The sequence below is a fragment of the Janthinobacterium sp. CG_23.4 genome, from assembly GCF_029892305.1.
In the GTDB taxonomy this organism is placed as follows: Bacteria; Pseudomonadota; Gammaproteobacteria; order Burkholderiales; family Burkholderiaceae_D; genus Janthinobacterium; species Janthinobacterium lividum_D.
The window spans coordinates 4,024,809-4,081,413 of the sequence record NZ_JARXUX010000001.1; the positions used below are offsets into that span (position 1 = coordinate 4,024,809).

General features: G+C 62.6%; 54 protein-coding genes and 2 tRNA genes (2 of these 56 only partly in view). 31 read left to right on the forward strand and 25 right to left on the reverse strand.

Going from position 1 to position 56,605, the window contains the following annotated elements; translation table 11 throughout:
* Positions 1–625 carry the 5' portion of a tRNA epoxyqueuosine(34) reductase QueG gene (gene queG / locus H4V96_RS18040; protein ID WP_196855032.1) on the reverse strand. It extends 467 nt beyond the left edge of the window, so the window shows 625 of its 1,092 coding nt (coding positions 1–625); the start codon lies at positions 623–625; the stop codon falls past the left edge of the window.
* An 88-nt stretch (positions 626–713) separates the two neighbouring features.
* Between queG and tsaE the strand changes: the two genes are divergently transcribed.
* Genes tsaE through H4V96_RS18055 form a run of 3 tightly spaced genes read left to right on the forward strand, consistent with a single transcriptional unit; the run spans position 714 to position 3,443 of the window.
* Positions 714–1,202: a tRNA (adenosine(37)-N6)-threonylcarbamoyltransferase complex ATPase subunit type 1 TsaE gene (gene tsaE, locus H4V96_RS18045; protein WP_010401224.1), complete on the forward strand. Its 489-nt coding sequence runs from the start codon at positions 714–716 to the stop codon at positions 1,200–1,202.
* Entirely contained in the window at positions 1,166–2,566 is a 1,401-nt protein-coding gene (locus tag H4V96_RS18050) for an N-acetylmuramoyl-L-alanine amidase (RefSeq protein WP_043462737.1), read from the forward strand. Before tsaE ends, H4V96_RS18050 begins: the two co-directional genes overlap by 37 nt.
* Before the next feature lie 13 nt (positions 2,567–2,579).
* Positions 2,580–3,443 carry a D-hexose-6-phosphate mutarotase gene (locus tag H4V96_RS18055; protein ID WP_280721097.1) on the forward strand — a complete coding sequence of 288 codons (864 nt, stop codon included), beginning with the start codon at positions 2,580–2,582 and terminating at the stop codon, positions 3,441–3,443.
* Here H4V96_RS18055 and H4V96_RS18060 read toward each other — a convergent pair.
* Positions 3,435–4,340: a carbonic anhydrase family protein gene (locus H4V96_RS18060; RefSeq protein ID WP_261980865.1), complete on the reverse strand. Its 906-nt coding sequence runs from the start codon at positions 4,338–4,340 to the stop codon at positions 3,435–3,437. The genes H4V96_RS18055 and H4V96_RS18060 overlap by 9 nt on opposite strands.
* Here H4V96_RS18060 and H4V96_RS18065 point away from each other — a divergent pair.
* Positions 4,339–4,548 carry a hypothetical protein gene (locus H4V96_RS18065; protein WP_261980864.1) on the forward strand — a complete coding sequence of 70 codons (210 nt, stop codon included), beginning with the start codon at positions 4,339–4,341 and terminating at the stop codon, positions 4,546–4,548. The two genes, H4V96_RS18060 and H4V96_RS18065, sit on opposite strands and share 2 nt — an antisense overlap.
* Positions 4,549–4,646: 98 nt before the next feature.
* Here H4V96_RS18065 and H4V96_RS18070 read toward each other — a convergent pair whose 3' ends face one another.
* Entirely contained in the window at positions 4,647–5,297 is a 651-nt protein-coding gene (locus H4V96_RS18070) for a VTT domain-containing protein (protein WP_010401229.1), read from the reverse strand.
* A 269-nt stretch (positions 5,298–5,566) separates the two neighbouring features.
* Here H4V96_RS18070 and H4V96_RS18075 point away from each other — a divergent pair, with 269 nt between their 5' ends.
* From H4V96_RS18075 to H4V96_RS18095, 5 genes are all read left to right on the forward strand, one after another.
* The gene (locus tag H4V96_RS18075; protein ID WP_196855030.1) at positions 5,567–6,505 is read left to right on the forward strand and encodes a peptidylprolyl isomerase; all 939 of its coding nucleotides are present in this window, start codon (positions 5,567–5,569) and stop codon (positions 6,503–6,505) included.
* A 119-nt stretch (positions 6,506–6,624) separates the two neighbouring features.
* Positions 6,625–8,532, forward strand: coding sequence for a DNA mismatch repair endonuclease MutL (gene mutL / locus H4V96_RS18080; RefSeq protein ID WP_196855029.1), 1,908 nt, complete (start codon positions 6,625–6,627; stop codon positions 8,530–8,532).
* A 98-nt stretch (positions 8,533–8,630) separates the two neighbouring features.
* Positions 8,631–9,578, forward strand: a complete 948-nt coding sequence (gene miaA, locus H4V96_RS18085; protein ID WP_196855028.1) for a tRNA (adenosine(37)-N6)-dimethylallyltransferase MiaA — start codon at positions 8,631–8,633, stop codon at positions 9,576–9,578.
* Between the two features lie 390 nt (positions 9,579–9,968).
* Positions 9,969–10,045, forward strand: a tRNA-Met gene (locus H4V96_RS18090).
* A 61-nt stretch (positions 10,046–10,106) separates the two neighbouring features.
* A tRNA-Met gene (locus tag H4V96_RS18095) sits at positions 10,107–10,183 on the forward strand.
* Between the two features lie 227 nt (positions 10,184–10,410).
* On the opposite strand, the gene H4V96_RS18100 is transcribed toward H4V96_RS18095, so the two are convergent.
* The 7 genes from H4V96_RS18100 to H4V96_RS18130 all read right to left on the reverse strand — a co-directional run bounded on the left by H4V96_RS18100 (position 10,411) and on the right by H4V96_RS18130 (position 15,755).
* Positions 10,411–11,697, reverse strand: a complete 1,287-nt coding sequence (locus tag H4V96_RS18100) for an MFS transporter (RefSeq protein ID WP_010401237.1) — start codon at positions 11,695–11,697, stop codon at positions 10,411–10,413.
* A gap of 693 nt (positions 11,698–12,390) precedes the next feature.
* Positions 12,391–12,714 carry a thioredoxin family protein gene (locus H4V96_RS18105; RefSeq protein WP_010401238.1) on the reverse strand — a complete coding sequence of 108 codons (324 nt, stop codon included), beginning with the start codon at positions 12,712–12,714 and terminating at the stop codon, positions 12,391–12,393.
* A gap of 80 nt (positions 12,715–12,794) precedes the next feature.
* On the reverse strand, positions 12,795–13,490 hold the full coding sequence (locus H4V96_RS18110) for a fumarylacetoacetate hydrolase family protein (protein ID WP_196855027.1): 696 nt from the start codon (positions 13,488–13,490) through the stop codon (positions 12,795–12,797).
* Positions 13,491–13,637: 147 nt separating this feature from the next.
* Complete coding sequence (locus H4V96_RS18115) at positions 13,638–14,495, reverse strand: ChaN family lipoprotein (protein ID WP_280721098.1); 858 nt, start codon at positions 14,493–14,495, stop codon at positions 13,638–13,640.
* 44 nt (positions 14,496–14,539) lie between these two features.
* Complete coding sequence (locus H4V96_RS18120; RefSeq protein WP_010401241.1) at positions 14,540–14,971, reverse strand: YeeE/YedE family protein; 432 nt, start codon at positions 14,969–14,971, stop codon at positions 14,540–14,542.
* On the reverse strand, positions 14,968–15,393 hold the full coding sequence (locus H4V96_RS18125) for a YeeE/YedE family protein (protein WP_010401242.1): 426 nt from the start codon (positions 15,391–15,393) through the stop codon (positions 14,968–14,970). The genes H4V96_RS18120 and H4V96_RS18125 overlap by 4 nt, the downstream gene beginning before the upstream one ends.
* A complete protein-coding gene (locus tag H4V96_RS18130) occupies positions 15,390–15,755 on the reverse strand; it encodes a metalloregulator ArsR/SmtB family transcription factor (RefSeq protein ID WP_070346244.1) in 366 nt (121 codons plus the stop codon). The genes H4V96_RS18125 and H4V96_RS18130 overlap by 4 nt, the downstream gene beginning before the upstream one ends.
* Positions 15,756–16,084: 329 nt before the next feature.
* Between H4V96_RS18130 and H4V96_RS18135 the strand changes: the two genes are divergently transcribed.
* Complete coding sequence (locus H4V96_RS18135; RefSeq protein ID WP_196855025.1) at positions 16,085–16,498, forward strand: PEP-CTERM sorting domain-containing protein; 414 nt, start codon at positions 16,085–16,087, stop codon at positions 16,496–16,498.
* 145 nt (positions 16,499–16,643) lie between these two features.
* Here H4V96_RS18135 and H4V96_RS18140 read toward each other — a convergent pair whose 3' ends face one another.
* A complete protein-coding gene (locus H4V96_RS18140; protein ID WP_196855024.1) occupies positions 16,644–17,231 on the reverse strand; it encodes a DUF1697 domain-containing protein in 588 nt (195 codons plus the stop codon).
* A 15-nt stretch (positions 17,232–17,246) separates the two neighbouring features.
* Entirely contained in the window at positions 17,247–18,812 is a 1,566-nt protein-coding gene (locus H4V96_RS18145) for a HAMP domain-containing sensor histidine kinase (protein ID WP_196855023.1), read from the reverse strand.
* Positions 18,813–19,018: 206 nt separating this feature from the next.
* Between H4V96_RS18145 and H4V96_RS18150 the strand changes: the two genes are divergently transcribed.
* Positions 19,019–19,357 (forward strand): hypothetical protein, encoded by a 339-nt coding sequence (locus H4V96_RS18150; RefSeq protein ID WP_280721099.1) that lies wholly within the window; start codon positions 19,019–19,021, stop codon positions 19,355–19,357.
* A complete protein-coding gene (locus H4V96_RS18155; protein WP_010401252.1) occupies positions 19,354–20,199 on the forward strand; it encodes an HDOD domain-containing protein in 846 nt (281 codons plus the stop codon). The genes H4V96_RS18150 and H4V96_RS18155 overlap by 4 nt, the downstream gene beginning before the upstream one ends.
* Positions 20,200–20,361: 162 nt before the next feature.
* Here the strand turns inward: H4V96_RS18155 and H4V96_RS18160 are convergent, their stop codons facing one another.
* Positions 20,362–20,688: a hypothetical protein gene (locus H4V96_RS18160; protein WP_010401254.1), complete on the reverse strand. Its 327-nt coding sequence runs from the start codon at positions 20,686–20,688 to the stop codon at positions 20,362–20,364.
* 716 nt (positions 20,689–21,404) lie between these two features.
* Here H4V96_RS18160 and miaB point away from each other — a divergent pair.
* From miaB to H4V96_RS18215, 11 genes are all read left to right on the forward strand, one after another.
* The gene (miaB, locus tag H4V96_RS18165; protein WP_010401256.1) at positions 21,405–22,772 is read left to right on the forward strand and encodes a tRNA (N6-isopentenyl adenosine(37)-C2)-methylthiotransferase MiaB; all 1,368 of its coding nucleotides are present in this window, start codon (positions 21,405–21,407) and stop codon (positions 22,770–22,772) included.
* Positions 22,769–23,833, forward strand: a complete 1,065-nt coding sequence (locus H4V96_RS18170) for a PhoH family protein (RefSeq protein ID WP_196855022.1) — start codon at positions 22,769–22,771, stop codon at positions 23,831–23,833. The genes miaB and H4V96_RS18170 overlap by 4 nt, the downstream gene beginning before the upstream one ends.
* Positions 23,817–24,281, forward strand: coding sequence for an rRNA maturation RNase YbeY (gene ybeY, locus H4V96_RS18175; RefSeq protein ID WP_196855021.1), 465 nt, complete (start codon positions 23,817–23,819; stop codon positions 24,279–24,281). The genes H4V96_RS18170 and ybeY overlap by 17 nt, the downstream gene beginning before the upstream one ends.
* Positions 24,282–24,285: 4 nt before the next feature.
* The gene (locus tag H4V96_RS18180; RefSeq protein ID WP_196855020.1) at positions 24,286–24,708 is read left to right on the forward strand and encodes a DUF4259 domain-containing protein; all 423 of its coding nucleotides are present in this window, start codon (positions 24,286–24,288) and stop codon (positions 24,706–24,708) included.
* A gap of 117 nt (positions 24,709–24,825) precedes the next feature.
* Entirely contained in the window at positions 24,826–25,704 is an 879-nt protein-coding gene (locus tag H4V96_RS18185) for a transporter associated domain-containing protein (RefSeq protein WP_196855019.1), read from the forward strand.
* Between the two features lie 79 nt (positions 25,705–25,783).
* Positions 25,784–27,349 carry an apolipoprotein N-acyltransferase gene (gene lnt / locus H4V96_RS18190; protein WP_196855018.1) on the forward strand — a complete coding sequence of 522 codons (1,566 nt, stop codon included), beginning with the start codon at positions 25,784–25,786 and terminating at the stop codon, positions 27,347–27,349.
* Positions 27,350–27,456: 107 nt separating this feature from the next.
* Positions 27,457–28,389 carry a glycine--tRNA ligase subunit alpha gene (glyQ, locus tag H4V96_RS18195; protein ID WP_010401266.1) on the forward strand — a complete coding sequence of 311 codons (933 nt, stop codon included), beginning with the start codon at positions 27,457–27,459 and terminating at the stop codon, positions 28,387–28,389.
* A gap of 39 nt (positions 28,390–28,428) precedes the next feature.
* Positions 28,429–30,531: a glycine--tRNA ligase subunit beta gene (gene glyS / locus H4V96_RS18200; RefSeq protein ID WP_196855017.1), complete on the forward strand. Its 2,103-nt coding sequence runs from the start codon at positions 28,429–28,431 to the stop codon at positions 30,529–30,531.
* Positions 30,532–30,545: 14 nt separating this feature from the next.
* Positions 30,546–31,118, forward strand: coding sequence for a D-glycero-beta-D-manno-heptose 1,7-bisphosphate 7-phosphatase (gmhB, locus tag H4V96_RS18205; protein ID WP_128089241.1), 573 nt, complete (start codon positions 30,546–30,548; stop codon positions 31,116–31,118).
* A gap of 16 nt (positions 31,119–31,134) precedes the next feature.
* Positions 31,135–31,875, forward strand: coding sequence for a lysophospholipid acyltransferase family protein (locus tag H4V96_RS18210; RefSeq protein WP_010401272.1), 741 nt, complete (start codon positions 31,135–31,137; stop codon positions 31,873–31,875).
* Positions 31,876–31,919: 44 nt separating this feature from the next.
* Positions 31,920–32,861: a SprT family zinc-dependent metalloprotease gene (locus tag H4V96_RS18215; protein ID WP_070346241.1), complete on the forward strand. Its 942-nt coding sequence runs from the start codon at positions 31,920–31,922 to the stop codon at positions 32,859–32,861.
* Between the two features lie 125 nt (positions 32,862–32,986).
* Here H4V96_RS18215 and waaA read toward each other — a convergent pair whose 3' ends face one another.
* From waaA to H4V96_RS18235, 4 genes are all read right to left on the reverse strand, one after another.
* A complete protein-coding gene (waaA, locus tag H4V96_RS18220; protein ID WP_196855016.1) occupies positions 32,987–34,261 on the reverse strand; it encodes a lipid IV(A) 3-deoxy-D-manno-octulosonic acid transferase in 1,275 nt (424 codons plus the stop codon).
* Between the two features lie 18 nt (positions 34,262–34,279).
* Positions 34,280–35,302: a lipopolysaccharide heptosyltransferase I gene (gene waaC, locus H4V96_RS18225; RefSeq protein WP_010401275.1), complete on the reverse strand. Its 1,023-nt coding sequence runs from the start codon at positions 35,300–35,302 to the stop codon at positions 34,280–34,282.
* Between the two features lie 4 nt (positions 35,303–35,306).
* Entirely contained in the window at positions 35,307–36,689 is a 1,383-nt protein-coding gene (locus H4V96_RS18230; RefSeq protein WP_196855015.1) for a phosphomannomutase/phosphoglucomutase, read from the reverse strand.
* A 92-nt stretch (positions 36,690–36,781) separates the two neighbouring features.
* Positions 36,782–37,090: an H-NS histone family protein gene (locus H4V96_RS18235; protein ID WP_010401278.1), complete on the reverse strand. Its 309-nt coding sequence runs from the start codon at positions 37,088–37,090 to the stop codon at positions 36,782–36,784.
* 201 nt (positions 37,091–37,291) lie between these two features.
* Here H4V96_RS18235 and H4V96_RS18240 point away from each other — a divergent pair, with 201 nt between their 5' ends.
* The 7 genes from H4V96_RS18240 to H4V96_RS18270 all read left to right on the forward strand — a co-directional run bounded on the left by H4V96_RS18240 (position 37,292) and on the right by H4V96_RS18270 (position 43,811).
* Entirely contained in the window at positions 37,292–38,131 is an 840-nt protein-coding gene (locus H4V96_RS18240) for a symmetrical bis(5'-nucleosyl)-tetraphosphatase (RefSeq protein ID WP_196855014.1), read from the forward strand.
* A gap of 103 nt (positions 38,132–38,234) precedes the next feature.
* A complete protein-coding gene (locus tag H4V96_RS18245; protein ID WP_196855013.1) occupies positions 38,235–39,164 on the forward strand; it encodes an AraC family transcriptional regulator in 930 nt (309 codons plus the stop codon).
* Between the two features lie 163 nt (positions 39,165–39,327).
* Positions 39,328–39,882, forward strand: coding sequence for a carboxymuconolactone decarboxylase family protein (locus tag H4V96_RS18250; protein WP_070346235.1), 555 nt, complete (start codon positions 39,328–39,330; stop codon positions 39,880–39,882).
* Position 39,883: 1 nt separating this feature from the next.
* Complete coding sequence (locus tag H4V96_RS18255) at positions 39,884–40,963, forward strand: acyl-CoA dehydrogenase family protein (protein ID WP_196855012.1); 1,080 nt, start codon at positions 39,884–39,886, stop codon at positions 40,961–40,963.
* Positions 40,960–41,754, forward strand: coding sequence for an ABC transporter ATP-binding protein (locus tag H4V96_RS18260; RefSeq protein WP_196855011.1), 795 nt, complete (start codon positions 40,960–40,962; stop codon positions 41,752–41,754). Before H4V96_RS18255 ends, H4V96_RS18260 begins: the two co-directional genes overlap by 4 nt.
* A 45-nt stretch (positions 41,755–41,799) precedes the next feature.
* The gene (locus H4V96_RS18265) at positions 41,800–43,044 is read left to right on the forward strand and encodes an ABC transporter substrate-binding protein (RefSeq protein WP_196855010.1); all 1,245 of its coding nucleotides are present in this window, start codon (positions 41,800–41,802) and stop codon (positions 43,042–43,044) included.
* Between the two features lie 2 nt (positions 43,045–43,046).
* The gene (locus H4V96_RS18270) at positions 43,047–43,811 is read left to right on the forward strand and encodes an ABC transporter permease (protein WP_010401286.1); all 765 of its coding nucleotides are present in this window, start codon (positions 43,047–43,049) and stop codon (positions 43,809–43,811) included.
* On the opposite strand, the gene H4V96_RS18275 is transcribed toward H4V96_RS18270, so the two are convergent.
* The 6 genes from H4V96_RS18275 to H4V96_RS18300 all read right to left on the reverse strand — a co-directional run bounded on the left by H4V96_RS18275 (position 43,808) and on the right by H4V96_RS18300 (position 48,592).
* Positions 43,808–44,554, reverse strand: coding sequence for a 1-acyl-sn-glycerol-3-phosphate acyltransferase (locus H4V96_RS18275; protein ID WP_010401287.1), 747 nt, complete (start codon positions 44,552–44,554; stop codon positions 43,808–43,810). The two genes, H4V96_RS18270 and H4V96_RS18275, sit on opposite strands and share 4 nt — an antisense overlap.
* A 97-nt stretch (positions 44,555–44,651) precedes the next feature.
* The gene (locus H4V96_RS18280) at positions 44,652–45,953 is read right to left on the reverse strand and encodes a dihydroorotase (RefSeq protein WP_196855009.1); all 1,302 of its coding nucleotides are present in this window, start codon (positions 45,951–45,953) and stop codon (positions 44,652–44,654) included.
* A gap of 24 nt (positions 45,954–45,977) precedes the next feature.
* On the reverse strand, positions 45,978–46,943 hold the full coding sequence (locus tag H4V96_RS18285) for an aspartate carbamoyltransferase catalytic subunit (protein WP_010401291.1): 966 nt from the start codon (positions 46,941–46,943) through the stop codon (positions 45,978–45,980).
* A complete protein-coding gene (pyrR, locus tag H4V96_RS18290) occupies positions 46,936–47,460 on the reverse strand; it encodes a bifunctional pyr operon transcriptional regulator/uracil phosphoribosyltransferase PyrR (protein ID WP_070346230.1) in 525 nt (174 codons plus the stop codon). The genes H4V96_RS18285 and pyrR overlap by 8 nt, the downstream gene beginning before the upstream one ends.
* Positions 47,461–47,499: 39 nt before the next feature.
* On the reverse strand, positions 47,500–47,883 hold the full coding sequence (gene ruvX, locus H4V96_RS18295) for a Holliday junction resolvase RuvX (RefSeq protein ID WP_029496664.1): 384 nt from the start codon (positions 47,881–47,883) through the stop codon (positions 47,500–47,502).
* Between the two features lie 61 nt (positions 47,884–47,944).
* On the reverse strand, positions 47,945–48,592 hold the full coding sequence (locus H4V96_RS18300) for a YqgE/AlgH family protein (protein WP_085940407.1): 648 nt from the start codon (positions 48,590–48,592) through the stop codon (positions 47,945–47,947).
* Positions 48,593–49,033: 441 nt separating this feature from the next.
* Between H4V96_RS18300 and H4V96_RS18305 the strand changes: the two genes are divergently transcribed.
* Positions 49,034–50,497: a deoxyribodipyrimidine photo-lyase gene (locus H4V96_RS18305; protein ID WP_196855008.1), complete on the forward strand. Its 1,464-nt coding sequence runs from the start codon at positions 49,034–49,036 to the stop codon at positions 50,495–50,497.
* Between the two features lie 105 nt (positions 50,498–50,602).
* On the opposite strand, the gene H4V96_RS18310 is transcribed toward H4V96_RS18305, so the two are convergent.
* On the reverse strand, positions 50,603–55,936 hold the full coding sequence (locus H4V96_RS18310; RefSeq protein WP_280721100.1) for an Hpt domain-containing protein: 5,334 nt from the start codon (positions 55,934–55,936) through the stop codon (positions 50,603–50,605).
* A gap of 73 nt (positions 55,937–56,009) precedes the next feature.
* A protein-coding gene (locus H4V96_RS18315) for a methyl-accepting chemotaxis protein (RefSeq protein WP_196855006.1) crosses the window boundary here: on the reverse strand, positions 56,010–56,605 show its 3' end. The gene runs 1,642 nt beyond the window's last position; only the last 596 of its 2,238 coding nucleotides appear in the window; the start codon falls outside the window, past its right edge; it ends in the stop codon at positions 56,010–56,012.

The following is a 56,605-nucleotide window of genomic DNA, read 5'->3' on the forward strand; positions in this document are numbered from 1 at the left end:
CCGTGATGCAAGCCGAGCACTGGCCACAGCGTGGCGTTTCCGGAGGGTCGACGGGCAGCGGCACGTCGATGAGGATCTCGCCGAGAAAAAAGAAGGAACCGCCCTGGCGATTGATCAGCAAGGTGTGCTTGCCGCGCCAGCCCAGCCCGCCCTTTTGCGCCAGTTCGACTTCCATCACGGGCGCCGAATCGCTGAAGACGCGGTAGCCGAAGTCACCGATCTCGCCCTTGATGCGCTCGGCCAGCTGCTGCAGGCGCGAACGCATTACCTTGTGGTAGTCGCGGCCGCGCGCATACACGGAGATCACGGCGGCCGTGGGGTCAGCATCGCGCGCTGCTTCGTGCGCGCGCCAATCCTGGCCCAGCGCCGGCGGCAGATAATTCATGCGCGCGCTGATGGCGCGCACCGTGCCCGGCACCAGCTCGGCTGGACGCGCACGCTTCATGCCGTGGCTGGCCATGTAATCCATTTCGCCGTGATACCCTGCGGCTAGCCAGGCTTGCAAGGGCGCTTCCATGTGCGACAAATCCACATCGGCGATGCGCACCTCGGCAAAACCCAGCTCGCGCCCCCATTCTTTAATGGTGCGCGCCAGGGCGGCGAGATCGGTGACGGTGGCGGACATAGGGGACTTTACGGAAAACGGCAGGCGCGCGGGCGGTTACAATGACAGCAGCCTCTATTTTATGCGATATTACTCACACCAATCGACAATGACCGAACACTTCAAAGCCCACCTCCACGACGAAGCCGGTACCGCCGCGCTGGGCGCCGCGCTGGCGCGCGCGCTGGCGCCTGGCCTGGCAATCTACCTGCACGGCGACCTCGGTGCCGGCAAGACTGCCCTCACGCGCGCCCTGCTGCACGCAGCCGGCCATGCGGGCCATGTCAAAAGCCCTACCTATACGCTGTCCGAACCGTACACCGTGCAGCTCGATGGCCAGTCCATCAACGTCATCCACTTCGACCTGTACCGCATGGGCAGCGCCGAGGAGTTTCTCGACGCCGGTTTTCGCGAAGACTTCGACGGGCGTAATATCTGCATCGTCGAATGGCCGGAGAAAGCCGAACCGGTGCTGCCGCCGGCGGACCTGAATGTGTATTTGAGCGTTGCGGGGTCGGGACGTAATGTAGAATTGCAAGCGTCTTCTGAATTGGGTCTGTCATGCCTTCACCGTCTCAAATTCGCCCCCAACCTTTGATCTCCTCGCCCATCACCCGGCGCACGGCACTCAAGGCCGGCGGCACACTGCTGTTGTCCGTGTTCGCGCCCATGTCAGCGATGGCAGCGCAAATTCTCGCCGTGCGCGTCTGGCCGGCCGAGGACTATACCCGCGTCACGCTGGAGAACGACAGCATCCTCAAGGCGACCCACTTCATCGTCAAGGACCCCGAACGCCTGGTAGTCGACATCGAAGGGCTGGAACTCAATCCCACGCTAAAAGGCCTGGTGGCGAAGATCCAGTCGAACGACCCGTACATCAAGCAGGTGCGCGTGGGCCAGAACCGGCCCAACGTGGTGCGCCTGGTGTTCGACCTGAAGGAAGAAGTCACGCCGCAGCTGTTTACGCTGCCGCCGGCCGGCTCCTACAACCACCGCCTGATCTTCGATCTGTATCCCGTGCGCGAGCCGGACCTGATCGCGCAAATGATCGAAAAGGGCGACTGGTCGAGCGACCCGGCCAAGCCTTCTATGTCCGGCACGCATACGCCGCCACCGGCGCTACCCCTGCCCGACAGCGGCAAGCCGCCCTTGGCCGCAGTGGCGCCACCGGTCGCGCCGCTGGTGCCGCCGCTGCCCAATATGCGTCCGGAACAGCGCCCCGAAGCGCGTCCGCTGCCGGGCCAGAAAGTGCTGCGCATGATTACCATCGCGCTCGACCCTGGCCATGGCGGCGAGGATCCTGGCGCCTTAGGCAGCAGGGGCAGTCGCGAAAAAGACGTGGTGCTGGCCATCGCCAAACGCCTGAAAACAAAGCTGGAACTGCAAAGCAATATGCGCGTCATGCTCACGCGCGACGCCGATTTCTTCGTCCCGCTGGGCATGCGCGTGGAAAAGGCGCGCAAGGTACAGGCCGACCTGTTCGTCTCGATCCACGCCGACGCGTTCATCCAGCCGACGGCGCGTGGCTCGTCCGTCTTCGTGCTGTCCGAAAAGGGTGCTACCTCGACGGCTGCGCGCTGGCTGGCCAACAAGGAAAACCAGGCCGACCTGATCGGCGGCGTGAACGTGAAAAACCACGACCAGCAGCTGGCCAGCGTGCTGCTCGACCTGTCGACGACGGCGCAGATCAATGACAGCATGAAGCTGGGCAAGGCTGTGCTACGCGAAATCGGCGGCATCAACCGCCTGCACAAGGGCTCCGTCGAGCAGGCCGGCTTCGCCGTGCTGAAAGCGCCCGACATCCCTTCCATCCTGATCGAGACGGCCTTCATCTCGAATCCGGAAGAAGAGGCCAAGCTGACCGACAACGTCTACCAGGACCAGCTGGCCGACGCCATCGTCACGGGCATCAAGAATTACTTTGCCAAGAATCCACCGCTGGCGAAAAGCCGCCTGACCTGACATGGACACCCGCATGAGCAAGAGCACTTTTGGCCAGCTGCCGGCCGTGACCATCCGCGCCGCCGATGGCGCGCAGGCCAGCGTCACCCTGTATGGCGGCCATCTGGTGTCGTGGCAAACCAGCGACGGCCAGGAGCGCCTGTTTTGCAGCCGCGCCTCAAGCCTCGACGGCAGCCGCGCCATCCGCGGCGGCGTACCCGTGATCTTTCCGCAATTCGGCGCGCGCGGCACGGGCATGCGCCACGGCTTTGCACGCGTGGCAAACTGGCAGCTGGAAGCCAGCGGCGAAGCCGATGGCGCCGCCTATGCGCAATTTGTTTTGCACCACACGGACCTGCCGGAGGCGATCGGCGCCGCCTGGCCAAGGGCCTTCACCCTGCGCCTGCGCGTGGCAGTGCGAGGCCAATCGCTGCAGCTGAGTCTATCCGTGCACAACACGGGCGAGCAGGCGTTTGCGTTCTCGGCTGCCCTGCACAGCTATTTCGCGATTGATCAATTGAGCCTGGCGCGCGTTGGCGGCCTGCAGCGCGTGCGCTATTCGGACGACACGCCGCAAGAGGCATTACAGGCGCAAGAGTGGCTGCAATTCGACGACAAACTGGACCGCATCTACTACCAGTTGCCGGGGGCCATGCACCTGCAATCGGGCAGCCATACCCTGCGCCTGGAGCAGCAGGGCTTTACCGATGCCGTCGTGTGGAATCCGGGCGCGCAAGACGCGGCCGCCCTGCCCGACCTGGCCGACGACGAATACCAGCGCTTCATCTGCATCGAGCCAGCACTGATCGAGCCCGATATGCTCGCTGCCGGCGCCGAATGGACCGGCCACCAGCACATTGAGGTCAAACCCGCCGGGTCTGATCCCACCTCAATTTGATTCTTTGATGATGCGCCCATTAGCGGGCTGGATTGGCCGCGCATTCAAGGGATACAAACGGCTGAACAAGGCCATCTGCGCTGGCGATGCCTGCACCGGCTGCTTCATCACCAGCCACAGCACGCCTTCGCTGCAAGGCGGCGACGTCAACGATCCCATGTAAGTATAGTAATCGCGCCGCGTCGGCAGCATCTCGGCCGGGTCAAGCAAGATGGTGGGCTGCATGGTCTGGAATTTTTCCAGTGGCAGATTGTTCCACACGGTCTGGATGGTCGCCTGCGGCGCGCCGCGTTCCAGCAGCAGCGCCAGCACGGCCAGCCGGCCTTCCGCGTCGCGGTGCACCAGGTGCACCACCATTTCAAAGGCCTTGCCGTTGATGCGTTCTTCGGACGGGCGGTGGAAATGGAATTGCTGCAGCTCGAACATGCGGTTCTGCACCGTGATGTAATTGCCGCCACTCACCCCTACCTGCACCGTGTGGCCATTGTCGACTACATTGAACGACGAAGGATGATAGTCAAAGCTGATCTGTTCGAGTTCCACCTTCATGCCATCGCGGATATCGATCGGCGACTGGCGGCTGCCATTGCCGCACCTGGCCCAGTCGACATTGATCTTGCCCCAGTTTTCCGGGCCGCTGTCGCCCTCGTACGACCAGTGCGTGGCGCGCGGCACGGAAGGTGGTGGTGGCGGTGCCGCTTTCACCACGGTGGCGCGCTTGGCGCGGGCGGCGGCGCGGGCGGCCTGGGTGGCGCGCATTTCTGCCAGGCGCGCCGCGATACGTTCGGACAAGTCGACTTCGGCTGCTTCTTCCTTCTCGCGCGCGGTGGGCGCGACGACGACAGGCGCCTTGCTCTCCTTGCCCTTGCCCTTGACCGATTCGGTCAGGGTTTTCATGGCGGCCGCGCGCGCCGACGCCGACATGGGCGCGCTCGCTGACGCTGACGCTGATGCGGCGGCGGTCGCCGAAGCGGGGGCATCTTTGGCGCTTGCCATGACCGCCATCGCGGCAAGGCTGCAAGCTAACAGGGCGCTCAAATGTCGCATGGAAATCCAGAAAGTGAGAATACCTTCTGGTTTACGGCTGGAAAGCAACAAAACTTGAATCAGGGGGAGGCAAAGCAGGAATGCAGAGAAGAATAAGCGAATCCGGGGCGCGCTGCGGGCTGTGCCACAGCGCGCTTGCCCCGGATCGATGAGCGCTTAAGCCGACTTGCCGAGCATGCGCTTGTAGAGTTTCCACATGCCGCCCAGTACCACCGGCACGACGGCGGCGCCAACACCGATCAGTACGATCAAGGTCAGGTGGTCGCGTATCCACGGGATATTGCCGAAGAAGTAACCGGCCGTCACCAGGCCAACCACCCACAACAGGGCGCCCGTCACATTGTACATTTGGAAGCGCGCGTGCGTCATGTCGGAAATGCCGGCCACGAAGGGGGCGAAGGTGCGCACCACCGGCACGAAACGCGCCAGGATGATGGTCTTGCCGCCATGCTTTTCAAAGAACTCATGTGTGCGACGCATGGCATCCTTGTTGATCCAGCGGTAATCGTGGGTAAACACCCTTTGCCCGATGGCCTCGCCTATCCAGTAATTGAGCGTGTTCCCCGTGACGGCCGCCGTCACCAGCAAGGCAATCAGCAAGCCCAGATGCATCTGTCCGGTCGCGCAAAACGCGCCGGCGATAAACAATAAGGTATCCCCAGGGAAGAAGAACAGCACCACGAGGCCGGTCTCACAAAAAATAATGGCAAACAGCACTGCATACACGAGGGTACCGTACTGCTCGATCAAAAGACCCAGCGTCTTGTCGACATGCACGATCATGTCGAGGAATTGCACAAAATCCATATATTTTTCCCTAAAGGTAGCGGCGGAATCATACACCACCCGGCCAGCGCAACGGCAGTCTCCGGCCCGATATTTCAGGATTAATTATGTGCTGCCCTTGAGCATCCGGCAATTTAAGTAAAGGTTAAGGAACTACCCGCGCCAACTTGCACAGGCCAGTCTTGCTGCGCGCATGCCCTGTTGGACGCGTACAAAGTTTTTTGTACGAAATATTGCCATTCCAGTCTACACTTTCTGACCGGTGCAATCCGCGCCGACCAGGAGAGAATATGTATCTGCATCCACTCAACGGCCTGACGCTGGCCAGCGTGCTGGGCCTGGCCCAGTTGTCCGCCCATGCGGCGCCCATCCAGATCAAGGCGCCCGCCGAACTGCCCGCCAAGGCAACGCTCGCCGACGTGATCAAGGCTTCGACACCATCGGACTGGCGTGCGCTGGACCCGGACAACACCCTGTACATGGACATTCCCGCCGGCCGCGTGGTGATCGAGCTGGCACCCGAGTTCGCGCCCAAGCACGTGGCCAATATCAAGGCCCTGGTGGCAGAACAGTATTACGACGGCCTGGCCATCACGCGCGCGCAGGACAACTGGGTGGCGCAGTGGGGCGATCCGAACGAGAAAAACCCGAAGCCCATCTTGCATGCACAGCGCACCCTGCCCGGCGAATTTACCGCGCCCTTGAAAAACATCAAGAGCTTCACGCGCCTGCCGGACCTTGATGGTTATGCACCGCAGGTGGGCCATTCAAACGGTTTCCCGTCCGCGCGCGACCCGAAAACCGGCACGGCCTGGCTCACGCATTGCTACGCCAGCGTGGGCGTGGGCCGCGACAGCGCCAGCGATAGCGGCGGCGGCACGGAACTGTACGCTGTCATCGGGCAGTCGCCGCGCCACCTGGACCGCGACATCACTGTCGTCGGCCGGGTCGTCTCCGGCATGGCGCTGCTGTCGACCCTGCCACGCGGTACCGGCCCCATGGGCTTTTATGACAGCGCCGAGAAAAACGTGCCGATCACGGCCATCCGCCTGGCCGCCAGCCTACCTTACGCACAGCGCACGAACCTGCAAGTGATGCGCACCGACAGCGCCGCTTACCAGGCCGCGCTGGAAGCGCAGCGTCACCGTGGTGGCCCCTGGAGCAAGGTCACGGCTGGCCACGTCGACCTGTGCAATGCGCCGATACCGGTGCGGGAGGTGGGGAAATAACTCAACCCGAAGGGCAAATTCCGGGGTCGTACCCTGAGGGTACGACCCCGGCCTTCGTTTTGGGTTTCAGGCATCAGCACAGCAGCGCCCCCCCCTTGCGAACCCGTTATAATCGCAGCATGAACGCTCCCATCACGCCCCACCGCCCGATCCAGGCCTTGCCTGACCAGTTGATTTCGCAAATCGCCGCTGGCGAGGTGGTCGAGCGGCCATCGGCCGTGGTCAAGGAATTGCTGGAAAACGCGCTCGATTCGGGCGCCACGCAAATCACGGTGCGCCTGGAAGAAGGGGGCGTGAAACGTATCGCCATTACCGACAACGGCCGCGGCATTGATAAAGATCAGCTGCCGCTGGCCCTGGCGCGTCACGCCACCTCGAAGATCGCTTCCCTGCACGACCTGGAAAACGTGGGCACGCTGGGCTTTCGCGGCGAGGCGCTGGCGTCCATCGCCTCGGTGGCCGCCGTCACCGTGACTTCGCGCACGGCAGACGCGGCGCACGCATGGGAAATCGTCGGCTCGCACAACGGCAGTGTCGCGCCGTCGTCCGGCTCGCACGGCACCACGGTCGACGTGCAGGACCTGTACTTCAACACGCCGGCGCGACGCAAGTTCCTCAAATCAGAACAGACGGAGTACGGCCACTGCGCCGAAGTGGTGCGTCGCATCGCCCTGGCGCGGCCAGACGTGGCGTTTTCGCTGTCGCACAACGGGCGCACCATCGACCAGTGGAATATCAGCGAACTGGCCAAGCGCAGCGCGCATATCCTGGGCAATGACTTCGCCGAGGCACGCCTGGCGCTGGACGAATCGGCCGGCACCTTGCGCATTCACGGCTTTGCCGGTTTGCCGACGGCATCGAAGGCGCGCGCCGATGGCCAGTTTTTTTATGTCAATGGCCGCTTCGTGCGCGACAAGTTGCTGGTGCACGCAGTACGCATGGCCTACCAGGACGTGCTGCATGGCGACCGCTTCCCATCCTACGTGCTGGCGCTCGACCTCGACCCGGCCCTGGTCGACGTCAACGTACACCCGTCGAAAATCGAAGTGCGCTTCCGCGACAGCCGCTCCGTGCACCAGTTTGTCTTCCACGCAGTGCAGCGCGCGCTGGCGCAAACGTCGGCAACGGCCTTCGGTAGCGCGCCAGCCCCCCTGCCGGCCGCTGCCGGCCTGGGTGGAGCCGACACTGGCGCCGCTTCCGGTGGCCCCGGCATCTGGCGTCGCGAGCAGACGCAAACCTCGTTCGGCGCGCAATTTACGAATACCTTCGCGCCCACCTCGCCCGGCGCGGCCCGCCCCTTCTTTGCCGAGGCGCCAGGCATCGCCCAGGACACGGCGGCCTACGGTGCCCTGTTCGGCGGCGCCGCCGCAGCTTCGCCGATCACGCAGGTACAGCCCTACATCGCCACACCCGAAGCGATGGCGCGCGAAGAATACCCGCTGGGCTTCGCCCTGGCCCAGCTGCATGGCATCTACATCCTGGCGCAAAACACCAAGGGCCTGGTGCTGGTCGACATGCACGCAGCGCACGAGCGCATCCTGTACGAACAGCTGAAAAACGCGCTGCAGGCGCAAGTGTCGGGGCAAGACATGCAGGTGCAGTCGCTACTGATACCCGTGACCTTTTATGCCGATGCGATTGAAGTATCGACGGCGAATGAAAACCAGGAGACGCTCAAGGCGCTGGGCTTCGATATCGCCGCCCTGTCGCCTACCACCCTGGCCGTGCGTTGCGTGCCGACCCTGCTGAAAAACGCCGATGCACAAACCCTGGCGCGCGACGTGCTGCGCGACGTGCGCGAATACGGCGGTTCGCGCGTGCTGATCGAGCGCCAGAACGAATTGCTGGGCACCCTGGCCTGCCACACTGCCGTGCGCGCCAACCGCATCTTGTCGGTACAGGAAATGAACGCCCTGCTGCGCCAGATGGAGAGCACGGAACGCGCCGACCAATGCAACCATGGCCGGCCCACGTGGGTGCAGGTCGAGATCAATGCGCTAGACAAATTATTCCTGCGCGGCCAGTAGATCCGATTAGCGCAACGTAATCCGACACTGCAACGGCGGCATCACGTCGGCTTACGCTTGCGCTAAGCCGACCTACGCATCACCTTACAAAAGTCAACATGCAAAACACTCCACACCTTCCCCTGGCCGTCGCCATCATGGGCCCCACGGCCAGCGGCAAGACAGCCAGCGCACTGGCCATCGCGCAAGCCATTCCTTCCGAGATCATTTCCGTCGATTCCGCCCTCGTCTACCGCGGCATGGATATCGGCACGGCAAAGCCGTCGCGAGAAGAACTGGCCGCCGTACCACATCATTTGATCGACATCATCGACCCGCTCGATGCCTATTCGGTGGCGCAGTTTCGCACCGATACCCTGCGCCTGGTGAGCAAAATCACGGCACGCGGCAAGCTGCCGCTGCTGGTCGGCGGCACCATGCTGTACTTCAAGGGTCTGGCCGATGGCCTCGACGACTTGCCCGGCGCCGATCCCGTTTTGCGCGCCCAACTGGAAGAGGACGCGGCCGCCATCGGCTGGCCCGCCATGCATGCGCGTCTGGCGCAGCAAGACCCCATCACGGCTGCGCGCCTGGCGCCGCAAGACGCACAACGCATCGGGCGCGCACTGGAAATCATCGCCCTGTCCGGCCAACCCATGTCGGCCCTGCTGGCCCTGCGCGAAAAGACCGTGCTGCCATTCCAGCTGCAGTCGTTCGCGCTGGAACCGTCGGACCGCGCCGTGCTGCACGCGCGCATCGCCACGCGCTTCGACGTCATGCTGAACAATGACGCCTTGCTCGACGAAGTGGAGCAGCTGCGCCGACGCGGCGACCTGCATCCTGGCTTGCCCTCGATGCGCTGCGTGGGTTACCGACAGGCCTGGGAATACCTCGATGGCCGCATCGACCGCGCCACCTTGCGCGAGACGGGCATCATCGCCACGCGCCAGCTGGCCAAGCGCCAGCTCACCTGGCTGCGTTCCATGCCGGAGCGCATCACCATCGACTGCCTGGCTAATGATCCGGCCAGCGCCATGCTGGCACAAATTGCCCCCTTGCTGAAATAAGCGTCGCCACGTAACAACTGGCCAGGCGCTAGGCTCGACTTCGGCTACGTTCCATGCCGGAGCGCATCACCATCGACTGCCTGGGTACTGATCCGGCCTCCTCCATGCTGGCACAAATTGCCCCCTTGCTGAAATAAGCGTCGCCACAAAGCGTCGCCACACAACAACTGACCAGGCGCTAGGCTCGACTTCGGTTACGTTCCATGCCGGAGCGCATCACCATCGACTGCCTGGCTAATGATCCGGCCTCGTCCATGCTGGCGCAGATCCAGCCCTTGCTGACGCCATTACAAAAATAATCATAGCCGCAAACCATCACGAAAAATCCACAGATTTTTCATCAGCGGCATTGACAAGGAAATGGGAAGACTGGATAATGCTCGGCTGTTGGGTGATATAGCTCAGTTGGTTAGAGCACAGCATTCATAATGCTGGGGTCGGTGGTTCAAGTCCACCTATCACCACCAAAGAACAACGATCATGCAGTCGCCATGATCACAACCAGCATCCGGTCTGACCGGTCTGTTTGGTGATATAGCTCAGTTGGTTAGAGCACAGCATTCATAATGCTGGGGTCGGTGGTTCAAGTCCACCTATCACCACCAAGAATTAGCAGCACCATTAGCAGCACCGAAAACCCGTCACTGCACCGTGCAGCGGCGGGTTTTTTCGTTTCAGGCACCGCCTCGCGTGCACCCTGCGCGCAACAGCCGCGCCATCCACATGCACAGGAGATGATGACAAGCCGCCACTGGCACTTGCGATGAAAGATTCTCATTCATACGCTTTCAACACCGTGCCAGCTTGCGAAGGATTCAGCTAAAGCGGGCGCTTATTCCCAGGCTTCCTTGCCTGCGCGCGGCTTGCCCACCATCAGCAGCGCACCCAGGGTCAGCACGGCCGCCAGCGACAGGTAATAGCCCACGTAGTGCAAGCCATGGTTGGTGGCCAGCCAGGTGGCGATGTACGGCGCCAGCGAGGCGCCCAGGATGCCGGCCAGGTTGAACGTCAGCGACGCCCCCGTGTAACGCACTTCAGGTGGAAACAGCTCGGACAGCATGGTGCCCAGCGGACCGTAGGTCATGCCCATCAGGCCCAGGCCGACAGCCATGAAGACGGTCACTTCCCACGTCACGCCGGAGCCGAACATGGGTGCCAGCACCAGGCCGAAGAGGGCAATGGCGACGGAGACCCAGATCAAGGTGGCGCGGCGGCCACGGCGGTCAGCCAGCACGGCTGACAATGGAATCGTCAGGGCAAAGAACAGCACGGCAAACAGCTGCACGATGAGAAATTCCTTGCGCGTGAAGCCGAGCTTGGTCGTGCCCCAGCTCAAGGCAAACACAGTCATCAGGTAAAACAGCACAAAAGTAGCCAGGGCGATGATGGTGCCCAGGAACAGCATGCGGCCATGTTGGCGGAAGACGGTGGCGACGGGCAACTTGACGACTTCGTTCTTGTCGATGACCTTCTGGAAGTCCGGCGTTTCCGTGATCTTCAGACGCACATACAGGCCGACGATGACCAGCAGCGCGCTGGCCAGGAAGGGAATGCGCCAGCCGTAGCTGAAGAACTGCGCATCGGTCATGGTTTCGCTGAGCAGCAGGAAGATGCCGCCCGACAGGAAGAAGCCGATCGGCGCGCCCAGTTGCGGAAACATGCCGTACCAGGCGCGTTTGCCCGGCGGCGCGTTCTCGGTGGCCAGCAGCACTGCGCCGCCCCACTCGCCACCCAGACCCAGACCCTGGCCGAAACGGCACAGCGCCAGCAACAACGGCGCCAGGGTTCCTATGGCCGCATACGTCGGCAGCAAGCCAATGATAACGGTGGAAATCCCCATGGTCAGCAAGGCTGCTACCAGGGTGGCCTTGCGACCGATGCGGTCGCCGAAGTGGCCAAACACGGCCGAGCCGATGGGGCGTGCAAAGAAGGCGATGGCGAACGTGGCCAGCGACTGCAGCACGGCGGCCGACGGGTCGCCGGCGGGGAAGAACAGTTTCGGGAACACCAGCACGGCGGCGGTGGCGTAGATATAAAAGTCAAAGAACTCGATGGTGGTGCCGATCAGGCTGGCGAACAGCACGGTGCCGGGGGAATTTTTCTTGGGAGGGGTGCTCATTTACTGCGCTCCTTGGGGAGGGGGTGTCTAAAGGCCATTCTCTGGATGTTTTTCAGGCAGCAGCACAGCACGGTGATCAGTAAGCGACGGACAATGATTATGATTGCTGACATTCGTCAGCGGCGCATTGCTGCGCGATAGCCGCCGTGCAGCACATCGGCTTCTGCTCAGCATAAATTTACCATCGTTGCCAACGCTTGCCGAGGCGCATTGTTGCCATATCATAACTGTACGCACACGTATTTGCTGCCAATTCGCCATCAAATTCGCAAACTACTTCTACGTCGCAATATGCCGCCCATCATGAAAAACAAGGACAGCTAACGCCGTATAACGCTATATAAAGCCATAAAACGACAAGCAACAATGAGCCTATGCGCGTCATCGCGCCGTGATCCGTGCTAGTTTAGAGAAACAACGGTCGTGCGCCATCCGGTCACCCGGGGCACGGCAGGAAAGTCGTCAGGGGGTGGGCGACGTGTATCAGGCGCGGCGTATCGCCAGCCATTCCGTACCAGACCGACGCGTCGGCATCGCGGCATCGGTCATTTGTGGTGAATCCATGCCTGCGGCCCCTCCGGGTGGAGCGGACCGGCGATGATCGCGCCGACATCCCGGAGGATGCGGTTGATCTTGCTGTAAGCGCCTTATGATACGCGCAGTGCTGCAGTGCGGCAAGACTATGCAAGCCAGTTACGCCGCGATCAGGGCAAACGCCCTGGCGATCTCTGCGCTGTCGAGCGGACGCACCAGGCGCGCCACTTCCTGACCATCGTTGAGAAAGATCAAGGTCGGCCACAGTTTCACCCGGAACGCGCGGCCCAGCGCGCGGCCGGGGCCGTCTTCCACGCGCAGGTGCGCCAGCTCGCGGTGCTGCGCAAACGCGGCAGCCAGCGGCGCCTCGGTGGCGCGGCAATGGCCGCACCAGCCAGTGCCAAATTCCAGCAGGGCCGGCCCCGCCAGGGCGTCGATCTCGGTGCGCGTCGGTTGCTCTACAGAATAAGTGTCGCTCAGCATGACATCTCCTTGATACAAAATGCTAAGCCACAGGGCGATGCCAGGCCAGGCGCGCTTGCCGTGACGTGCGCCAGCATGCCTTACACGATCTTGACGCGCAAGGTATCGAGGCCATCGATGGCACCCAGCAACTCGTCGCCGCGCTGCACGGCCGCTACGCCGGCTGGCGTGCCCGTGTAGATCAGATCGCCCGGCTGCAAGGTAAAATAGCGCGACAGATCGGCGATGGTTTCTGCCACGTTCCAGATCAGCATGTCGATGCTGCTGCTTTGACGCAGCTCACCATTCACATGCAAGGTGATGGCAGCATGCTTGACATCGCCGGCCAGCGCGGCCGGCGTGATGGCACCGATAGGCGCCGAGTGCTCGAAGGCCTTGCCCGTCTCCCATGGACGACCCTGCTTTTTCGCTGCGTTCTGTACATCGCGCCGCGTCATGTCCAGGCCTACCGCATACCCCCAGACGTGGCTCAGCGCATCGGCCACGCCGATATCGCTGCCGCCCTTGCCGATGGCCACCACCAGTTCCATCTCATGCTGGAAATCCTGCGTTTGCGCCGGATACGGCAACTCGCCCGTCGTGCCGGCTGGCACGGGCAGTATGGCGTCGTTTGGCTTCATGAAGAAAAACGGCGCCTCGCGGCCCGTATGGCCCATTTCCTTGGCGTGCTCGACATAGTTGCGGCCCACACAATAGAGGCGGTGAACAGGGAAGCTGTCAACGCTACCGGTGACCGGTACGCTCGCTTGCAAGGGCGCGGGAATGACATACGACATGAAAACTCCTGATTGGCGCGGCAGAAAAAGACGGCGAGAAAAAAAGGGGCACCGCAGCACCCCATGCGCCCTACCCTTCATTTTACGCCAACATGACTTCGGCATTCCTGGGCGGCTCTGCAGCGGCAGCAGAGCCCGCAACAACGCCTATTGCTTGAACCTAGCGCATGGGTCCGGTCGCGGCTGCGCCGGCATCGTTTGCGTCAGGTCAAACGTACCCTTGTAGCCGCTGCCGCCCTGCTCCAGGTAGCCGATGCTGCGCACGTTCAGTTGCGGCTCGGCCAGCTTCAGCCAGCGGGGCACGCCGATATCCTTGCGTACATGCGCATTGCCGGCGATCAGCACCACGTCGCGCGGCGCCTGGTCGCGGATCAGCTTAGCCATCCAGATATCGCGCGCCACCTGGGCATTAACGACACCTTTGAGCATCATGTCGGGCAGCATATTGCAGCGCACCGCCTGGACTTCCTTCTGTTGCCCTTCCAAAATATCGGCAGGCACGGGCACGGCCAGGTACGTGGCAACCATGGCGGGCGGCATGGCCCACTGGATGCCGTCGCGCACGATGCGCGAGGCATCGGCCGGCGACAAATTGCCGGCCACCAGAGTCAATTGATAGCTGATCACCAGGTCCAGCAGGGGCCGGTACAAGCTCCAGTCCCAGCGCGGCTGTTCCATCACGCGGATGATGCAATCGGGATCGGCGCAATCGCGCGCGGCGCGCGTCAGCAAGGCCTGGTTTTCGCGCTCGAACTGCTGCATGACAATCACGGGACGCCAGCCAGCGGCCAGGCGAAGCCGCAACTCCTCGACGCGCAGACGGTGGCCTTGCACATTGTCAGGCACTTCACCGAGCAGCAACACTTGCGGATTAGGCAAAGTGTCAGCCACGGGTGTGGGAGCGGGCGGCGCTGTCTTCTTTAGCAAGCCGCCGCAAGCGGCGAGCGCCAGCATGCCGCACAGCAAGGCGGCACGCGCGCCGGCGCGGAAAATCACAGTCTTCATGTCAACGGGTATCCTCAGGTGGCGATGCGCCAGATTGTACCGTCTCAGGCCGGCGCCGCTAGCTTGCGGCGCTCCAGCACTTCGAAAAAGGCCATGCCAGCGAGCATGGCAGCCACAAAAATCCAGGCCTTCGGCTGGCCCGCCAGCAGGGAGACGAGAGCGGGGCCGGGACAAAAACCGGCGATGCCCCAGCCTGCGCCAAAGGCCAAGCTGCCCAGCAGCAAGCGCCGGTCGATGCGCCGCGACGCCGGCAATTGCATGGGCTCGCCCAGCAGCGCCGTGCTGCGCCGTCGCGCCAGCCAGAAGGCCGGCATGGCGACGCCGATGGCGCCGCCCATCACCAGCGCCAGGGACGGGTCCCAGGCGCCGGCCAGGTCGAGGAAACCGAGCACCTTGGCCGGGTTGCCCATGCCGGAGATGATCAGACCGAGGCCAAAAACGAGGCCACTCAACAGGGAAAAGATTAACTTGCTCATAGGTGGCGCAATACATACACGGTGAGGAAACCGGCCGCCATGAAGGCCATGGTGGCCGCCAGCGAACGCACAGACAGGCGCGACAGGCCACACACGCCGTGGCCGCTGGTGCAGCCGGCGCCATAGCGCACGCCCACGCCGACCAGCAAGCCGGCCACGATCAAAGCGGGCGTGGATGCGTCGATCTGTACCGGCGGCAAGGATTGCCACAGCGAATACAGCAAGGGCGCACCGATCAGTCCCGCAAGAAAAGCAATACGCCAGCCCAGGTCGCCCAGGCGCGGGCGCAGCAAGCCGCCGAGGATGCCACTAATGCCGGCGATGCGCCCATTGAACAAGATCAGCAGGGCAGCGGCCAGGCCGATCAGCATACCGCCAGCCAGCGAGGCCCACGGCGTAAAGTGCTGCCAGGCTATGCTCATGGCAAGCCTGCGTCCGCTGCGTCATTGAGCGGGGGAGGCGGCGCGCAGAACTGCAGGTACAGCACTTGCAGCACGGCCAGCACCGGCGCGCTGGCGACGCGATAATAAATCTGCTTGCCCTCGCGCCGCGTGGCCACCAGCATTTCTTCGCGCAACACGCCGAGCTGCTGCGACAGGGTCGGCTGACCGATGCCCACTTTTTTCTCGAGTTCGCTGACGCAATGCTCGCCCTGCGAAAGATGACACAGCAGCATCAAGCGGTCGGCATTGCTCATGGCCTTGAGCAGCGAGCTGGCTTTGTAGGCTGCGCCACGCATGGCGTCGAGCTCGTATTGGGCATTTTGTGTTGCGGCTGTCTCCATTTTCCCCTCCTGCAGGCGATTATTTTATTTGTCGTACGAAAAACAATATACTAATCGATATATTGTTTTCCTGCTGGCGATGGATACAAAAAACAACAATATTTTTCGGCGATAGCGTGCGCATGCAAAGTGCCAGGCCGCGATAGCCTCCACACTATCAAAATGACAAATATTTTTAATTTAGAGCAAATATACGTATCGAAATTACCACGATTTGTGCTGTAATAAGACCTCATCAGAAAAATCGTGATACGCCCCCGTACAGGCGCATTATCCGTCCGGGCGCGGGCCGGTGTCGGCCGCGCCGTGCGGTGAACCAGGGAGTCAAGATGAAGATACTTGAGCCACTAAGCATGGCCATGCTGGTGCTGTTGGCCAGCGCAGGCAATGCGACGGCGACGGGCGCCGACATCCAGGGCAAACCGCGTACCGCACGCGATCAGGTCGTGAGCGATGAGCGTTTCAGTTTCACTAACAGCAGCGATAATTTCGGCTGGCAAACACAAGACTTGCCGTATGCGCGCCTGCTGACGCGGGCCTCGATGCTCAATACAGCCCCGCGCTGGCGCAGCGCCGGTGCACGCCAGGACGCACTGCCCATAGCCGCCAAGTCCCCCGCCGTGCAGCAAACGAACGTGCCGCCGCCCGTGCCCGAAGCGAGCATGGTCTCGATGTTACTGGTGGGAATCGGTTTGCTGGCCTTTAGCATGCACGCTGAAAGACAGGAGAAATTTGATAGCTGACCCTGTTTTTCCGGCCCCTGCCATTGTCAAAAACAATTTCGCCTTGCGCGCAATTGCCTACGGGTGTCCCAGCACGACTGCGCGGTCGTGTCCGACGCGGTTTGCGCGGCGATGCTGACGACGCATGCACCTGTCATGGTAGGCATCATTGCTGCTTGGCAAATGCGGATATGGCCGCCGCATCGGGCCCGTTTAGCAGCGCATCTAATTTTTGCATGGTCGCCCAGTTGCGCGAGGTGACGCCATCGCCCAGCATGAGACCGAGCGCTGCCACCACCTTGCTGGCCAGCACGCCATCGGGACACCAGGCATACGCGGCCCATCGCCCCAGCGCCAGCGCTTCCGGCTGCCACGGCCGCTGCAACAGCGGCGCCAGGCGCTCGACATCGGCCGGATGGTTCAACACCAGGGTCAGCAGACGGGCCGCATCGGCCGCCGGCGCCAGCGTATTTTGTTCGATCAGCTCGGCAAACTGGCAAGCCGACAGCACCGTCACGCGGGCCGCCACGCCCAGTTTCAGCACCAGCGCTTCCTCGATCCGTGCAGCAGCCTCGGCCGGCGCCAGCGCCCCTGCGTCATACACGACGTTGCCGCTGTTGAGTACAGTGCGTACCTGCGCAAAACCCAGCTCACCGAGCAGTTTGCGCAGGTCGGCCATGGCCACGCGCTTGGCACGGCCCACGTTGATCCCACGCAAAAGCGCCACTTGCTGACTGTTTTCTAGCTCTGCCATGTCTGTGCTCCTTGCCTATGCCTGGCTGCTGGTGTTTTCCGGCAACGGCGTCGTCTTAGGCAGGCGCAGCAGGAATGTCGCGCCCTGCCCCAGCGTGCTGCTGACCGTGATGGTGCCGCCAAACTGCTTGGCAATCAAGTTGAATACGATATTCAAGCCCAGGCCCGTGCCGCCCTGTCCGCGCCGCGTGGTGACAAACGGGTCAAACACGCGGTCGAGCATGTCGGGCGCGATGCCACGTCCATTGTCGCGTACCTGCATGACGAGCCACTCGCCTTCGCAACGCACGCCGATATGGATGTTGCCGGCCGTATCGGCGTCGAAGGCGTGCTCGACACAGTTCAAGACCAGGTTGGTCAGTACCTGCGCCAGCGCGCCCGGATAGCTGTCGAGCACGATCTCAGGGGGGCAATCGATATCGATGCTGATGCGCGTCTTTTTCAGGGTCGGCTGCAGGCTCGAGATCACTTCCCCGATATAGTCGCGCAATTCGAACATGCGGCGCGCCTCGCTGACCTGGTCGACGGCAATCTGCTTGAAGCTGTGGATCAGGTGCGCGGCGCGATAGGCATTGTTCATGATCAGCCGCGCGCTTTCGCTGGCCGTTTCCAGGTAGCGCATGATATCGGTTTTCTTCACGCTGCCGCCGGCCACCGCTGCGCTGATATGGTCGGTAGCCTCCTTCAACACCGAAGCGCTAGTGAGCGCAATGCCAACGGGGGTATTGATTTCATGCGCCACGCCAGCGACCAGACTGCCCAGCGCGGCCAGGCGTTCCGACTGCAGCAACGATTCCTGCGCCAGGCGCAGCTCGTCCATGGCCTGCGCCGTTGCCTGCTGCGAGCGGCGCGCCATATCTTCCGCCTCGCGGCTACCCTCGATGATGGACTTGAGCTTGCGCTGCACGGCATTGAAGCCGCGGATCACGTCGCCCAGTTCGTCGCGCCGGTTTTCCGAGAGTTCCTCGACCTCATCACTGCCGCGCGTCGCCAGGTCGATCAAGCCATCACGCAACTGTTTCAGTGGCTCGAAAACGATGCGCAGGCTGAGCGCCAGGGCGCCTACCAGGATGATGTCAAGCAGCAACACTTCCAGCACCTTGCGCCGCACTTCGCCGCGCAGCGCCGCATCGATCTGCGCGCGGCTGAAATTGACGACAACCTTGCCGACAATCACCGGTTTGCCACCCGTGGTGGCCGCCACGGCATCGCGGAACACCAACGGCGCCTCGACAGGCGTGCCGCCCATGGCCACGTCGGAAGTCAACGGCACCAGAGCTCCGGCAGCGTCGCGCACTTCGCCCGCGAACAGCCCCACGGAGGCGTCGTAGACGCGGATGCCTAGCAGTTCCGGCGGCAACATTTCGGCCGAGACTATGCTGTCGACCTTGGATTTATCGAGGTCCCACAGGGCGGAAGGCAAGCTGGTCTGCAAGCGCGTGAGCACCCCGCTGCGCAGGCGCGCGCTCTCAGACTCAAGTTCCTGGCTCAGCGTATATTGGGTATAGCTGCCAGAAATACCCAGCACCAAGGTGACGATCACGACAAAAAGCAGGGTCAGCCGGACTTGGATACTCACCATCAATCAACACTCCTCGGGCCAGGCGGGCCGCCGGCCCGCGGAGCGGGCACAGATACGTCAGCAGACAACAGCCTGAATCAAATGTACGGTATGGCATGCTTATTGGCAAGATTTACAGCAAGCTAGTTTTGTTCAGAGGCATTGATGCAGCTTGAGACATTGCGGCATGGCGATGGTAAGATCTTGCAATCATCTAAGGAGTCGTCATGGCGGTCATGCATCAACACCTCCCCCTTGAACAAGTGCGTCCTGGCATGGTCTTGTCGGATGTCTTGCTCGACGCACATGGACAAGTGCTGTTGCCGCAAGGCGCGGTACTGACGGAAAACATGCTGTCCCTGATGCCGCGCCACGGCATCGACATGCTGCCGATCCAGGTGCCGCCGCCCTCGCCGGAAGAAGTTACCGCACAGCAAGCGGCCCACAGCACCCGGCTAGCCCATCTGTTCCGCAAGCATGACCCGGACGATCCCGAGGACAAGGCCACCACTTTGCTGCGCAGTTATGTCACGCAATACCGTCTGGGCAAGGAAGACGCGGCATGAGCAACTTACTCACGCTCGACGATATCGTCGCCCACCTCGATGACCTGCCTTCACTGCCCGCCGTCGTCATGGAGTTACTCAACAGCATAGAACAGGAAGACGTCGATATTTCCGTGCTGGCGAAAAAAGTATCATACGACCAGGCACTGACGGCGAAAACCTTGCGCCTTGCCAACTCCTCGCACTATGGCTTGCAAGTGAAGGCCACCACCATCCAGCAGGCAATCACCTACCTTGGCTTCCAGACCACGCGCAGCCTGATCACCTCGGCCGCCATCACGGGCTGCTTTCCGGAAGGACGCTGCCCCGGCTTCGACGACAAGGCCTTCTGGCGCCATTCGGTCGCCACTGCCGCCTGCGCCAAGGTGCTGGCGCGGCAGATGCGCTTCAACCAGGATTACGCGTTCACGGCCGGCTTGCTGCATAACATCGGCCGCCTGGTACTGGTCAGCAGCTTTCCCGCGCACTACGCGCAAGTCATCGCACACCAGGCAGCGCACGATTGCAGCCTGCTCGCAGCGGAGCAGGCCGTGCTGGGAGTGGACCACGTGCAGGCTGGCGTGGCACTGGCCGAGCACTGGAATTTTTCCGACACCATGCGCCTGGCGCTGGCCAACTACCTGCAGCCGGAAACGCCGGGGGCAGGCTTCCTGGCAGAGCTGATCCACGTGGCCAATGCCATCGTCTGTGCGCTCGACCTGGCGCAGGCAGGCGACGACCTGGTGCCGCGCGTCTCGCCGGTAGCCTGGGAGGCGTTGGGCCTAGGCGAAGACACGTATCTGCAAATTTTCCGCGAAACAGAACTGCGCTACGACGAAATCACCACCGCCTTGCTAAGCTGACTCGGCAGGCAAAGCCATCAACGCAAACGGCTCTCGCCGCCAGGCGAAAGCCGTTATAGGTACTGCGGTGTATCCATGTTACCGGTCCATGCTGCCCGGTCCACGCCAGCCTGTTGCCGCCTGCAGTGACACGAGCGGCACAGTCAGCGTGCCACCGCCACATCAGTGCGCGTAATTCGATTCTTGCGCATCGCTGCGATCTTCCGTTTTTGGACGGCCCTGGGCGTCGGACAAACGATACTTGGTGCGGCGGTCGCCCATCAAGTCGCGCAGGTCACGGATACTCATGCCCGTCACTTCGTGCATGCGTATCAGCAACGAGGCGCCGACCGGCAAGCGGTGGTGACGGATCTTGCTGATGACGGGTGGTGCCACTTCAAGCAGGCGCGACAGCGCTGCATCATTCTTCAGTTGCATCTTGTTGAGAAGAATGTCCAGCAAGTGATTCGGGTTGTAACTCTCTTGCGATGCTAATGCATGATGTGTCATGATTTTTCCTCGTCTGGTGAATGTAGAAAATAATGCCGATACGAACTTAAGGCTGGCTTAGAGTGTTTAAATAAACGTCCTTCCATGCGATTCAGCCGGCCCTCCGCCTTCCCTCCTTATGACAATGCCTGCAATGCCCGCAATGCCCGCACTACCTGCGCTGACCACACAGGACCCACACAGCCCAGTCCAGCCAAAGTACGCAGCTTGCCGCGTGAGCAAAAGCACGAGCAACCCACCGAGCACCTGCAACCCACCGAAGTAAATTGCATATAAAGCAATATACTAGTCCAAACGCGCCGCATCTGCGCCTCGCGCAAACTTCCTGATTGTTAAATATCAATCAAGTTGCTGGTTGACTTGTTAACGATGCCATTTCAACACATTAGGCTACCAGCGGTCGCGCGCAAGGATTTGCAGCGACTTGTTACAAATCAATGGTGTCGCTGGTCAATAAATGCTTAATGGCTACGCCGTACCGGACACCCTGTTCACGCCGCAATCTTGTCGGCGAGGTCAGTGCGGCATGGCCCGTCCCGACGATTTACGCTAAACTATGGCCTGAACTTGCAGCGAGCCTGCCACGGGCAGCCAGCGGCGCCCAGCCGGTCACGCTCCGCCTCCCGCCCCGAGCGGTGCACGGCGCAAGCCCCCTGCCCGGCTTAATTTCCGCCACACTTATTTGCCGCTACATTTACCGATAAGCACACGACTCCATGCAGAAAAAAGTATTCATTAAAACCTTCGGCTGCCAGATGAACGAGTACGACTCGGACAAGATGGCCGACGTGCTCGGTGCCTCTGACGGCCTGGTACGTACCGATACGCCTGAAGATGCCGATGTGATCCTGCTCAACACCTGCTCCGTGCGCGAAAAGGCGCAGGAAAAAGTGTTTTCCGATCTCGGCCGTCTGCGCGAACTGAAACTGGCCAAGCCGCACCTCTTGATCGGCGTAGGCGGCTGCGTGGCCTCGCAGGAAGGCGAGGCCATCGTCAAGCGCGCGCCCTATGTCGACATGGTCTTTGGCCCGCAAACGCTGCACCGCTTGCCACAGATGATCGAACTGCGCCGCGCCAGCGGCGCTTCGCAAGTCGACATCAGCTTCCCGGAAATCGAAAAATTCGACCACATGCCGCCGGCCAAGGTGGATGGCGCCTCGGCGTTCGTTTCCATCATGGAAGGCTGCAGCAAATACTGCAGCTACTGCGTCGTACCCTACACGCGCGGCGAGGAAGTATCGCGCCGCTTCGAGGACGTGCTGACGGAAGTGGCGGGCCTGGCCGCCCAGGGCGTCAAGGAAATTACCCTGCTGGGCCAGAACGTGAACGCCTACCGTGGCGTGATGGAAGGCGGAGACATTGCCGACTTCGCCCTGCTGCTCGAATATGTGGCTGACATCCCCGGCATCGCCCGCATGCGCTTCGTCACCAGCCACCCGAAGGAATTCACGCAACGCCTGATCGACGCCTATGCCAAGATCCCGCAGTTGGTCGACCATTTGTACCTGCCGGCCCAGCATGGTTCGGACAAGATCCTCGGCGCCATGAAGCGCGGCTACACGGGCCTCGAATACAAGTCCATCATCCGCCGCATCCGCGCCGTGCGCCCGAAGATGGCTATTTCCTCGGACTTCATCGTCGGCTTCCCCGGCGAGACGCAGGCCGACTTCGACGCCATGATGAAGCTGATCGCGGACGTCGGCTTCGACAATAGCTACAGCTTTATCTTCAGCAAGCGCCCCGGTACGCCGGCCGCCAGCCTGGAAGACGACACGCCGCATGAAGTCAAGCTGGCCCGTTTGCAGCAGTTGCAGGCAGCCATCGACGCCAACACGCGCAAGTACAGCCTGGCCATGGTGGGCAGCGTGCAAACCATCCTCGTCGAAGGCCGCTCGAAGAAGGACACGATAGATCGCGAGCTGCAAGGGCGCACGGAGAACAACCGCGTGGTCAACTTCGACGCCGGCCCGGACGCACTGCAGTTGGTCGGCCAACTGGTCGACGTGCGCATCACCGAAAGCCATTCCTACACCCTGCGCGGCGAACTCGTCGCCAGCGCACCCGCATTGAAAAGAGCCAGTTGAAAACCAAAGCCCCGATACAGCCGCAATACTTCATCCCCGAGCCGCTCGACAACACGCGCCTGGCCAATTTATGCGGACCACTCGATGAAAACCTGCGCCAGATTTCCGCTGCACTCGACGTGACGATCTTCCGCCGCGGCGAGAAATTCATCGTCGGCGGCAGCAATGCCGAACGCGCCGTGGAAATCCTCGAGCAGTTCTACGCCATCGCCAACAAGGTCGTGCCGCTGGAAGAAGTGCAGCTGGCGCTGGTGGAACAGCGCGCCGGCCTGTCCGCTGCCTCGGAACACCACGCCAACGCGCCCATCAGCACCTTCGTGGAACCGGACATCGCCAGCCCCGTGCTGAAAACGCGACGCAGCGACCTGCGCGGGCGCACGCCCCACCAGATCGCCTACCTGCGCGACATTCTTGAACACGACATCAGCTTCGGCGTGGGTCCGGCCGGCACGGGCAAAACCTATTTGGCCGTCGCCTGCGCCGTCGACGCGCTCGAACGCGACGCCGTCAAGCGCATCATCCTGACGCGTCCCGCCGTCGAAGCAGGCGAGCGCCTGGGCTTCCTGCCGGGCGACCTGGCGCAAAAGGTCGACCCTTACCTGCGCCCGCTGTACGACGCGCTGTACGATTTGCTGGGCTTTGACCGTACGCAAAAACTGTTTGAAAAACAGGTGATCGAGGTCGCCCCGCTGGCCTATATGCGCGGGCGCACCCTGAACCACGCCTTCGTCATCCTCGATGAGGCGCAAAACACCACTGTCGAGCAGATGAAGATGTTCCTGACGCGCATCGGCTTTGGCAGCAAGGCCGTGGTAACGGGCGACGTGACGCAAGTCGACCTGCACAAGAGCCAGACGAGTGGCCTGATCGACGCCGTGCAGGTGCTGAAAGACGTGCGTGGCATAGGCTTTACGCAATTTAACAGTACCGACGTAGTGCGCCATCCACTCGTCGCCCGCATCGTCGACGCCTATGAAATGGCGCAGGCGGGCGGCGCCAACGCCGCCCAGTTACTTCCCCTGATCACACCCGCTAGTGCCAAAAATGTCCGAAAAAAATAAACTCTCACTGTCCGTACAATACCCGGATACGCGCCTGGAAACGCTGATCACGCGGCCCAAGATACGCCGCTGGGTCAAGGCAGCACTGTTCGCTCCGGCCGAATTGACCATCCGCTTCGTCGACGCCGAAGAAGGCCGTAGCCTGAACCGCGACTACCGCGAAAAGGACTACGCCACCAACGTGCTGACCTTCGCCTATAACGAAGGCGAAGAGTTGCATGACGACGAGCCGACGCGCGCCGACATCATCCTGTGCACGGACGTTCTGGAAAAGGAAGCGGCGGAACAAAAGAAAAGCGTGGAAGAGCACACGGCCCATTTGATCGTGCACGGCGTGCTGCATGCGCAGGGCTACGACCACATGGATGACGAGGAAGCAGCCGAGATGGAGGCACTGGAAACAGAAATCCTCGCGAAACTCGGCATTACCGACCCATACAAGGAGTAAGCACATGGGCACATGGGCGCTAGATGCCTTCGGCAACGACTACGCCATGGATTGGGCGCAAGACTTGCACGAATACAAAACCTTGGAACTACTCGATACCACGCTCGATAACGTCATCGACAGCCAGGAAGCCGAACTGGAAGCGCCGTTCGCCGCCGAGGCGCTGGCCGCACTGGAAGTGATGGCGCGCCTCCTGGGCAAGCCGGGCGAGGACGACCCGGCCACAGCCGAAGTGGACGAATGGGTAGCCGCCTGCAAGAAGAAAGTCACGCCGCCGCTGCTGGAAAAGGCGCGCATGGCGTTCGACAAGATCGTGGCCGAGTCGTCGGAACTGCGTCAGCTGTGGCAGGAAAGCGAACATTTCGCCGACTGGCAGGCGGACGTGGCGCACTTGCGCGGCCGTGTGCTGGGCCAGGAAACGGCGTAAAAGATCGCGCAACGGCGCACTTCAACGTATTAAATTTGCATCAAAAGCGGGGAAATCCGGTAAAGCTCTGCTTTTGGTGTATCCTATATCCCTTCGCAACAACGGCTCACGCCTCCTATGCCCGAGCACCCTAGTGGCGTCAAAACTGACGTCAAGCCCCACCGGTCACTGTTTGAACGCCTGACCGCACTCATTTCCCCCGAGCCAGAGAACCGTGCAGAATTGCTCGATGTTCTACACGATGCGCATGAACGCAAGCTGATCGACGCCGACGCCCTGTCGATGATCGAGGGCGTGTTCCAGGTGTCGGATCTCTGTGCGCGCGACATCATGATTCCCCGCTCGCAAATGGATGTCATCGACATCAGCAAGCCGATCGAGGAATGGATGCCGGAAGTCCTGTCGACCGCCCACTCGCGCTTCCCCGCGATCGAAGGCGAGCGCGACAAGGTCATCGGCATCCTGCTGGCGAAAGACTTGCTGCGTTACTACGCAGAAGAGACTTTCGACGTGCGCGACATGCTGCGCCCCGCCATCTTCATCCCCGAATCGAAACGCCTGAATGTGCTGCTGCGCGATTTCCGCGCCAATCACAACCACATGGCCATCGTCGTTGATGAATACAGCGGCGTCGCCGGCCTGATCACCATCGAAGACGTGCTGGAACAGATCGTCGGCGATATCGAGGACGAATACGACTTCGATGAAGCCGAGGACAACATCCTCTCGCTCAAGGAAGGTCAGTTCGGCCCGCGCTGGCGCGTCAAGGCGCTCACCGAGATCGAACAATTCAACGAAGAAGTGGGCAGCCACCTGATGGACGACGATGTCGACACCATAGGCGGCCTGGTCTCGAAGTACCTGGGTCGCATGGCGCACAAGGGCGATATTTTTGACCTCGGCAATTTGCGCTTCGAGGTGCTGCGCGCCGATGCGCGCCAGGTGCACGTGCTGCTCATCGAGCGCCTGCCCAACGTACCGGAACTGGAACTCTGACATGCGCGTGCTGTAAATGCGTTTCAGACGCTCAGATCCCAACGCTCCCGCCAAACCGCCGCGCAGCACATGGGCGCGCATGCTCACTGCCGCCATCGCCGGCGCCGTCGCGGTGCTGGCGTTCGCCCCTTTCGGCTACTGGCCGCTGCAAATCCTCAGCCTGGGCGTGCTGTTCTACCAGGTGCTGCGCGCCGCGAACGTCAAGAGCGGCGCGCTGATCGGCTGGGCCTACGGCTTTGGCTGGTGCGCGGCCGGCACCCACTGGCTATACATCTCCATGCACCGCTATGGCGACATGGCTGCGCCGCTGGCGGCCATCGCCGTGGCCCTGCTGGCGCTCTTGATGGCCATCTACGTGGCGCTGGCGATGGGTGCGGCCTCCTGGCTGCGCCAGCGCTGGGTCCTTTCGCTGCCGACAATGACGCTGTTGATCTTGCCTTCGCTGTGGACTCTGTTCGAATGGACGCGCGGCTGGCTATTTACCGGCTTTCCGTGGCTCGCTACCGGCTACGCCCATAACGCCAGCCCGCTGGCCGGCTTTGCCCCCATCCTCGGTGCGTATGGCCTGGGCTGGCTGGCGGCGCTGTCCGCGGGCGCCCTGCTCTTGCTAGTCCACCCGCTGCGCCGCACGCGCTGGAGCGCGCTGGCCGGCCTGATCGCGCTGTACGCGGCCGGCCTTGGCCTGCAGTACTTCAACTGGACACATCCAATCGGGCGTCCGATCACGCTACGCCTGTTGCAGGGCAATGTGCCGCAGCAGCAGAAATTCGATCCCGGCTTCGTCCTCGGCGCCCTGCAGATGTACCAGAGTGCCATCACCAGCGCGCCGGCAGACCTGATCGCCACGCCGGAAACAGCCGTTACCGTGCTGCCGCACCAGCTGCCACCGGGCTACCTCGATAGCCTGAGCGCTTACGCGCAGCAGACGGGCAGCACGATTTTGCTCGGCATGCCGGTGCTCGACGAACAGCAGCGCTTCTACAATACGGCACTGGGCATCACGCCCAACAGCGCGACAGGCCCTTACTACCAGTACCGCAAGCACCATTTGGTCCCGTTCGGCGAGTTCGTGCCGCCCGGCCTGCACTGGTTTGTCGCCATGATGGCCATCCCGCTGGGCGACATGGGCCGCGGCGCCGAGGTGCAGGCGCCGCTCCAGGTGCGCGACCAGTTGGTGCTGCCGAATATCTGCTACGAAGACCTGTTTGGCGAAGAAATCGCGGGACAGCTGGCCAGCGCCCACCGCAATGGCAAGCAGTCGGCGTCGGTGCTGCTCAATATGTCGAACCTGGCCTGGTTTGGCGACTCGATCGCCATCCCGCAGCATCTGCAGATTTCGCAGATGCGCAGCCTGGAAACGGGGCGCCCCATGCTGCGCTCGACGAACACGGGTGCCACCGCCGTGATCGACGGCAAGGGCATCGTGCAAAGCCTGTTGCCGCCGGAGCAGCAAGCCACCCTGGTGGCCAAGGTGCAAGGCATGGGCGGCATGACGCCATACATTTTGTATGGCAATAAACTGCTGCTGGCGCTGACCGCGCTGGCACTGCTGACGGCCTTCCTGCGCTCGCGCGCTGCCCGTCGTGGCCGCGCCGCGCAGCAATCAGCGGCCGATATTGCCCGAAGAGTCACAGTGGGCCCGTAAAAACCGCTAAAATTAGCAAAACTCCGGCCCGGACGCGCTTGTTAGCAGCGTGCGGGCTTCAAGCAACCCATAACAAAGCGCAGCCTCGCGCGCGGCGAACTCATACGATGCTCACATTTCAACAAATTATCCTGACCTTGCAAACCTATTGGGACAAGCAAGGTTGCGCCCTGCTCCAGCCTTACGACATGGAAGTCGGCGCCGGCACCTTCCACACCGGCACCTTCCTGCGCGCGATCGGACCGGAACCATGGCGCGCCGCCTATGTGCAGCCATCGCGCCGCCCGAAAGATGGCCGCTATGGCGAAAACCCGAACCGCATGCAGCACTACTACCAGTACCAGGTGGTATTGAAGCCGGCGCCGGAAAACATCCTCGACCTGTATCTGGGTTCGCTGGCCGCCTTGGGCCTGGACTTGCAGCAAAATGACGTGCGCTTCGTCGAAGACGACTGGGAAAGCCCGACGCTGGGCGCCTGGGGCCTGGGCTGGGAAGTCTGGCTGAACGGCATGGAAGTGACCCAATTTACCTACTTCCAGCAGGTCGGCGGCCTCGATTGCAAGCCCGTGCTGGGCGAGATCACCTACGGCATCGAACGCCTGGCCATGTATTTGCAAGGCGTGGAAAACGTGTATGACCTGGTGTGGACCGAGTGGGAAGAAAAGGGCGCAGCCGGCGAAACGGTGACCAAGAAGCTGACCTACGGCGATGTCTTCCACCAGAACGAAGTCGAGCAATCGACTTACAACTTCGAGCACGCAAATACCGACTTGCTGTTCGAACAGTTCAGCAACTACGAAGCGGAAGCGAAGCGCTTGATCGAACTGCAACTGACACTGCCGGCCTACGAGAAAATCATGAAGGCCTCGCACAGCTTCAATATGCTCGACGCGCGTGGTGCCATCTCGGTGACGGAACGGGCCGCCTATATCGGCCGCGTGCGCACCCTGTCGCGCCTGGTGGCGCAAGCGTATTACGACTCGCGCGAGCGCCTCGGTTTCCCGATGCTGCCCGCCGCAGACCAACCCGCCGCCGCTTGATTGCCCAGCCTATACACCGCCGTACCAGACAAGAACACCATGAACCAAACACTGCTCATCGAACTGCTGACCGAAGAACTGCCGCCGAAAGCGCTGGCCAAACTGGGCGCCGCCTTCACCGCCGGCATCGTCAATGGCCTCAAAGCGCGCGACTTCCTGGAAGCCGACAGCGTCGCTACCAGCTATGCCTCGCCACGCCGCCTGGCCGTCTCCATCACCAACGTGCGCGAAGTGTCGCCCGATAAATCCATCCGCGAAAAAATCCTGCCCGTCTCCGTGGCGCTGGACGCGAATGGCAACGGCACGCCGCCGCTGGCCAAGAAACTGGCTGCACTGGGCTTCCCCGAACTGACGCTGGCCGAACTGGAACGCGCCGCCGACGGCAAGGCAGAAAGCTTCTTCTACACCTATACGGCAGCGGGCAGCGAACTGGCCACCGGTGCGCAAGCAGCATTGAGCGAGTCCGCTGCCAAGCTGCCGATTCCAAAACTGATGAGCTATCAGCGCCCGGACGGCACGAGCGTGCAATTCGTGCGCCCAGCCCACAGCCTGATCGCCCTGCACGGCATCAACGTGCTGCCTTTGACCCTGCTGGGATTGACGGCTGGCCGCAGCACCTTGGGCCACCGCTTCCTCACCGACGGCAAGGCTATCACCATCGCGCACGCGGAAAACTATGCAGCTGCCCTGATCCTCAACGCCAGCGTCATCGCCAGCAACGAGGAACGCAAAGAGCGCATTCGCGCCCAGTTGCTGGACAAGGCAGGCGCCGACCAGGTGCTGATGCCCGAAGCGCTGCTCGACGAAGTGACCGCGCTGGTCGAATGGCCAGTCGTGTATGAATGCCATTTCGAGGAAGAATTCCTGGCCGTGCCGCAGGAATGCCTGATCCTCACCATGCAGACGAACCAGAAGTATTTCGCGCTGACCGATAGCGAAGGCAAGCTGCGCTCGCGCTTTTTGATCGTCTCGAACATCGAGACGGACACGCCAGAACACATCATCGGCGGTAACGAGCGCGTCGTGCGCCCGCGCCTGTCGGACGCCAAGTTCTTCTTCGAGCAAGACAAGAAAAAAACCCTGGCATCGCGTTTGCCGCTGCTAGCCAACGTGGTCTACCACAACAAGCTGGGCACGCAAGCGGCACGCACAGAGCGCGTCAAGTCGCTGGCCGGCGCCATCGCCGCCAAGCTGGGCTACGACGTGGCACTGGCCGAACGCGGCGCCCTGCTGGCCAAGGCCGATCTGCTGACCGACATGGTGGGCGAGTTCCCGGAACTGCAAGGCATCATGGGTACGTATTACGCGCGCCATGACGGCGAGCCGGAAGACGTGGCACTGGCCGCTTCCGAACACTACCAGCCGCGCTTTGCCGGCGACAACCTGCCGTCGAGCGCCACCGGCACCGCCGTGGCCCTGGCCGACAAGCTCGAAACCCTGGTTGGCATCTGGGCTATCGGCCTGGCGCCCACAGGCGACAAGGACCCGTTCGCGCTGCGCCGCCACGCCCTGGGCGTGCTGCGCATGCTGCTGGAAAAACGTTTGCCGCTGTCGATCCAGGGCTTGCTGGCTGACGCTGCCGCGCAATTTTCCACCATCGCTGGCTTCAAGGACCCGGTGGCGGACGTCACTATCTTCATGCTCGACCGCCTGCGCGGCATCCTGCGTGAACGCGGTTTCTCGCCAAATGAAATCGAAGCCGTCGTGGCGCAAAATCCAGACCGCCTGGACGACATCGTGCAGCGCCTGGAAGCGGTGCAGGCATTTGCCGCCCTGCCCGAAAGCGCCTCGCTGGCCGCCGCCAACAAGCGCATCACCAACATCCTGAAAAAGAATGAGGAAGCCGTCAACCAGGTCGCCGCCGGTGGCGTGAACGTGGCCCTGCTGCAGGACGAAGCGGAGAAAAAACTCGCCGCAGCCGTCTCGCGCGTGCAGCCGGAAGTCGACGCGGCCTTTGCCAAGGGCGACTTCACCAGCACCCTGCAAACGCTGGCGCAGCTGCGCGACGACGTCGATGGCTTCTTCAACGACGTGATGGTAATGGCCGAGGATGTCGCCCTGCGCAACAACCGCCTGGCCTTGCTGTCGTCGCTGCACGGCATGATGAACCGCGTGGCCGATATTTCCAAGCTGGCGGCATAATGGGCACTGCGGCGCTGAAACTGATTATTCTCGACCGTGACGGCGTCATTAATCATGATTCGCCGGACTTCATCAAGTCGCCAGCCGAATGGCAGCCGATTCCCGCTTCGCTCGAAGCGATAGCCCGCCTGAACCAGGCCGGCTATCGCGTTATCGTCGCCTCGAACCAGTCGGGCATCGCGCGCGAGTACTTCGACATGACGGTGCTGAACGCGATCCATCAGAAGATGCATACCATGGCGCAGCAAGTGGGCGCCGATATCGACTCCATCTTCTTTTGCCCGCACGCGGGCGCGGACAATTGCGACTGCCGCAAGCCGAAACCGGGCATGTTCCATGAAATCTCGAAGCGCTACAACACCAGCCTGAAAGGCGTGCCCACGGTTGGCGATTCGCTGCGCGACCTGCAAGCCGGTTTCATCAGCGGCTGCGTGCCCTACCTGGTCTTGACGGGCAAGGGCGAAAAAACCAATGAAACGGGTGGCCTGCCACCTGGCACCCAGGTCTTCCCCGACCTGGCCGCTGTGGTCAGCCACCTGCTCAAGGCAGCAGCGGCGCCAGCGCCCTCCATGGCATTCAGTATCTAATTTTCGGAGAACCGCATTGCGTAATATTTCCCTGTTCCTGCGATCCCTGCTATTCATGAGCATCATGATCGTAGCCACCATCGTCTGGGCCTGCGTGTGCTTTTTTGCAGCACCATTGAGCTACAACAAGCGCTATTGGGTCACCTCGCGCTGGAACGTGTTTATCCTCTGGTGCGCCAAGGTCATCTGCGGCATCCGCTATGAAATCAAAGGCGCCGAGAACTTCCCGGATGCACCGGCCATCGTGCTGTCAAAGCACCAGTCGGCCTGGGAAACCATCTTCTTGCTGCCCAGCCTGCCCCGTCCGCTGGTGTATGTATTCAAGAAGGAAATCCTGTACATCCCCTTCTTCGGCTGGGCCATGGCGCTGCTGCGCATGATTCCCATCGACCGCAAGCAGGGCAAACATGCCTTCAAGAGCGTGGTCGCGCATGGCAAACGTCGCCTGGCCGATGGCCAATGGATTATCATGTTCCCCGAAGGCACCCGCATTCCGGTAGGCCAGGCCGGCAAGTACAAGAGCGGCGGCACGCGTCTGGCAATCGCCACGGGCTCCGTGGTGGTGCCGATTGCACATAATTCAGGCGAATGCTGGCCCAAGCAGTCATTTCTCAAACGTCCGGGATTGATCACCGTGTCGATAGGCAAACCGATTTCGCCGGAAGGGCAAACCCCGGACAGCATGATGCAACAGGTGGAAAATTGGATAGAATCAGAAATGCGCGTCATTTCGCCTCACGCCTACAACGCTGGCTAGACGGCATCAGCGCGGTCATCCAGGAGCCGACCCTGCGCCAGCAGATGAAGACCATCAAGGTCGGCGACCAGCAACTGGATTTGTTCGCGCACGACGTCTCGACCAGCACGCCCCCGGTGGTGCGCCCCACGGCACCGCCAGCGCCGCCCGTGGCGCCACCGCTTCAGCATCGAACGTGGCCGGCAGTGCCCGTGTCACCTGTCGCGCTTCCTTCCTCACCTCATCTGCCTTCCCCGCCACGCACTGTCGATGGCCCTGTGCTGCGCCAGTTGCAACTGGGCAGCCACCTGATCGAATTCGCCCTGCGCCGCTCCACGCGCCGTTCCATCGGCTTCATGATCGACGATAACGGCTTGCGCGTCACCGCGCCCAAGCGCGTCACCCTGTCCGAGATCGACAATGCCATCCGCGCCAAGCAAAGCTGGATCGTCTCGAAGCTGCTGGAAAGGGGCGAGCGCAAGGTGCAGCGCCAGCAACGCCCACCCGTAGCATGGATCGATGGCGCCGTACTGCCCTACCTCGGTGGCGAGATCACATTGCGCTTGCACCAGGCACCGCGCCACCGCGCCAGCTTCCAGCGCGAGACCAATGAGCTGCACGTCTGGGTCACGCCCACGGGCAGCGAACAACAGTTGAAGGAAAAAGTGAAGGGCTGGTTCCAGCATGAAGCGCGCCAGTTGTTCGAAGCGCGGCTGGACCTGTATGCGGACAAGCTCGGTGTGCGCTACGATTCATTATCGCTATCCTCGGCCGGTACGCGCTGGGGCAGCTGCACCATCGAGCGCAAGATCCGCCTGAACTGGCGCCTGATCCACTTCGCCCTGCCGCTGATCGACTACGTGGTGGCGCATGAACTGTCGCACCTGCTAGAAATGAACCACAGCCCGCGCTTCTGGGCCACCGTGGAATCGATTTATCCCGATTACGACGGCGCCAAGCAGGCGCTGAGAAAGCGCTCGCAGGAATTGCCGGTGTTGTTCGCGTAGACAATATTGTTGGCGGCTGTCGGATTACGCGCTAGCGCGCTAATCCGACCTACAACTGCCATGACGGAGGTAGGTCGGATTAGCGCTACGCGCGTAATCCGACAACATTGTTGGCCGCACTGCCGTCACCGCAGCAACGGTTGAATAGCCGCGATGGTCCGCGGCGTAGCGCCACGGTGCTGGCTGGCAAACGCCAGCGCCTTTTGTCCCATCGATGCCAGCTGCGCGGGGTTTTGCAGCAGGACTGACGCTTGCGCCATCAGCGCGTCCGCATCGACCACTCGCGCGGCGGCGCCGGCGGCAATCGCCTGTTCGGTGACCAGCGCAAAGTTGAAGGTGTGCGGGCCGATCAGCACGGGCTTGCCCAGGGCCGCCGGCTCGATCAGGTTTTGCCCGCCCAGTGGCAGCAAGCTGCCGCCGACAAAGGCGCAATCGCAGGCCGCGTAGTACGCAAACATCTCGCCCATCGAGTCGCCCAGCAGCACCTGCGTGTCCGCCGCCACAAAATCGTCCTGCGCCAGGCCGGACCTGCGCTGCACGGCCAAGCCGTGCGTCAGCACCAGCTTTTCCACCTCGTCGAAGCGCTGCGGATGGCGCGGCACGATCAGCAACAGCACGTTGGCGGGCAGGCTAGCGCGGGCAAAGGCATCGAGAATCAATGGCTCTTCGCCTTCGCGCGTGCTGGCGCACAGCAGCACGGGACGCGCACCGATGGCGGCGCGCAGCGCCGCCCCCGTCGCCAGCGCCGCCGCGGGCACGACGACATCGAACTTGATGCTGCCCGTCACGACCACGTTCTGCACGCCCAGCACGCGCACGCGCTCGGCATCATCGTGCGTCTGCGCCGCCACCAAGGTGATGCCGCGCGCCGCATCGGTGATGAGCTTACCCAGGCGCTGCGCCTTGCCCAGCGAGCGCTGCGACAATCGCGCATTGGCCAGCACCACCGGCACCTTGTAGCGATTACATTGGTGGATCAGGTTAGGCCACACTTCCGTCTCCATCAGGATGCAGATGCGCGGCGCGAAATGGCGGATGAAACTGGCCGGCATGGCACCGGTGTCGTACGGCAGATAGCTTTGCACCAGGCGCACGCCGTGTTTTGCAAACAGGGACTTTCCCGTGGCACGCCCGGTGGGCGTCATGTGCGTGAGGACGATACGGCAATCAGGCCATGCGGCCAGCAAGGCATCGATCAACGGTTCGGCCGCGCGCGTCTCGCCGACGGAGACGGCGTGCAGCCAGAGCGTCGGCATCCGGCATTTGGGCAGGCGGCCATATAAACCAAGGCGCTCGCCCCAGTGCTGGCGGTAGCCGGGTTCCCGGCGTCCGCGCAGCCACAGCCGCGCCAGCACCAGGGGCAATGCCAGCCACCAGGCGAGGGTATAAAAATGTCGCATGATTGTTCAATATTAAAGTCAGGCAGGTGGATGCTCGGCCAGCAGGTGCTGCACTGCGGCCAGCACTTGCGGCACGCCCGGTGGCGCCCCCGTGTCGCCCAGGTTGATGATGTTCGGCGACCAGTTACCTTCTGTTTTCCAGCGCGGTGAATCGGCGTAGATTTCCACCGTCGGACGCACAAAGGCGGCGGCGATATGCGTGAGCCCCGTATCGACGCCGATCACCAGCGCCGCCTGGCGCGCCAGCAGGGTTGCCTCGCCCATCGACAGCTTGGGCAGCACGCGCGCATTCGGCAGGCCGGCCGCCAGCACTTCTGCTTCCGCTTTTTCCTTGGGCGAACCCCAGGGCAGCAAAATTGGCATCGGCGCCAGCGCCTGGCCGAGGGCGATCCAGTTTTCCGGCGCCCATTTCTTGGCGTCGCGCGCAGTGCCGTGAAAATATACGGCATACGGCGCAGCGCCCATCCAATCCGGACGTGGCTCTCTGCCCGACACTTTCGGCAAGCCAAAATCGGCAGGCGTGTCGGCCGAGTAGCCGAGTGCGGCGGCGGCCACCAGGCGGCCGCGCGTTACCGCATGCGTACGCGGGTCCAGCGCAATGCTTTTCGTATGGAACAGGCGCGAAATGCCTTCGTAACCTGAACCTTCGCTGCCGTTCGCCAGGCCGACCTTGTGCCCGCCAGGCGCCAGGCGTGCAGCGCCCATGATGATGCCCGTCTTGAGCAAGCCCTGGGTATCGAACACATAATCGTAGCGCGTCTGGCGCAGGCTACGGAAAAAAGCGGCGATTTCCGCGCGCGTCTCCTTCTTGCCCAGGCTCTTGCGCCAGCGCCGCAGCGCGAACGGAAAAATGGTATTCACGCGCGGGTTCAGGCGCACCAGACTGGTGTAGCCTTCCTCGACCACCCAGTCGATACTTGCATCCGGATACTGACGCGCGATGTCTGCCACCATCGGCAAGTTATGCAGCACGTCGCCCAGCGAAGATACCCGCACCAGCAGAATTTTCAAGGGCGCCTGTGCGCCAGATTGACCGGCCATGCTGTCAGAACGGCAAAATAGCGTCAGGCTTGGCGGCCAGGATCACGCTCTTGAACTGTCCCTGGATGCGCGCCAAGGCTTCCGGCGTTTCCGCTTCGAAGCGCATCACGATCACCGGCGTGGTGTTCGATGAACGGGCCAGGCCAAAGCCGTCCGCATACTCCACGCGCAAGCCGTCGATGGTGATAATCTGTTCATTGCCAGGGAAGACTGCGTCGCGGCGCAGCATGTCCATCAGCGCGACGTTCTCGCCTTCCTGCAATTCCAGGTGCAGTTCCGGCGTGCTGTCGGACTGCGGCAGGGAATTGAGCAGGGCCGAAGGATGCGCTTCGCGCGTGAGAATTTCCAGCAGGCGCGCAGCCGAATACAGGCCGTCGTCGAAACCGTACCAGCGGTCCTTGAAGAAGATATGGCCGCTCATTTCGCCGCCCAGTGGCGCCCCCGTCTCGCGCAGCTTGGCCTTCACCAGCGAATGCCCCGTCTTGTACATCAGCGGCACGCCGCCATGCTTGCTGATCCATGGTGCCAGGTGGCGCGTGCATTTGACGTCATACAATATCTGCGCGCCCGGATGGCGGGTCAGCACGTCGGCGGCAAACAGCATCATCTGGCGGTCAGGGTAAATGATCTGGCCATCCTTGGTGACCACGCCCAGGCGATCGCCATCGCCATCGAAGGCGATGCCAATTTCCGCATCTGTCTCGGCCAGGCAGCGGATCAGGTCTTGCAGATTTTCCGGATGCGCGGGATCCGGATGGTGGTTCGGGAAATTGCCATCGACGTCGCAAAACAATTCGATGACCTCGCAGCCCATGCCACGGAACAAGTCGCCCGCAAATGCGCCGGCCACGCCATTGCCGCAATCGACAGCGATCTTGATCGGGCGCGCCAGCTTGACGTCACCCAGGATGCGCTCGAGGTAGGCGGCGCCGATATCGTGCGTGGCATAGCTGCCCGGCGTTTCACTGGCGCTACCGTCGTGGGCGACAATGCTGTGATACAGCGCCTGGATCGCTACACCGTGGATCGCTTCGCCGGCCAGCACCATCTTGAAACCGTTGTAATCGGGTGGATTGTGGCTACCCGTGACCATGATGCCGGAGCGCGTGTCGAGCACGTTCGTGCCGAAGTAGACCATCGGCGTGGCGACCACGCCCAAGTCGATCACGTCGATGCCCGCAGCCTGCAAACCCTGCGCCAGCGCCGCCGTCAGTTCAGGCCCCGACAGGCGACCATCACGACCGATCACGACCCGCTGCTCGCCCTTGGCCAGGGCGGCCTGGCCAAATGCCTGACCAATCTTGTAGGCCACGCTGGCATCAAGAGTTTTAGCGATGATGCCGCGAATATCGTAGGCCTTGAAGATCGTTTCAGACAATGGAAGCATGGTGTGGACGCTATGAGTAAAGGTATCGATGGGAGGCATGGCAAGGGAAGCGCATCACTAGCAGCTTGCCACTGTGCCAAGAGTATACCGAATTATACGCGCAGCAGATCGATGGACTTGTCCGATTCCACCCACTTTTTGACCCACCGCGGCTGGCGGCCACGGCCTGTCCATTGTTCAGTCGCATTGTCAGCATTGCGGTAACGTACCGCGACTTTGCCCATGCGCGGTTGCAAACCGTCGAGCATCAGCTGTTTCAGCGCAATGCCCGCTTGCTGCGCGATAGCCATAATCTGTACGCGCGCCTTGTTCAAATCTTCACGCTCGCGGCTGATCAATTCCTGCTTCACATTATCTTCCAGCTTGCGCAATGCCAGCATCGTCATGGTCGACAGATCCATCGCGTATATCCTTGACGTTCAGTTCAACAAAAAGCGGTGAAACGTTTAGGCTAAAGTAAATACCAATACGAAAAACTCGCACCCGGCCTTTCCCCTGCGACCGATCGTTCGCGCAAGCGGGACTCTGCCGGGAATGCATAGCACGCCATAGTGCAAGCATGCTTATAATGCAGGCGCGTCGCTCACTTCAACTCGGCACCTATGAAAACTTACTTTATCGGCGATCTGCAAGGCTGCCATGCACAAACCGTCGAACTGATCGAACGGATCGAGGCAGCGGCGGATGGTCCATACCGACTCCTGTTCGCGGGCGACTTGATCAATCGCGGCCCGGACTCGCTGGCTACCTTGCGCCACGTGCACGCACTGGCGCAGCAGGGTCTGGCCGACAGCGTCCTGGGCAACCATGACTTGCACTTGCTGGCCGTGGCCAACGGCATCCGGCCCGAGCATGCCTCCGATACGCTATCCGAGATCCTCGACGCGCCCGACCGCGAGCAATTGCTCGCCTGGCTGCGCCAACGTCCACTCGCCTTGCAGCAGCAGGGCCATGTGCTTGTGCATGCGGGCTTGCTGCCGCAATGGAGCGCGGCCCAAGCCCTGTGCCTGAGTGAAGAAGTATCGGCCATGCTGCGCAGCGACGACTGGGTGGCCTTCCTGCGCACCATGTACGGCAATGAACCGGCTGCCTGGCGCGACGACCTGCAGGGCGCTGACCGGCTGCGCTGCATCGTCAACGCCATGACGCGGCTACGCTTTTGCACGCCAGACGGCGTGATGGACTTCAAGATGAAAGAGAGTGGCAGCGCGCCAGAGGGCTCTGGCCTGCTGCCCTGGTTCGACGTGCCGGGCCGGCAAAGCGCCGGCGACACCGTCGTCTTCGGCCACTGGTCGGCGCTGGGACTGCAATTGCGGGCGCACCTGATCGGCCTCGATAGCGGCTGCGTCTGGGGTGGGAAACTGTCCGCCGTGTGCCTGGAAGACCGCTCGCTGCTGCAAGTCGACTGCCCCGCCTTCCGGCAGCACAGTGGCAAGCAGTAAGCTGTATTGCGCGCATATGCTTAATCGGAATCGGTCGTTGGCCTTGCCGCGCGTGGCCCGTATGATGCAACTTTTATGATGCAGCTTTTGCCCGTGCCATCCCATGCATCCTGATACCGACAGACTGGCGCGCTGGCTGCTCGGCAGCCTCGATCTCGACACCGCCGTGCTGCATGTGGGCCAGTACTGCGGCCGCTGGCGCGCTTCCACGGCGGGCCGGGAACTGGGCAGCTTTCACCTGGTGCTCGATGGCCACTGCTATTTGCATCTCGATGGCGCTGCGCCGATTGCGCTCGGCCCTCGTGATGGCGTCTTCCTGCTACGCGACTTGCCGCACTTCCTCAGCCCTCACAGCGATCCGTTGCAGGCGCTGAACGCGCTGAACGCGCACGCTATGCTGCCGCTGCAGGCCGTCACCGACCAGCCGGCGACGGCGCTGGCCTGCGGCTTCTTCCAATTTCGCGGCGCTCTTTCCGCGCTGATCGTCGACTCCTTTCCACCGTATCTGCTGATACGCGGCGACGCGCCCGCCTTCGCCGCTGCCGCCGCGCTGTTCGACCTGATCCTGGCAGAGGCTGGCGGCGACCCGGAACAACCGTCGCCGCTCATCGCAAGCCTGGTCGAACTGCTATTTTTTTATCTGATACGCCATGTGGCACAAGGTGAGCAGATGGCGGCCGGCCTGCTGTCGCTGCTACACCAGCCTGCGTTTTCGCCGCTGCTCGAACGCATGCTCGACGCCCCTGCCGATGACTGGTCGATCGAGAACATGGCCAAGGCCGCCTGCATGTCGCGCGCCAGCTTCTGCAAACATTTCGCCAGCGCCAGCGGCCACTCGCCGGCCCAGTTCCTGCTCCTGCTGCGCATGAAGATCGCCGCGCGGCGCCTGCACGATGGCATCTCCGTCGAACGCACGGCCGAACTGGTCGGCTATCGCTCGCACGCCGCCTTTACGCGTGCCTTCAAACGGGTCACGGGCGAACAACCGGGCGCCTATCGCCGCGACCAGCGCCAGCGCCAACTGGCCAGCTGAGGTTCAGCTAAGGTTCAGCTAAGGTTCAGCTGAAATTCATCCTGACATCAACGGTGAGGCAATCAAAGACGAACGAGCACAAAAGGACGACGCTGACGTCTGTTGCGTGCACGGCATGGCCGATATAATGGCGAGGTGAATTATCAACTTAGCAATGTCCCCCATGTCCCGTCTGACGCTGCACACTCTCGATACCGCCCCGGCCGATAGCCGCCCCTTCGTGGAGAAGGCCATCGCCAACAACGGCTACCTGCCCAACCTGATTGGCGTACTGGCCAATGCGCCAGTGGCACTGGAAACCTATCTGACTGTCGCGGGCATCAATGCGCGCACCAGCCTTAACCTGATGGAACGCGAAGTGGTGCAAATCACCGCCGCGCGCATCCATGGCTGCGATTTTTGCATCGCCGGCCATAGCGCCATTTCGCTGAAAAAGGCCGGCCAGACGCCCGACATCGTGCGCGCGCTGCAGCATGGCCAGCCGACCGGCGACGCCAAGCTCGACGCCGTTGCCGCCTTCGCCAGCGCCGTCATCGCCACGCGCGGCGCCGTCGCCGACAGCGAGTATCAAGCCTTCCTGGCAGCCGGCTATAACGAACAGCAGGCGCTGGAAGTCGTGCTGGGCATCAGCCTGGCCACGCTGTGCAATTTTTCCAACAGCCTGGCCGGCACGCCGGTCAATCCGCAATTGACGCCCTACCTGCCTGGCGCCGTCTGACATGGGCAAGCTCACTGAATGGCTGCACACGCATGCCGACCAGCTTGACCAATCATCGACACTGGCTGAAAACGTCCTGCCGGCACTGGCCGGCGAGCAGTTACTGACCATCGGTGTGCCGCAGGCATACGGTGGCGCGGGCGGCGACGTGCGCGACGCCATCAATGCCATCGCCAGCGTGGCCGCGCAATCGGTAACGGCGGCTTTTGTTTTCTGGGGCCAGCGCTGCTTCATCGAATTCCTGCTGCAAAGCCAGAACTGCGCGCTGGCCGAGCGGCGCTTGCCCAGCCTGCTGGCGGGCAAGCAGGCTGGTGCCAGCGGCCTGTCGAACGCCATGAAATTCTTGTCCGGCATCGAGCAGCTGCAAATCACCGGCGTGCGCCACAATGACGGCTTGCTGGTCGACGGCAGCCTGGCCTGGGTGACGAATTTGCGCAAGGCGGGCTTTGTCGCGGCGGCCGCCGTGGCACCCAACGACGGCGCACCACCGGCCATCGTCGCCTTTGACAGCAGCACGCCAGGCGTCCAGCGCAGCGACGACCTGGACTTGGTCGCCCTGCGTGGCAGCAATACCGCCTCGGTCAAGCTGACGCAGGTGCACATCCCCGCCGCTGATATCATCAGCGACAATGCGCCGGCCTGGCTGCCGCAAGTGCGCCCATCGTTCCTCGGCATGCAGTGCGGCCTGTCGATCGGCCTGGCGCGTGCCAGCCTGGCGCAGGCGGCGCAGATCTCGGCCGGCTCGCGCAACGCGCTCACGCCGCGCATCGAAACGCTGCAAGCGACGCTGGAGGCGACTGTCGCTACCCTGCTGGCCGGCGTGCACGATGGCCGCTTCAAGACGCAGGCGCCAGCCATGTTCCGCCTGCGCATACAGCTCGCTGAATTGCTGCAGCAAGCCTTGATGCTGGAACTGCAGGCGATGGGCGGGCGCGCTTACCTGAACGCGCAACAACAGGGCTTTGCGCGCCGCTGGCGCGAGTCGTCATTCATCCCCATCGTCACCCCCAGCCTGACGCAATTGCAAGCGGCCTTGCAGCAATTCGACAGCCAGCAGGCCGCAGCGGGAGCATCCGCATGACGGCAACGGCGCAAGACTGGGCGCTGCAGGCGCAAGAGCTCAGTTACGCCTATCCCGGCACGGCACCCGTGTTCCAGCATGTCTCCCTGGGCGTGCGCAAGCGTGAAATCGTCTGTCTGCTGGGCGGCAGCGGCTGCGGCAAATCGAGCCTGCTGCGCGTGCTGGCCGGCTTGCAGCCGCCATCGACGGGCGCCATTCAATTCCTCGACGCACCCATGCACGAACCAGACCCGCGCAGTGCCCTGGTGTTCCAGCAGGCGAGCCTCTTGCCGTGGCTAAATGTCACGGCTAACGCCGCCTTTGGCCTGGACTTCAAGCACCAGCCGCAACTGACGCGCGCAGCGCACCAGGCGCGCGTGGCGCAAGCCATCGAGGCGGTGGGCCTGAAGGGCCGCGAAAAGCTGTATCCGTCCGCGCTCTCGGGCGGCATGGCACAGCGCGTGGCGCTGGCCCGCGCACTGGCGCGCGAACCGGAACTGCTGTTCGCCGATGAGCCGTTTTCCGCGCTCGACGCCATCACCCGCGCCGAAATGCAGTCGCTGCTGGTCGACGTGGTGCACCGCTGGCATACGGCCGTGCTGCTGGTCACGCACGATATCGATGAAGCGATCCTGGTGGCCGACCGCATCTTGCTGATGGGCGGCAAGCCCGGCAACATCGTGCGCGAATGGCCGGTCGCCATCGCCCAGCCGCGCATCGGCCACAGCGCCGAAGTGATCGCCCTGAAAATGGATATCCTCGCCGCGCTGCAGGCACTGCAACTGCAAGATCAGGCCCACGCTGCCCATTGATGCACCCCGGCCCCTTAGTACCCTAGCACCTTATTGGAACCCATCATGTCCCTCCCCGACGATAACAAACCACTGCACATCTGCGCTTCCTCCGATTGCGATTGCGGCCTGACGCGGCGCGACTTCCTGCGCATGTCGGCCCTGGCCACGGCCAGCATCGCTTCGCCCCTGCTGTTCGCCGGCGACGCCATGGCCCAGCAAGGTCCGAAAGGCGACGACCAGCCCGTGAAAATCGGCTACCTGCCGATCACCGACGCCACCCCGCTGCTTGTCGCCCACGCCCGAAAAATGTTCGAGGCAGAAGGCTTGCAGGCGGAAACACCGCGCCTGTTCCGCAGCTGGGCGCAAATCATCGAAGCCTTCGTCGCTGGCCAGGTCAACGTCATCCATTTGCTGTCGCCCGCCACCCTGTGGGTACGCTATGGCGCCAAGTTCCCGGCCAAGGTCGTCGCGTGGAACCACGTCAACGGCTCCGCGCTGACGGTGGCCAACGAGATCAACCAAGTGTCCGAACTGGGCGGACGCACCGTCGCCATTCCGTTCTGGTACTCGATCCACAACATCTTGCTGCAGCAAATCCTGTCCGCGCATGGCCTGACCCCGGTCACGCGCGCGCGCAACGTAGCGATCAAATCGAATGAAGTCAACCTGATCGTGCTGGCGCCGGCCGAAATGGTCTCCGCCCTGGCCAGCAAGTCCATCGCCGGCTACATCGTGGCCGAGCCATTCAATGCGGCAGCGGAAAACGCCGGCATCGGCAAGATCCTGCGCTTTTCGGGCGATGTGTGGAAAAACCATGCGTGCTGCGTCACATTCCTGTCGGAGCGCGACATCAATACGCGTCCCGAATGGGCGCAGAAGGTAACCAACGCCATCGTCAAGGCGCAGCTGTGGACACGCTCAAACCAGGTCGACACGGCCAAGCTGCTGTCGAACGTGGGCGAACACCGCTACACGCCGCATCCGCTGCAGGTACTGACCAAGGTGCTGGCCACCACCGATTACGCCAGCTACGAAAAACAGGGCCTGATCGTGCACAAGAACTGGCAGCAGCGGCGCATCGACTTCCAGCCGTATCCATTCGCCTCGTACACGGAAGAACTGGTGCGCGCCATCGGCCGCACCAAGGTCGAGGGCGATACGCGCTTCCTGGCCAACCTCGATCCGAAGTTCGCCGCGCGCGACTTGGTCGATGACCGTTTCGTGCGCAAGGCCATTACCGCCGTGGGCGGCCCGGCTGCCTTCGGCTTGCCGGCCAACCTGCTGCGCAGCGAAACGGTGGCGGTCTGACGATGGCAAGCAAGTTGTTCACGAAATTCGGCCTGCCCCTGGTGGGCCTGGCCTGTGCTTTGCTGTTATGGTCCTGGGGCGTGACGACGCTGGAGAAATCCACGCCGATTGCGACCGCCTTTGCGCCGCTGCCCACGGCGCTGGCGCTGCGGGAAATGCTGGGCGGCGCAGATATCTGGCTGCACGTGGTACTGAGCCTGCAAAGGGTGGCCGTGGGCCTGGGGCTGGCCATCATCATCGGCGTGCCGCTAGGCGTGCTGGTGGCCATGTCGAAAAGCTTTTCCGGCGCGGCCATGCCGCTGTTCCAGCTGCTGCGCATGATTTCGCCACTGTCGTGGATGCCGATTGCCGTGATGGTGCTCGGCGTGGGCGACGCCCCCGTGTACTTCCTGCTGGCGTTTGCCGCCGTCTGGCCGATTCTGCTCAATACGGCGGCCGGCGTGGCGCGCCTCGATCCGAACTGGCTGCTGCTGGCGCGCAGCCTGTCTGCGACGCGCAGTGAAATCGTCTTCAAGATGATTTTGCCGGGCATCACGGCGGATATTTTGACGGGCGTGCGCCTGGCCATCGGCATCATCTGGATCGTGCTGGTACCGGCGGAAATGCTGGGCGTGTCTGCCGGTCTCGGCTACTTCATCCTCGATACGCGCGACCGCCTCGCGTATTCGGAACTGATGGCCGCCATCGTGCTGATCGGCATACTCGGTTTTATCCTCGACTACCTGGCCCGCGCCGCCCACGCGCGCTGGCTGCATGTGAAGAACTAAGCGGTTTTGTCCAGCGGCAGCACAGCGGCCACCGCCGCCTGCGTTGCCGCCGCCAGTTCGCGGCGGTGCGCGTCCAGCGTCGCCACTGGCGCCAAACAGGTCAGGCGCGCCGTGATGGGCGGACCGCTGAGGATCGCCACCATGCTTTGCGCAAAGCTCATCTCACCAATAAAATCGACGGCGTGATGCAACTGCCCCTGTGCATCCACATACACCAGCGCGAACGGCTGCACCGGCACTTGCGCATCGATGGCCGCCTCGAACAGGTTGGCGTGAAACGGCAGTATCTGTCCTTGCGCAGCAGTGGTGCCCTCGGGGAAGAAGGCAATGCGCTCGCCGGCCGTCAATTTATCTACCAGACCCTGAAAGATCAGGCGCAAATCACGCTTGCTGCCGCGCGAAATGAAGATGGTGCCGGCGCGCCCCGCCAGCCAGCCAAGAATCGGCCAGGCACGGATTTCCGCCTTGGCCACGAAACGGCAGGGATGAACGGCATTGATGACGAAGATGTCGAGCCACGAGACATGGTTCGCCACCACCATCGCATGCGCGAGGGCCGGCACACTGTCGGCCGGCTGCACCACGTGCACGCCGCAAATGTCGAGCAGCTGCGTCGACCAGCTGCGGATGCGCCGGTTGCGTCCTTCCAGGTCCAGCCAGGGAAAGAGCACGGCACTCTTGGCCATGCCGCAGCTGAGGTGAATGGCGATGCGCGCGAGGCGATAGGTAAGCAGAAGTTTCAAATGACACCAAGGTTGGAAGCAGCCCCAACAACAAAAACCGGGGTCGGACCCTCAGGGTCCGACCCCCAGCTCTTGGCCTTGGGTTCAAACAAAAAAATTAACGCTGAAAGGCTACCTGTCCAGCCACGATGGTCGCCTTGACGACGCCGCTCAGCTCATAGCCGAGGAAAGGCGTGTGCTTGCCCTGGCTTGCCAGCGAGGCCGACGACACGGTCCAGCGCGCGGCAGGATCGAAGACGCAAATGTCGGCCGCCTCTCCCACAGCCAGGCTGCCAGCCGGGATGCCGGCAACACGGGCCGCGTCCGACGTGACCTTGGCCACAGCGCGCGCCAGCGCACGGGCACCGCCTTGCGGCTGCTCCAGCGCATAGTCGTCGGCCCATTTCAGGGCCAGCGACAGCAGCAGTTCCAGGCCCGTGGCGCCCGGCGAAGCTTCGCCGAAGGGCAGCAGTTTTTCATCGTCGTCGACCGGCGTGTGGTCCGAGCACATGGCGTCCACCGTGCCGTCCAACAGGCCGGCACGGATCGCATCGCGGTCGCGCTGGCTGCGGAACGGCGGCGTGACGCGCGCGTTCGAATCGAAAAAGCCGATGTCGGCGTCCGTCAGGTGGACATGATGCACGCCCACGTCGCAGGTGACGGGCAAGCCTTCTGCCTTGGCAGCGCGGATCAATTCCAGGCCCGCTGCCGACGAAATGCGGCACAGGTGTACGCGCGCGCGGCTGGCGCGCATCAATTCGAAGATCGTGTGCAGGGCGATGGTTTCGGACATCACGGGCACGCCAGACAGACCCAGGCGCGACGCCAGCGGACCGCTATGGGCGATGCCGCCACGGCCAATGTGCGGATCTTGCGGGCGCAGCCAGACTGTGTAGCCGAAGGTGTTCGCATACTGCATGGCGCGCAACAAAACGGTGGTGTCTTCGATAGGCTCTTCCGCCTGCGCGAAGCCGATGCAACCGGCTTCCGTCAATTCCGCCATTTCCGTCAGCGACTTGCCCTTCAAGCCCATGGTCAGTGCGCCCAGCGGGTGCACGTGCGCCTTGTTCTGCGTCTTGGCGCGGTATTTCAGCATCTCCACCAGGCCAGGCTCATCTAACACCGGGTCGGTGTCCGGCGGGCACACCAGGCTCGTCACGCCGCCCTGCAGGGCCGCCTGCAGTTCCGATTCCAGCGTCGCCTTGTATTCGTAGCCCGGCTCGCGCAGGCGCGCGGACAGGTCGACCAGGCCAGGGGACACCACCAGGCCGGCCGCATCAAAGGTGGCGTCAGCCTTGAAACCGGCCGGGGCGCTGCCCACGGCCAGCACTTTGCCGTCGGCGATAAACAGGTCTTGCAAGCCATCGATGCCGTTGGCAGGGTCGATCAGGTGGCCGTTCTTGATATGTAGTGTCGTCATGCTCGCTTACTCGTCCTTGGGCTATCAGCCCTGATTACCAGCCAAAATACTCATCACCGCCATGCGCACGGCGATACCGAACGTCACCTGCGGCAGGATCACCGCCTGTGGGCCATCGGCCACGGCCGAATCGATCTCCACACCACGGTTCATCGGGCCCGGATGCATGACGATGGCGTCCGGTTTCGCCAGCGCCAGGCGCTCGGGCGTCAAGCCATAGCTCTTGAAATATTCCTGCGCCGACGGCAGCAGCGCGCCGCTCATGCGTTCATTTTGCAGGCGCAGCATGATGATCACGTCGACGCCCTTCAAGCCTTCATCCATATTGGTGAAGGTGCGCACGCCCATCTGCTCCAGGCCGCCCGGCAACAAGGTGTGCGGGCCGATGGCGCGCACTTCGGGCACGCCCAGCGTGGTCAGCGCGTGGATATCGGAACGGGCCACGCGGCTATGCAGGATGTCGCCCACAATGGCTACCGTCAGGTTGGTGAAGTCCTTCTTGTAGTGGCGGATCGTGTACATGTCGAGCAAGCCCTGGGTCGGGTGCGCGTGGCGTCCGTCGCCCGCGTTGACGACGTGGACGTGCGGCTGCTTGGTGTCGACCAGGTGCTTGGCGATCAGGTAGGGCGCGCCCGACTGTGCGTGGCGCACGACGAACATGTCCGCATGCATGGCCGACAGGTTGTCGATGGTATCGAGCAAGGACTCACCCTTGCTGGCCGACGAAGCCTGGATGTTCAGGTTGATGACGTCTGCCGACAGGCGCTTCGAGGCGATCTCGAAGGTGGTGCGGGTGCGCGTGGAGTTTTCAAAGAACAGATTGAAAACACTTTTGCCGCGCATCAGCGGCACCTTTTTCACATCGCGGTCGGAAATGCCGACGAAGGACGAAGCGGTATCGAGGATGTGGTTGACGATAGACTTCGGCAAGCCTTCAATCGTCAGCAGATGTTGCAATTCGCCGTGTTTATTCAGTTGCGGATTAAGCATGGTGGGTATCTATGGTGAGCGTGAATTTTCCTGCGTCGGCTTGCTTCAGGACCAGGGCCTGACCCGCCGGCACGGCAGTGAAGGCGGCCACGAAATCAGCGGCCACCGGCAGTTGACGCTCGCCGCGGTCGACCAGGGCGGCCAGCATGATCTTGGCCGGACGGCCATAGTCGAACAATTCATTGATGGCAGCGCGCGTGGTGCGGCCCGTGTACAGCACGTCGTCGACCAGCAAGATGGTGGCGCCGGCCACGTCGAAACTGATTTGCGTCGGCTTCACGTCGGCATGCAGGCCTTTCTGGGCGAAGTCGTCGCGGTAGAACGACACGTCGAGCACGCCCAGGCGATCGAGCAGGTTCAGGTCGCGCGCCAGGCGTTCGGCCAGCCAGGCGCCGCCGGAATGGATGCCGACGATGGCCACATTGGGGATGCCCGCCAGGCCGCTTTGCACCTGCTGCAGCAAGACCGCGTACAGGGCCTCGGCGTCGAGTTGGGAAGGATTCGTAGGATGCGGCATAGAGTTCTTAGTCATTCAGGGATGGGGGCTAAGGTCAGATTAATAATTCGCGTCAAAATACTGTTGCAGGATAATGGCGGCGGCGCGGTCGTCGATGACTTCGCCGCGCTTGGCGGCGATGACGGCCGAGGAATAACGCTCATCGACCAGTTCTACCGGCAGGCTGAAGCGGCCGTGTACCTGGTTGGCGAAACGACGGCAACGCGCGCTCATGTCGTGTTCCGTGCCATCGGGATGGCTGGGCAAGCCCACCACGATGCGGCTCGCGCCCCATTCCTTGATCAGACTATCGATGGCGGCAAACTTTGGCTCATTGGCCGTGGCCGTGATCACGCTGAGCGGCTTGGCCTGGCAAATCATGCTATTGCCGATGGCCACACCGATACGTTTCAAGCCGAAATCGAAGGCGAGGATGGTGTCGATGGGCTCACTCGTCACAGCATTTTTCCATAATAAAGGTCAACATGGGTGTAGGGCATCCACCTCATGCGTGTCCAGCCTCGCTCGCCAACATGAGCGGATCGATACCCAGCAATTTGATGGCCGCCACGTAACGCTGTTCAATCGGGTAGTCGAACAGGATGTCGGCCGAGGCGCCCACCGTCAGCCAGCCATTGCGGCCGATCTCCTCTTCCAGCTGGCCCGGGCTCCAGCCCGAATAACCGATCGACACCAGCATGCGCTGCGGACCATCGCCCTTGGCGACGGCTTCGAGCACGTCCATCGAGGTGGTAAACGCGATTTCATCGGTCACCGTCAGCGACGAGGAATAATGCGCGCCCGGCGTATGGAGCACAAAGCCGCGGTCGTCCTGCACGGGGCCGCCGAACATGATCGGTTCCTTGATACTGGGCGTATCGCTGCCGGCCGCCAATGTCAGATCGATGCGGTCGAACAGCACTTCCATGGTCATATCGGTGGGTTTATTGATGACGACGCCCAGCACGCCGTTCTCATTATGTTCACAAACGTACACGACCGTGCCGCCGAAGATCGGATCTTGCATGGCCGGCATCGCAATCAGGAAATGATTGGCCAGATTCAAGGTGGAGGAAGCAGTCGCGGCCGTCTCACCCACACCCTGCATCAAACGATGACCTGGTAGAGTCTGCTCAATTTTACTCTTTTTCATACGCGATGCTCTCTCTGTGGGCTTGCTGGCAAGTCTTGCTTACCCCGCTATCGTACGCCTGGCGCCAGCTGCAGCACAGGCTGGGCGGCGCGCACCGTGATGCCAGGCGCTATTGTTGTTATGTTGTGATTTTGCTATAAATTAATGATTAATTCGTCATCAATTTACTTGGCCTCGCGGCTGCGCCATGCGCGCCTTGCAACTTGCGCAATATTGAGTATTACCGTGCTTGAGGGTCAACGCCACCGTGCTTGAGGACGTATCGCCATGCGCATTGTAAAATTGATTGCAGCATCGCTGGCGCACTTAAAACACCGTGAACACACGCGCTAGTTTACACTGAATTGCCACCGCAGCGATGCCAAAGGCACGACGCGAGCGAGCATAAAGCCCTGATGGCGGCAAAAAATGGCCTATCTTTGACTCTGAACACGCAAAATAATGACAATCAAGACTACCCTGGTGTGGTTCCGGCGCGATCTGCGCGCCTTTGACCATGCTGCATTGCATCACGCCCTGCGCCAGAGCCAGGCCGTGCACTGTGTCTTCGTATACGACACCGCCATCCTGGCAGCGCTGCCGCGCCGAGACCGGCGCGTCGATTTCCTCCATGCCAGCCTGGCCGAGCTGGCCGCCGAGCTGCGCCAGCTCGGCGGCGACCTGATCGTGCTGCATGCGGACGCCGCCGAGGCCATCCCGCGCCTGGCCGCCGAGTTGAACGCCGACGCCGTGTTTGCCAACCACGACTACGAACCGCAAGCGATCGCCCGCGACGCCCGGGTAGCCGCCGCGCTCACGCAAGAGGCGCGCCTGTGGTGCAGTTTCAAGGACCAGGTGATCTTTGAAAAGGACGAGGTGCTGACGCTGTCGGCCAAGCCGTACACGGTCTATACGCCGTACAAGAATGCCTGGCTGAAGAAAATGCGCGCCGAACCGGGCTGCCTGGCGCCGCTCGATATCGCGCCGCACGCGGCCAGCCTGGCACCGCCGCGCGACGGCACGCCGGCCCCCCTGCCCAGCCTGGGCGAGCTGGGTTTCGAAGCGAGTAACCTGGCCGAACTGGCGATACCGACCGGCATGTCGGGCGCCAGCGAACTGTTCGAGGATTTCCTGGCGCGCGTGGCCCGCTATGACGTGGCGCGCGATTTTCCTGCCCTGAAGGGGCCTTCCTACCTGTCCATGCATCTGCGCTTCGGCACTGTATCGCTGCGCTACCTGGTGCGCAGCGTGGTCGACTTGATGGACCGGGGCAGCGGCGGCGATGGCGCGCCCGTGTGGCTGGCCGAACTGATCTGGCGCGATTTCTACGCCATGATCTTGTACCAGAACCCGCATGTGGCGGGCGCTGCCTTCAAACCGGCCTACGACGCCATCGCCTGGGAAACGGGGCTTGAGGCCGATGCCGCGTTTGCGGCCTGGTGCGAGGGGCGCACCGGCTATCCGCTGGTGGATGCGGCCATGGCGCAGCTGAACCAGACAGGCTATATGCACAACCGCCTGCGCATGGTCACGGCCTGCTTCCTGATCAAGGATCTGGGCATAGACTGGCGTCGTGGCGAAGCATATTTCGCGCTGCATCTGAATGATTTCGACCTGGCCTCGAACAACGGCGGCTGGCAATGGGCCTCCTCGTCGGGATGCGACTCGCAGCCCTACTTCCGCATCTTCAACCCGGTCACGCAATCGGAAAAATTCGATGCGAACGGGCGCTTCATCCGCCGCTACTTGCCACAACTGAAGGCGCTGGGAGACAAGGAAATCCACGCCCCCTGGCTGGTGCCGCGCATGCTGCTCGAGCAAAAAAACATCGTGCTGGGACGCGACTATCCGGAGCCGATGGTGCAACATGATGAGGCGCGCAAGGAAACGTTGGCGCGCTATGCGGTGGTGAAGGTGGTCGCGTAATCCGGCCGGTGGTGGCGCCGGTTTACGCCGTCGTGCAAGAGCGTAGGTCGGATTGGCAGGGCAAGGCCGCGCGTAATCCGACAACATAGTTGGCGTTGGCGTCGATTACGCCACCTCACCGCCCAGTAAGCGCCCTACTTCGGCCAGCAATTCCGTTTCCTGGAACGGCTTGCCGAAATACGCATCGACGCCCAGTTCAAAGGCGTGCGCGCGGTGCTTGTCGGCGCTGCGCGAAGTGATCATGATGACGGGGATGGCGCGTGTCTTGTCATCGCTGCGCACATTGCGCGTCAAGTCAAAACCGTCCATGCGCGGCATCTCCACGTCAACCAGCAGTAGCGCAGGCAAGGCAGCCGGCTCCAGTGCATGCAGCTGCTCGAGCGCCTCGACGCCATCCTTGGCCAGCAGTACCTGATAGCCTTCGCGCTCGAACAGGCGCTGCATCACGCGGCGCACCGTCAGCGAATCGTCGACCACCATCACGCGCACGGCAGGCATGGCCAGTGCGCTGGAAGCGGCGTCCTGCTCGCTACTGGCCCGCGCATATTGCGACAGCAGTTCCGGATGATGTTCCAGGTGCTGCGCCAACGCCACCGGATTGAGTATCAGCACGATATCGCCCGTACCGAGCACCGTGGCGCCGGCGATGCCCGGCATGCGCGCCAGCTGCGGTCCCACATGCTTGACCACGACCTCGCGGTTACCGAGCACCTCATCGACCTGCAGCGCCAGCCTGTCATTGCCATTCCTGAGCAAGAGCACGGGCGCATAGCGCTGCATGGCCTGCATGGCCGCCGCCGCCGGCGGCGCGCCCAGCATGGACGACAAGTGGTGCAGCGCCAGCGACTGCCCGTGCGAGGTGATGCAGCCGGCCGCCTGCACCTGCTCCAGCTGCTCGCCTTTCAGATGCAGCACCTGCTCCACCAGCACCGATGGCAAGGCATACGTCTTGCCGTTTGCCGCCAGCAGCACTACTTGCGTCACGGCCAGGGTTAGCGGCAAGTGAATGGTAAAACGCATGCCCAGGCCGGCCTGCGTCAACGTTTCCACGCGCCCGCCCAGAGCCAGCGCTTCGGAGCGCACGATATCCATGCCAAAACCGCGTCCGGCCAGCTCGGTCAGGCTGTCTGCGGTGGAAAAACGCGGCGTAAAAATCAGCTCGGTCGCCTGCGCGTCGGTCAAAGGCGCGTCCGTCGCCAGCAGGCCGGCGCCATGCGCCTTGGCGCGGATACGCTCAAGGTCCAGCCCCGCGCCATCGTCGGAAAAGGCGATCGCCACTTCATTGCCCTGCTGACTGACCTGCACCAGCAGCTCGCCCGTCTCGCTCTTGCCTGCAGCCAGGCGCGCCGCGCGCGGCTCGACGCCATGCACGATGGCGTTGCGCAGCAGGTGCTCGAAGGGCGCCGCCATGCGTTCGAGCACACTGCGGTCGATTTCCACGCCACCGCCCCGGATGTCGAGATTGACGCGCTTGTCGACTTCCTTGGCGCATTGCCGCGCCACGCGGAACAGACGTTCGGCAATGCTGGCAAACGGCACCATGCGGATCTGCATCAGGTCGCGCTGCAATTCTCGCGTCAGGCGCGCCTGCAACACCAGATCGTCCGTTACCGCATCGACGCTGTGGCTGAGGTTTTCGTGGAACGAGGCCACGTCATTGACGCTTTCAGCCATCATGCGCGTGAGTTCCTGCAAGCGCGTAAAACGGTCGAATTCAAGTGGATCGAAATCACGCTCGCTACCGACGGCCATGCGCGAGGCGATCTGCGACTCGGCCTGCATCTCCACTTCACGCAGCTGGCGCCGCAAGCGCGCCAGGTTGTCGGAAAACTCGGACAGCGAAGCGCCCAGCACGCCAACTTCATTTTCCATCTTCGAGCGCGTAATCGACACTTCGCCAGCCTGGTTCACCAGGCGGTCGAGGATGTCGGCGCGCACGCGCACCAGCGCCGCCTTCGGTTCGAGCGCCGGCGTGTCTTCCATGCCTGGCAAGGGCAGCAAGGGCTGCTGCAACTGTTCGAACAGGTGCAGCGCATGGTCGTAGTGGGCCAGCAATTCATCGAAGGCCTGCGGCGTGGCAGTGCCCGCGTGCAGCATGTTTTCAATATGCGTCTCGATTTCATGGGCATGCTGGCCCAGGCGCATGGCGCCGGCCATGCGCGCACTGCCCTTGACGGTATGCAGAGTGCGCAGCAGCATCTGCGCCTGGCCACTGTCGTGCGGCTGTTGCTGCCAGCTACGCAGGGCCTCGCCGATCTGCGGCAACAAGTCGGCGCCTTCCTCGAGAAAAACGGACAATAAATCGAGGTCAAGTTCATCGCTGATACCGGCGCTGGCCGCCAACAGCGCGGTCGCATCGGCAGGCAAGATGGCAGACGCCAACGCTTCCGGCACCGCCTGCTCCAACGGCGGCGCATGCTCGAAGCCGGCGTCGAACAGGTCGTCGCTGCTACCGCGCTCGTGTGCCTGCGTCGGCACCGGCGCGACTGGCTGCAGCGCATCGGCGACGATGCTCGCATACACCGCCTGGAACAGCGTCTCGAGCTGTGGCACGGGACTGTGCGCCAACGCATCGGCGAGCGGCTCGCCATACGGCTCGATGGACGGTTCGATGGACGGTTCGACGCACGGCGCGACCGTCTGCACCGGTGTGCCGACGATGCTGGCGTAAGCGGCGGCAAACAGGGCGTCGAGCCGCTCTGCCTTGTCCTCGCCGGGTGCCGCCGTCAGGGCGCGCCACAGGGTGTTGAGCGCTTCGATCATGTCTGGCTGCGATGGCGCCAGGTCGCCCAGCGCAAACGCCTGCAGCATTTGCGCGATGCGCTGCGTGGCCTGCTCCAGCACATCGTGCTGCTCGGCGCGCAGGCCGGCCAGCGGCGGCAGCACCGTTTCGATCACGGTTTCCAGCGCGTGCGCCAGGTCGCGCAAAGACTGGAAACCGAGCGTACCCGACGTGCCCGCCAACGTATGCACGGTTTGCAACGCCTCCGCGCTGACGGCGCGCTGCTCATGGCGCCATTCGCCGAAGTCGCGCGTCAGCACGCGCAGCAATTCATCCGTCTCGGCCAGGTAGATGTTATACAAGGGTAGACTGATGCGCAGTTCACCGACGTGCTTGAGGTTATCGTCAGGCACCTCGTGCACGGCAGGCGCCGTGGCGGACGCAAAGCCGATCACATTACCATTGCCGAGCACCGGCGCGGCCGGGAGTGGCTTGCGCAGCTCGAACGGACCACCTTCGCGCACGCGTTCGGCGGCAGCCAGCAGCCTGCCAGGCTCGCGTTCGCGCCCTGCGCCACCTTCCAGTTCGGCCACCCATTCGCTAAGCTGGTACCAGCCGTAATTGAGCAGGGTAAACAGATCATCGCTGACAGGGCGCGCCTCGGCCAGCCAAGTATTCATGACACGCTCGATGGCGCCAGCCGCTTCAGCAAAGCGCAGCAGTCCGATCATGCGGCTGCTGCCTTTGAGGGTATGGAACGAGCGGCGCAACATGGCCAGGTGCTCGCCGCTGGCGACCTGCTCGCGCGGCAAGGCGAGCGTGGCATCGACAAAGGCCAGCACTTCGCGCGCTTCGCTGATGAAGATGTCGAGCATCTGCGCATCAAGCTCCGTCACTGCCGGTGCGCCATCGAGGCTGGCCGATGTCACGGGGGCCAAGGCTTGGTCGAGCAAGGGCACCGGCACGGCACCGGCTGCGGCGACTTTTTCAAATGGCAGGGCGCGGAAGGTGCCGGCGGCGGCATCGAAATGGAAGCGCCCGCTGGCAGCGGGCGCGTTACGGCCCAGCATGTCGACAAAAAAGCCCAGCGCACTGACATTTTGCGCGATCTCGTCGAGCGCCTCGGCATGCATATCCGCACTGCCAGCGTTGCGGGCCAACTGCTGCACGGCGGCATCGACCTGCAGCACGGCGGCACAGGCATCTTCCTGTCCCAGCCCGGCCAGTTGCTGCTGCAACTGTCCCAGCACGGGTGCGACGCCATCGAGCGCCCCCGCCGCCGCCCGCGAGGCATCCACGTAATACGCATTGAGCACCTTTTCTACCTGACGCAGACCCGTCTTCATTTGCTCGGCCAGCGCGGCGACGCTCTGCCCCTGTTCAATCTGACGCGACAACTCGCCGGCGCTGCAAGCTGGCGGCGCTTCGCCGGCGAGCAGCGCCTGCAGGCGCGCGGCGATGGTTTCCGCATTGCCGGCAAAATCGTCGGGCAGGCGGCGCACCTGCGCCAGCCCCGTGTCGGCAAACAGCAGCGCCATGCCAATTTCATTTTCCAGGGCAGCACTGCGCCCACTGGCCACCGCTAGCCGCGCCACGAGCGCGCATTGGCGCAGCAGGCTGGCCAGGGCCGGCTGCCTCAATATATCGCTCTGTGCCGCCACCTGCTGCAGCGACTGCTCGAATGCCAGGCCCAGGGCGGGATCGAGGTCGGCTTGCGCCAGACGGCTCCAACTGACGCGTGCCTGCGCCAGGGCCGCGCGTGCGCCTTGCAAGGCATCCTGGTCGACCTGACCGTAGCGGCGCGCTTCCACGTCGGCCGGCAGCATACCTTCCAGTGCGAAAGCGGCTCGCAACTGACGGGCCTCCGGCGTCGGCTCGTTTGCCGCGGCGATGAAGAACAGGGCGTCGCGCAACATCGATTCAGGCAAGTTGGCCGTCCCCTGTGCCAAGCGGCGCAATTGCAGGTTGATCAGGCCGAACAACTGTTTGACGTTGAGCGTGCCCATGCCCTCGCTACTGGCCGCCAATCCTGCAAATGCCTGCATGGCGAACCAGAAGGTGCGCGCTGGTGCATCCTGCTGCGCGTCGGCCACCAGGCTCAAGGTGGCATGCAAGTCGCTGGCGTGCTGGCGCCGCGCCGCATCATCGGGCGCCTTCAGGAAGGGCAGCAAAGACTTTTCAAAGCGCCCGCGCCAGGCCGGATAATCGGCCGCCGGGGGCACCTGCGCGAGGGCGATGGCATGTCCTTCCAGCATCGATGAAGGCGGGAAAAATAGGTCGGCCGGGTGTATGCGTTCGGCCCCCAGCATGGCTTGCAGATCGCGGTAATAGGGAAACAGACGCGTCGGCTGCTGCGGCGTGCCCGCCACCAGGTCTTCCAGGTATTCGATCAGGGCCTGATACAGCCCGGCGAGGATCTGCGCATGGTCCAGCGTATATTCCAGGCTGCCGTCGCGCAAGCGCGCAAGTGCTTGTTCCGCGCCATCCGTCAACAGGCTGGCACCGGCAACGTCCACCATCACCAGGGCGCCATGCGCCTGGTGCAAGTGCGAGCGTGCATGCTGTAGTGCCGTGGCGCGGTCCTCTCGCTCGCGGCCACCCGCTTCGAACAAGGCCGTTTTCGAGCGGCCCAGCGCTTCGCGAATTTCCAGCATCACCCACGACAACGGTTCGCTATCGAACGGCTTGGACTGCTGCGGACTATCAGGTGTGCTCATGCATGCCTCGGTAAAGAAATCGTAGCGCAAAAATCGGTACGCACAACACGCCGCGCCCGGAATGGCGCGCCGTTCAGGCGGCGACGCGGAAGCGCGACACCGAGTTTTTCAGTTCCTGCGCCAGCATCGACAACTTGTGGATCGACTGCGCCGTTTGCTGCGTGCCGTCCTGGGTCTGCTCCGTCACGCTCAGGATATGCTGGATGTTCAAGGCCACGCCGCTAGCCGAACCGGCCTGCGTGCCAGTGGCGAACGAGATGCCCTGGATCAGCTCAGCGAGGTGTTTCGACACCTGGCTGATGTCGTTCAAGGCAGCGCCGGCCGCATCCGACAGGTGGGCGCCTTCCACTACGCCCTGCGTGGATTTTTCCATCGCGCGGGTGGCGTCCTGGGTGTCGGCCTGAATGGTGCGCACCAGCGCCCCGATCTGCTTGGCAGCGGCGGCCGAGCGTTCGGCCAGGCGCTGCACTTCCTCGGCGACGACCGAAAAGCCGCGCCCCGCCTCGCCGGCCGATGCGGCCTGGATGGCGGCGTTCAGCGCCAGCACGTTGGTCTGCTCGGTGATGTCGGAAATGAGCTCGGTGATTTCGCCGATTTCCTGCGACGATTCGCCCAGGCGCTTGATGCGCTTGGAGGTATCCTGGATCTGCTCGCGGATTTCATGCATGC

Coding starts and splice junctions, on each gene's coding strand:
- H4V96_RS18185 (WP_196855019.1), top strand. CDS start 24,826: ATGCCCGAGCACCCTAGTGGCGTCAAAACTGACGTCAAGCCCCACCGG.
- H4V96_RS18115 (WP_280721098.1), bottom strand. CDS start 14,495: ATGAAGACTGTGATTTTCCGCGCCGGCGCGCGTGCCGCCTTGCTGTGC.
- mutL (WP_196855029.1), top strand. CDS start 6,625: ATGAACGCTCCCATCACGCCCCACCGCCCGATCCAGGCCTTGCCTGAC.
- H4V96_RS18280 (WP_196855009.1), bottom strand. CDS start 45,953: ATGACGACACTACATATCAAGAACGGCCACCTGATCGACCCTGCCAAC.
- H4V96_RS18135 (WP_196855025.1), top strand. CDS start 16,085: ATGAAGATACTTGAGCCACTAAGCATGGCCATGCTGGTGCTGTTGGCC.
- H4V96_RS18050 (WP_043462737.1), top strand. CDS start 1,166: ATGCCTTCACCGTCTCAAATTCGCCCCCAACCTTTGATCTCCTCGCCC.
- H4V96_RS18055 (WP_280721097.1), top strand. CDS start 2,580: ATGAGCAAGAGCACTTTTGGCCAGCTGCCGGCCGTGACCATCCGCGCC.
- miaA (WP_196855028.1), top strand. CDS start 8,631: ATGCAAAACACTCCACACCTTCCCCTGGCCGTCGCCATCATGGGCCCC.
- H4V96_RS18255 (WP_196855012.1), top strand. CDS start 39,884: ATGGGCAAGCTCACTGAATGGCTGCACACGCATGCCGACCAGCTTGAC.
- H4V96_RS18150 (WP_280721099.1), top strand. CDS start 19,019: ATGGCGGTCATGCATCAACACCTCCCCCTTGAACAAGTGCGTCCTGGC.
- glyS (WP_196855017.1), top strand. CDS start 28,429: ATGAACCAAACACTGCTCATCGAACTGCTGACCGAAGAACTGCCGCCG.
- H4V96_RS18140 (WP_196855024.1), bottom strand. CDS start 17,231: ATGGCAGAGCTAGAAAACAGTCAGCAAGTGGCGCTTTTGCGTGGGATC.
- H4V96_RS18070 (WP_010401229.1), bottom strand. CDS start 5,297: ATGGATTTTGTGCAATTCCTCGACATGATCGTGCATGTCGACAAGACG.
- H4V96_RS18130 (WP_070346244.1), bottom strand. CDS start 15,755: ATGGAGACAGCCGCAACACAAAATGCCCAATACGAGCTCGACGCCATG.
- ybeY (WP_196855021.1), top strand. CDS start 23,817: ATGTCCGAAAAAAATAAACTCTCACTGTCCGTACAATACCCGGATACG.
- H4V96_RS18125 (WP_010401242.1), bottom strand. CDS start 15,393: ATGAGCATAGCCTGGCAGCACTTTACGCCGTGGGCCTCGCTGGCTGGC.
- H4V96_RS18215 (WP_070346241.1), top strand. CDS start 31,920: ATGAAGACCATCAAGGTCGGCGACCAGCAACTGGATTTGTTCGCGCAC.
- tsaE (WP_010401224.1), top strand. CDS start 714: ATGACCGAACACTTCAAAGCCCACCTCCACGACGAAGCCGGTACCGCC.
- H4V96_RS18300 (WP_085940407.1), bottom strand. CDS start 48,592: ATGAAAAAGAGTAAAATTGAGCAGACTCTACCAGGTCATCGTTTGATG.
- H4V96_RS18145 (WP_196855023.1), bottom strand. CDS start 18,812: ATGGTGAGTATCCAAGTCCGGCTGACCCTGCTTTTTGTCGTGATCGTC.
- H4V96_RS18285 (WP_010401291.1), bottom strand. CDS start 46,943: ATGCTTAATCCGCAACTGAATAAACACGGCGAATTGCAACATCTGCTG.
- H4V96_RS18100 (WP_010401237.1), bottom strand. CDS start 11,697: ATGAGCACCCCTCCCAAGAAAAATTCCCCCGGCACCGTGCTGTTCGCC.
- H4V96_RS18310 (WP_280721100.1), bottom strand. CDS start 55,936: ATGAGCACACCTGATAGTCCGCAGCAGTCCAAGCCGTTCGATAGCGAA.
- H4V96_RS18265 (WP_196855010.1), top strand. CDS start 41,800: ATGTCCCTCCCCGACGATAACAAACCACTGCACATCTGCGCTTCCTCC.
- pyrR (WP_070346230.1), bottom strand. CDS start 47,460: ATGCCGCATCCTACGAATCCTTCCCAACTCGACGCCGAGGCCCTGTAC.
- H4V96_RS18060 (WP_261980865.1), bottom strand. CDS start 4,340: ATGAAAACCCTGACCGAATCGGTCAAGGGCAAGGGCAAGGAGAGCAAG.
- lnt (WP_196855018.1), top strand. CDS start 25,784: ATGCTCACTGCCGCCATCGCCGGCGCCGTCGCGGTGCTGGCGTTCGCC.
- waaA (WP_196855016.1), bottom strand. CDS start 34,261: ATGCGACATTTTTATACCCTCGCCTGGTGGCTGGCATTGCCCCTGGTG.
- glyQ (WP_010401266.1), top strand. CDS start 27,457: ATGCTCACATTTCAACAAATTATCCTGACCTTGCAAACCTATTGGGAC.
- H4V96_RS18305 (WP_196855008.1), top strand. CDS start 49,034: ATGACAATCAAGACTACCCTGGTGTGGTTCCGGCGCGATCTGCGCGCC.
- H4V96_RS18155 (WP_010401252.1), top strand. CDS start 19,354: ATGAGCAACTTACTCACGCTCGACGATATCGTCGCCCACCTCGATGAC.
- H4V96_RS18110 (WP_196855027.1), bottom strand. CDS start 13,490: ATGTCGTATGTCATTCCCGCGCCCTTGCAAGCGAGCGTACCGGTCACC.
- H4V96_RS18105 (WP_010401238.1), bottom strand. CDS start 12,714: ATGCTGAGCGACACTTATTCTGTAGAGCAACCGACGCGCACCGAGATC.
- H4V96_RS18160 (WP_010401254.1), bottom strand. CDS start 20,688: ATGACACATCATGCATTAGCATCGCAAGAGAGTTACAACCCGAATCAC.
- H4V96_RS18230 (WP_196855015.1), bottom strand. CDS start 36,689: ATGCTTCCATTGTCTGAAACGATCTTCAAGGCCTACGATATTCGCGGC.
- H4V96_RS18065 (WP_261980864.1), top strand. CDS start 4,339: ATGGCGGCCGCGCGCGCCGACGCCGACATGGGCGCGCTCGCTGACGCT.
- H4V96_RS18270 (WP_010401286.1), top strand. CDS start 43,047: ATGGCAAGCAAGTTGTTCACGAAATTCGGCCTGCCCCTGGTGGGCCTG.
- H4V96_RS18240 (WP_196855014.1), top strand. CDS start 37,292: ATGAAAACTTACTTTATCGGCGATCTGCAAGGCTGCCATGCACAAACC.
- miaB (WP_010401256.1), top strand. CDS start 21,405: ATGCAGAAAAAAGTATTCATTAAAACCTTCGGCTGCCAGATGAACGAG.
- H4V96_RS18245 (WP_196855013.1), top strand. CDS start 38,235: ATGCATCCTGATACCGACAGACTGGCGCGCTGGCTGCTCGGCAGCCTC.
- H4V96_RS18075 (WP_196855030.1), top strand. CDS start 5,567: ATGTATCTGCATCCACTCAACGGCCTGACGCTGGCCAGCGTGCTGGGC.
- H4V96_RS18250 (WP_070346235.1), top strand. CDS start 39,328: ATGTCCCGTCTGACGCTGCACACTCTCGATACCGCCCCGGCCGATAGC.
- H4V96_RS18120 (WP_010401241.1), bottom strand. CDS start 14,971: ATGAGCAAGTTAATCTTTTCCCTGTTGAGTGGCCTCGTTTTTGGCCTC.
- waaC (WP_010401275.1), bottom strand. CDS start 35,302: ATGGCCGGTCAATCTGGCGCACAGGCGCCCTTGAAAATTCTGCTGGTG.
- H4V96_RS18260 (WP_196855011.1), top strand. CDS start 40,960: ATGACGGCAACGGCGCAAGACTGGGCGCTGCAGGCGCAAGAGCTCAGT.
- H4V96_RS18235 (WP_010401278.1), bottom strand. CDS start 37,090: ATGGATCTGTCGACCATGACGATGCTGGCATTGCGCAAGCTGGAAGAT.
- H4V96_RS18180 (WP_196855020.1), top strand. CDS start 24,286: ATGGGCACATGGGCGCTAGATGCCTTCGGCAACGACTACGCCATGGAT.